Origin of the sequence: Mesorhizobium hunchu (assembly GCF_040081975.1) — a bacterium.
GTDB classification, from domain to species: domain Bacteria; phylum Pseudomonadota; class Alphaproteobacteria; order Rhizobiales; family Rhizobiaceae; genus Mesorhizobium; species Mesorhizobium hunchu.
Genome location: NZ_JBEBMG010000011.1, coordinates 1 through 55,803, shown reverse-complemented (window position 1 = coordinate 55,803; position 55,803 = coordinate 1). Strand labels below are relative to the sequence as shown.

General features: G+C 66.6%; 54 protein-coding genes and 1 pseudogene (1 of these 55 only partly in view). 36 read left to right on the top strand and 19 right to left on the bottom strand.

Features of this window, described 5'->3' with window-relative positions; genetic code table 11:
- From tsaD to ABMA46_RS17615, 6 genes are all read left to right on the top strand, one after another.
- Positions 1 to 981: the 3' portion of a tRNA (adenosine(37)-N6)-threonylcarbamoyltransferase complex transferase subunit TsaD gene (gene tsaD / locus ABMA46_RS17640; RefSeq protein ID WP_349001309.1), read on the top strand. 123 nt of this gene lie to the left of the window's left edge; only the last 981 of its 1,104 coding nucleotides appear in the window; its start codon lies off the left edge, out of view; the stop codon is at positions 979 to 981.
- Between the two features lie 319 nt (positions 982 to 1,300).
- Positions 1,301 to 2,287: an NAD(P)H-dependent glycerol-3-phosphate dehydrogenase gene (locus tag ABMA46_RS17635; RefSeq protein ID WP_349001308.1), complete on the top strand. Its 987-nt coding sequence runs from the start codon at positions 1,301 to 1,303 to the stop codon at positions 2,285 to 2,287.
- Positions 2,288 to 2,296: 9 nt separating this feature from the next.
- Positions 2,297 to 2,593 (top strand): YciI-like protein, encoded by a 297-nt coding sequence (locus ABMA46_RS17630; protein WP_349001307.1) that lies wholly within the window; start codon positions 2,297 to 2,299, stop codon positions 2,591 to 2,593.
- Between the two features lie 24 nt (positions 2,594 to 2,617).
- Complete coding sequence (locus ABMA46_RS17625; RefSeq protein WP_349001306.1) at positions 2,618 to 3,043, top strand: EVE domain-containing protein; 426 nt, start codon at positions 2,618 to 2,620, stop codon at positions 3,041 to 3,043.
- Between the two features lie 198 nt (positions 3,044 to 3,241).
- Positions 3,242 to 3,889 (top strand): class I SAM-dependent methyltransferase, encoded by a 648-nt coding sequence (locus tag ABMA46_RS17620; protein ID WP_349001305.1) that lies wholly within the window; start codon positions 3,242 to 3,244, stop codon positions 3,887 to 3,889.
- Positions 3,890 to 4,010: 121 nt separating this feature from the next.
- Positions 4,011 to 4,463: an RbsD/FucU family protein gene (locus ABMA46_RS17615; protein ID WP_349001304.1), complete on the top strand. Its 453-nt coding sequence runs from the start codon at positions 4,011 to 4,013 to the stop codon at positions 4,461 to 4,463.
- A gap of 161 nt (positions 4,464 to 4,624) precedes the next feature.
- On the opposite strand, the gene ABMA46_RS17610 is transcribed toward ABMA46_RS17615, so the two are convergent.
- Together ABMA46_RS17610 and gcvA are read right to left on the bottom strand one after the other, a co-directional pair.
- A complete protein-coding gene (locus ABMA46_RS17610; RefSeq protein ID WP_349001302.1) occupies positions 4,625 to 5,740 on the bottom strand; it encodes an anhydro-N-acetylmuramic acid kinase in 1,116 nt (371 codons plus the stop codon).
- A gap of 38 nt (positions 5,741 to 5,778) precedes the next feature.
- The gene (gene gcvA, locus ABMA46_RS17605) at positions 5,779 to 6,699 is read right to left on the bottom strand and encodes a transcriptional regulator GcvA (protein WP_349001301.1); all 921 of its coding nucleotides are present in this window, start codon (positions 6,697 to 6,699) and stop codon (positions 5,779 to 5,781) included.
- A gap of 123 nt (positions 6,700 to 6,822) precedes the next feature.
- Here gcvA and ABMA46_RS17600 point away from each other — a divergent pair, with 123 nt between their 5' ends.
- Positions 6,823 to 7,071 (top strand): hypothetical protein, encoded by a 249-nt coding sequence (locus tag ABMA46_RS17600; RefSeq protein ID WP_349001299.1) that lies wholly within the window; start codon positions 6,823 to 6,825, stop codon positions 7,069 to 7,071.
- Positions 7,072 to 7,104: 33 nt separating this feature from the next.
- Here the strand turns inward: ABMA46_RS17600 and ABMA46_RS17595 are convergent, their stop codons facing one another.
- Positions 7,105 to 7,641 carry a L,D-transpeptidase family protein gene (locus ABMA46_RS17595; protein ID WP_349001374.1) on the bottom strand — a complete coding sequence of 179 codons (537 nt, stop codon included), beginning with the start codon at positions 7,639 to 7,641 and terminating at the stop codon, positions 7,105 to 7,107.
- A 156-nt stretch (positions 7,642 to 7,797) separates the two neighbouring features.
- On the opposite strand from ABMA46_RS17595, the gene ABMA46_RS17590 reads away from it, so the two are divergent.
- The 4 genes from ABMA46_RS17590 (at position 7,798) to ABMA46_RS17575 (ending at position 11,945) form a co-directional block, all read left to right on the top strand.
- On the top strand, positions 7,798 to 8,481 hold the full coding sequence (locus ABMA46_RS17590; protein ID WP_349001298.1) for a response regulator transcription factor: 684 nt from the start codon (positions 7,798 to 7,800) through the stop codon (positions 8,479 to 8,481).
- Positions 8,482 to 8,596: 115 nt separating this feature from the next.
- Complete coding sequence (locus ABMA46_RS17585; protein WP_349001296.1) at positions 8,597 to 9,052, top strand: cyclic nucleotide-binding domain-containing protein; 456 nt, start codon at positions 8,597 to 8,599, stop codon at positions 9,050 to 9,052.
- A 109-nt stretch (positions 9,053 to 9,161) separates the two neighbouring features.
- Positions 9,162 to 9,803, top strand: coding sequence for a carbonic anhydrase (locus ABMA46_RS17580; protein ID WP_349001295.1), 642 nt, complete (start codon positions 9,162 to 9,164; stop codon positions 9,801 to 9,803).
- An 87-nt stretch (positions 9,804 to 9,890) separates the two neighbouring features.
- Positions 9,891 to 11,945 (top strand): M3 family metallopeptidase, encoded by a 2,055-nt coding sequence (locus tag ABMA46_RS17575; RefSeq protein ID WP_349001293.1) that lies wholly within the window; start codon positions 9,891 to 9,893, stop codon positions 11,943 to 11,945.
- A gap of 253 nt (positions 11,946 to 12,198) precedes the next feature.
- Here ABMA46_RS17575 and ABMA46_RS17570 read toward each other — a convergent pair whose 3' ends face one another.
- The gene (locus tag ABMA46_RS17570) at positions 12,199 to 12,813 is read right to left on the bottom strand and encodes a TetR/AcrR family transcriptional regulator (protein ID WP_349001291.1); all 615 of its coding nucleotides are present in this window, start codon (positions 12,811 to 12,813) and stop codon (positions 12,199 to 12,201) included.
- Positions 12,814 to 12,890: 77 nt separating this feature from the next.
- On the opposite strand from ABMA46_RS17570, the gene ABMA46_RS17565 reads away from it, so the two are divergent.
- Positions 12,891 to 14,195, top strand: coding sequence for an MFS transporter (locus ABMA46_RS17565; RefSeq protein ID WP_349001289.1), 1,305 nt, complete (start codon positions 12,891 to 12,893; stop codon positions 14,193 to 14,195).
- A 243-nt stretch (positions 14,196 to 14,438) separates the two neighbouring features.
- Here the strand turns inward: ABMA46_RS17565 and ABMA46_RS17560 are convergent, their stop codons facing one another.
- The 3 genes from ABMA46_RS17560 to trhA form a co-directional block, all read right to left on the bottom strand.
- Positions 14,439 to 15,470, bottom strand: coding sequence for a peptidoglycan -binding protein (locus tag ABMA46_RS17560; RefSeq protein WP_349001288.1), 1,032 nt, complete (start codon positions 15,468 to 15,470; stop codon positions 14,439 to 14,441).
- On the bottom strand, positions 15,471 to 16,499 hold the full coding sequence (locus ABMA46_RS17555) for a MotA/TolQ/ExbB proton channel family protein (RefSeq protein WP_349001286.1): 1,029 nt from the start codon (positions 16,497 to 16,499) through the stop codon (positions 15,471 to 15,473).
- A 115-nt stretch (positions 16,500 to 16,614) separates the two neighbouring features.
- Positions 16,615 to 17,307, bottom strand: a complete 693-nt coding sequence (gene trhA, locus ABMA46_RS17550; protein WP_349001284.1) for a PAQR family membrane homeostasis protein TrhA — start codon at positions 17,305 to 17,307, stop codon at positions 16,615 to 16,617.
- A 160-nt stretch (positions 17,308 to 17,467) separates the two neighbouring features.
- On the opposite strand from trhA, the gene ABMA46_RS17545 reads away from it, so the two are divergent.
- Positions 17,468 to 18,199 (top strand): 3-keto-5-aminohexanoate cleavage protein, encoded by a 732-nt coding sequence (locus ABMA46_RS17545; protein ID WP_349001282.1) that lies wholly within the window; start codon positions 17,468 to 17,470, stop codon positions 18,197 to 18,199.
- Between the two features lie 40 nt (positions 18,200 to 18,239).
- On the opposite strand, the gene ABMA46_RS17540 is transcribed toward ABMA46_RS17545, so the two are convergent.
- Complete coding sequence (locus ABMA46_RS17540) at positions 18,240 to 19,037, bottom strand: inositol monophosphatase family protein (RefSeq protein ID WP_349001280.1); 798 nt, start codon at positions 19,035 to 19,037, stop codon at positions 18,240 to 18,242.
- 147 nt (positions 19,038 to 19,184) lie between these two features.
- On the bottom strand, positions 19,185 to 19,751 hold the full coding sequence (gene efp / locus ABMA46_RS17535; protein WP_349001278.1) for an elongation factor P: 567 nt from the start codon (positions 19,749 to 19,751) through the stop codon (positions 19,185 to 19,187).
- A 756-nt stretch (positions 19,752 to 20,507) separates the two neighbouring features.
- Between efp (ABMA46_RS17535) and ABMA46_RS17530 the strand changes: the two genes are divergently transcribed.
- The 10 genes from ABMA46_RS17530 to ABMA46_RS17485 all read left to right on the top strand — a co-directional run bounded on the left by ABMA46_RS17530 (position 20,508) and on the right by ABMA46_RS17485 (position 31,048).
- Positions 20,508 to 24,023: a helicase-related protein gene (locus ABMA46_RS17530; RefSeq protein ID WP_349001277.1), complete on the top strand. Its 3,516-nt coding sequence runs from the start codon at positions 20,508 to 20,510 to the stop codon at positions 24,021 to 24,023.
- Positions 24,024 to 24,049: 26 nt separating this feature from the next.
- Positions 24,050 to 24,436 (top strand): RNA-binding S4 domain-containing protein, encoded by a 387-nt coding sequence (locus ABMA46_RS17525; protein ID WP_349001275.1) that lies wholly within the window; start codon positions 24,050 to 24,052, stop codon positions 24,434 to 24,436.
- Positions 24,437 to 24,584: 148 nt separating this feature from the next.
- On the top strand, positions 24,585 to 24,923 hold the full coding sequence (gene fdxA / locus ABMA46_RS17520; RefSeq protein ID WP_349001273.1) for a ferredoxin FdxA: 339 nt from the start codon (positions 24,585 to 24,587) through the stop codon (positions 24,921 to 24,923).
- A 342-nt stretch (positions 24,924 to 25,265) separates the two neighbouring features.
- Positions 25,266 to 25,859: a CarD family transcriptional regulator gene (locus ABMA46_RS17515; protein WP_349001272.1), complete on the top strand. Its 594-nt coding sequence runs from the start codon at positions 25,266 to 25,268 to the stop codon at positions 25,857 to 25,859.
- Positions 25,860 to 26,181: 322 nt separating this feature from the next.
- Complete coding sequence (locus tag ABMA46_RS17510) at positions 26,182 to 27,243, top strand: serine/threonine-protein kinase (RefSeq protein ID WP_349001270.1); 1,062 nt, start codon at positions 26,182 to 26,184, stop codon at positions 27,241 to 27,243.
- A 223-nt stretch (positions 27,244 to 27,466) separates the two neighbouring features.
- Positions 27,467 to 28,051: a 5-formyltetrahydrofolate cyclo-ligase gene (locus tag ABMA46_RS17505; protein WP_349001373.1), complete on the top strand. Its 585-nt coding sequence runs from the start codon at positions 27,467 to 27,469 to the stop codon at positions 28,049 to 28,051.
- Positions 28,052 to 28,120: 69 nt separating this feature from the next.
- Entirely contained in the window at positions 28,121 to 28,945 is an 825-nt protein-coding gene (locus ABMA46_RS17500; RefSeq protein WP_349001269.1) for a TIGR00282 family metallophosphoesterase, read from the top strand.
- A gap of 113 nt (positions 28,946 to 29,058) precedes the next feature.
- On the top strand, positions 29,059 to 29,820 hold the full coding sequence (locus ABMA46_RS17495) for a TerC family protein (protein ID WP_349001268.1): 762 nt from the start codon (positions 29,059 to 29,061) through the stop codon (positions 29,818 to 29,820).
- A 148-nt stretch (positions 29,821 to 29,968) separates the two neighbouring features.
- The gene (locus ABMA46_RS17490; protein ID WP_349001267.1) at positions 29,969 to 30,718 is read left to right on the top strand and encodes a YebC/PmpR family DNA-binding transcriptional regulator; all 750 of its coding nucleotides are present in this window, start codon (positions 29,969 to 29,971) and stop codon (positions 30,716 to 30,718) included.
- A gap of 39 nt (positions 30,719 to 30,757) precedes the next feature.
- Complete coding sequence (locus ABMA46_RS17485) at positions 30,758 to 31,048, top strand: Rdx family protein (RefSeq protein ID WP_349001266.1); 291 nt, start codon at positions 30,758 to 30,760, stop codon at positions 31,046 to 31,048.
- A gap of 232 nt (positions 31,049 to 31,280) precedes the next feature.
- Here ABMA46_RS17485 and epmA read toward each other — a convergent pair whose 3' ends face one another.
- A complete protein-coding gene (gene epmA, locus ABMA46_RS17480; protein WP_349001264.1) occupies positions 31,281 to 32,324 on the bottom strand; it encodes an EF-P lysine aminoacylase EpmA in 1,044 nt (347 codons plus the stop codon).
- A 109-nt stretch (positions 32,325 to 32,433) separates the two neighbouring features.
- Between epmA and efp (ABMA46_RS17475) the strand changes: the two genes are divergently transcribed.
- A complete protein-coding gene (gene efp, locus ABMA46_RS17475; RefSeq protein WP_349001262.1) occupies positions 32,434 to 33,003 on the top strand; it encodes an elongation factor P in 570 nt (189 codons plus the stop codon).
- 18 nt (positions 33,004 to 33,021) lie between these two features.
- On the opposite strand, the gene ABMA46_RS17470 is transcribed toward efp (ABMA46_RS17475), so the two are convergent.
- Entirely contained in the window at positions 33,022 to 33,483 is a 462-nt protein-coding gene (locus ABMA46_RS17470) for an anthrone oxygenase family protein (protein ID WP_349001260.1), read from the bottom strand.
- Between the two features lie 84 nt (positions 33,484 to 33,567).
- Between ABMA46_RS17470 and ABMA46_RS17465 the strand changes: the two genes are divergently transcribed.
- Positions 33,568 to 34,212, top strand: a complete 645-nt coding sequence (locus ABMA46_RS17465; protein ID WP_349001258.1) for a TetR/AcrR family transcriptional regulator — start codon at positions 33,568 to 33,570, stop codon at positions 34,210 to 34,212.
- Between the two features lie 59 nt (positions 34,213 to 34,271).
- Here the strand turns inward: ABMA46_RS17465 and rpmE are convergent, their stop codons facing one another.
- On the bottom strand, positions 34,272 to 34,493 hold the full coding sequence (rpmE, locus tag ABMA46_RS17460) for a 50S ribosomal protein L31 (RefSeq protein ID WP_349001257.1): 222 nt from the start codon (positions 34,491 to 34,493) through the stop codon (positions 34,272 to 34,274).
- 196 nt (positions 34,494 to 34,689) lie between these two features.
- Here rpmE and ABMA46_RS17455 point away from each other — a divergent pair, with 196 nt between their 5' ends.
- Positions 34,690 to 36,486, top strand: coding sequence for an ABC transporter transmembrane domain-containing protein (locus tag ABMA46_RS17455; protein WP_349001256.1), 1,797 nt, complete (start codon positions 34,690 to 34,692; stop codon positions 36,484 to 36,486).
- A gap of 16 nt (positions 36,487 to 36,502) precedes the next feature.
- On the opposite strand, the gene ABMA46_RS17450 is transcribed toward ABMA46_RS17455, so the two are convergent.
- The 4 genes from ABMA46_RS17450 to glmM form a co-directional block, all read right to left on the bottom strand.
- Positions 36,503 to 37,651: an amidohydrolase gene (locus tag ABMA46_RS17450; RefSeq protein ID WP_349001255.1), complete on the bottom strand. Its 1,149-nt coding sequence runs from the start codon at positions 37,649 to 37,651 to the stop codon at positions 36,503 to 36,505.
- Between the two features lie 32 nt (positions 37,652 to 37,683).
- On the bottom strand, positions 37,684 to 39,168 hold the full coding sequence (locus ABMA46_RS17445; protein ID WP_349001253.1) for a carboxypeptidase M32: 1,485 nt from the start codon (positions 39,166 to 39,168) through the stop codon (positions 37,684 to 37,686).
- Between the two features lie 212 nt (positions 39,169 to 39,380).
- A complete protein-coding gene (locus ABMA46_RS17440) occupies positions 39,381 to 40,196 on the bottom strand; it encodes an outer membrane protein (RefSeq protein ID WP_349001252.1) in 816 nt (271 codons plus the stop codon).
- A 199-nt stretch (positions 40,197 to 40,395) separates the two neighbouring features.
- Positions 40,396 to 41,748 (bottom strand): phosphoglucosamine mutase, encoded by a 1,353-nt coding sequence (gene glmM / locus ABMA46_RS17435; protein ID WP_349001251.1) that lies wholly within the window; start codon positions 41,746 to 41,748, stop codon positions 40,396 to 40,398.
- Positions 41,749 to 41,984: 236 nt separating this feature from the next.
- Here glmM and ABMA46_RS17430 point away from each other — a divergent pair, with 236 nt between their 5' ends.
- Positions 41,985 to 42,977, top strand: a complete 993-nt coding sequence (locus ABMA46_RS17430; protein ID WP_349001249.1) for a hypothetical protein — start codon at positions 41,985 to 41,987, stop codon at positions 42,975 to 42,977.
- Positions 42,978 to 43,737: 760 nt separating this feature from the next.
- Here the strand turns inward: ABMA46_RS17430 and ABMA46_RS17425 are convergent.
- Complete coding sequence (locus ABMA46_RS17425; RefSeq protein ID WP_349001247.1) at positions 43,738 to 44,076, bottom strand: twin-arginine translocation signal domain-containing protein; 339 nt, start codon at positions 44,074 to 44,076, stop codon at positions 43,738 to 43,740.
- A 303-nt stretch (positions 44,077 to 44,379) separates the two neighbouring features.
- Between ABMA46_RS17425 and ABMA46_RS17420 the strand changes: the two genes are divergently transcribed.
- The 9 genes from ABMA46_RS17420 (at position 44,380) to ABMA46_RS17380 (ending at position 55,051) form a co-directional block, all read left to right on the top strand.
- A complete protein-coding gene (locus ABMA46_RS17420; RefSeq protein WP_349001246.1) occupies positions 44,380 to 45,291 on the top strand; it encodes a carbohydrate ABC transporter permease in 912 nt (303 codons plus the stop codon).
- On the top strand, positions 45,291 to 46,190 hold the full coding sequence (locus tag ABMA46_RS17415) for a carbohydrate ABC transporter permease (protein WP_349001245.1): 900 nt from the start codon (positions 45,291 to 45,293) through the stop codon (positions 46,188 to 46,190). The genes ABMA46_RS17420 and ABMA46_RS17415 overlap by 1 nt, the downstream gene beginning before the upstream one ends.
- Before the next feature lie 43 nt (positions 46,191 to 46,233).
- The gene (locus ABMA46_RS17410; RefSeq protein WP_349001244.1) at positions 46,234 to 47,766 is read left to right on the top strand and encodes an ABC transporter substrate-binding protein; all 1,533 of its coding nucleotides are present in this window, start codon (positions 46,234 to 46,236) and stop codon (positions 47,764 to 47,766) included.
- 62 nt (positions 47,767 to 47,828) lie between these two features.
- Entirely contained in the window at positions 47,829 to 49,355 is a 1,527-nt protein-coding gene (locus tag ABMA46_RS17405) for an FGGY-family carbohydrate kinase (RefSeq protein WP_349001242.1), read from the top strand.
- The gene (locus tag ABMA46_RS17400) at positions 49,348 to 50,673 is read left to right on the top strand and encodes an iron-containing alcohol dehydrogenase (RefSeq protein WP_349001240.1); all 1,326 of its coding nucleotides are present in this window, start codon (positions 49,348 to 49,350) and stop codon (positions 50,671 to 50,673) included. Before ABMA46_RS17405 ends, ABMA46_RS17400 begins: the two co-directional genes overlap by 8 nt.
- A 5-nt stretch (positions 50,674 to 50,678) precedes the next feature.
- On the top strand, positions 50,679 to 51,758 hold the full coding sequence (locus ABMA46_RS17395; RefSeq protein WP_349001239.1) for an ABC transporter ATP-binding protein: 1,080 nt from the start codon (positions 50,679 to 50,681) through the stop codon (positions 51,756 to 51,758).
- A complete protein-coding gene (locus ABMA46_RS17390) occupies positions 51,755 to 52,819 on the top strand; it encodes a hypothetical protein (RefSeq protein ID WP_349001237.1) in 1,065 nt (354 codons plus the stop codon). The genes ABMA46_RS17395 and ABMA46_RS17390 overlap by 4 nt, the downstream gene beginning before the upstream one ends.
- A gap of 120 nt (positions 52,820 to 52,939) precedes the next feature.
- Positions 52,940 to 53,950, top strand: coding sequence for a sugar-binding transcriptional regulator (locus ABMA46_RS17385; RefSeq protein WP_349001236.1), 1,011 nt, complete (start codon positions 52,940 to 52,942; stop codon positions 53,948 to 53,950).
- Positions 53,951 to 53,998: 48 nt separating this feature from the next.
- The gene (locus ABMA46_RS17380; protein WP_349001235.1) at positions 53,999 to 55,051 is read left to right on the top strand and encodes an NAD(P)-dependent alcohol dehydrogenase; all 1,053 of its coding nucleotides are present in this window, start codon (positions 53,999 to 54,001) and stop codon (positions 55,049 to 55,051) included.
- Positions 55,052 to 55,134: 83 nt separating this feature from the next.
- Here ABMA46_RS17380 and ABMA46_RS17375 read toward each other — a convergent pair.
- Both ABMA46_RS17375 and ABMA46_RS17370 read right to left on the bottom strand, forming a co-directional pair.
- Positions 55,135 to 55,542, bottom strand: a pseudogene (locus tag ABMA46_RS17375) (mannonate dehydratase); the annotation flags it as partial.
- Between the two features lie 64 nt (positions 55,543 to 55,606).
- Positions 55,607 to 55,803: ATP-binding protein (locus ABMA46_RS17370; RefSeq protein WP_349001233.1), on the bottom strand; the 197-nt coding region annotated here is incomplete at its 5' end.

Below are 55,803 nucleotides of genomic sequence, written 5' to 3'. Positions count from 1 at the left end.
ATCGCCGAGCACGCGGCCTTCGGCGGCGTGGTGCCGGAGATCGCGGCGCGCGCCCATGTCGAGGCGCTGGACGGCATCGTCGAGGCCGCGCTCGCCGATGCAGGGACCGATCTTTCCGAGGTGGATGCGGTGGCCGCGACCGCCGGCCCCGGCCTCGTCGGCGGGCTGATCGTCGGGTTGATGACGGCCAAGGCGATCGCTGCGGCGGCGGGCAAGCAGCTCATCGCGATCAATCATCTGGAAGGCCATGCGCTGACGGCGCGGCTGACCGACGGGCTGGAGTTTCCCTATCTGCTGCTGCTGGTGTCGGGCGGGCATACGCAGATCGTGCGCGTCGGCGGAGTCGGCGACTACCAGCGCTGGGCGACGACCATCGACGATGCGCTCGGTGAGGCCTTCGACAAGACCGCCAAGATGCTCGGCCTTCCCTATCCCGGTGGGCCGAACGTGGAGAAGGCGGCAGCGGGCGGCGATGCCGCGCGCTTCGCCTTCCCGCGCCCCATGAAGGGGTCCCATCAACCGGATTTCTCCTTCTCCGGTTTGAAGACGGCCGTGCGCCAGGCCGCCAGCGCCATCGCGCCGCTGTCTGAGCGGGATGTCGCCGACATCTGCGCGTCTTTCCAGGCAGCGGTGGCGGATGCGCTGGCGGACCGGGTGCGGCGGGCGCTGGCGCGGTTCCGCGCCGAATATCCCGATATAAGCGAGCCGGCGCTGGTCGTGGCCGGCGGCGTTGCCGCCAACCGCATGGTCAAGGGCACGCTGGAGGATCTTTGCCGGGAAGCGGGCTTCCGCTTCGTCGCGCCGCCCTTGAAGCTGTGCACCGACAATGCGGCGATGATCGCCTGGGCGGGCATCGAGCGCATCCGCACCGGATTGGCCGACGAGGACGACGGTTTTTCCTTCGTGCCGCGCTCGCGCTGGCCGCTGGACGGCCTGTCGGCCCCGGTCGTCGGCTCCGGCCGCAGGGGCGCCAAGGCATGAGCCATTATTTATCGCAGCCCCGGATGAAGTCGCCCTCACCTCCCTGGGGCGAGGGGGAACTGCCGCGCACCCCCACCCCTAACCCCTCCCCACAAGGGGGAGGGGGACGCCGACACCGCCGTTTCGCCCAGGATCGCCGACGTTGGCGCAGGGGAGCACCGTCGCAAAGTTCCCCTCCCCCTTGTGGGGAGGGGTTAGGGGTGGGGGTGCATCGCCCTATGCGACTGTCCTTCTTGAGGGAAGGTGTCAGAAGCGAGGGGGCCGAAACCGAAAACAATAGATCGATCATCTTCTCCGTCGCAGCCGTAGGGTGCGAAACATGACGCCGTGGCGTGTCGCGGTGCTGGGCGGCGGGGCCTGGGGGACGGCGCTGGCGCTCGCCATGCTTCGGGCCGGCCATGCGGTCAGCCTGTGGGCGCGCGACGCGGCGCTCGTCGAGGCGATCACGCGCGGCGCGAACCCGCGCTACCTGCCCGGCATTAAGCTCGAAAACGGAATTTCAGCGACCACGGAGATCGCACAGGCGCTTGCCGGCGCGGACTGCGTGCTGGCCGCGACGCCGGCGCAGTCGCTGCGCGCGGTGCTTGGCATCGCCGCAGCGCATGTGCCTGCCGGCGTCCCGCTGGTCCTGTGCGCCAAGGGCATCGAGCGCGCGACCGGCGACCTGCTTTCGGCGATCGTGGAGGAGGCGCTGCCCGGCAATCCGGTCGCGGCGCTCTCCGGACCGAGTTTTGCGACCGACGTGGCGCGCGGCCTGCCGACCGCCGTCGTGGTCGCCGCCCGCGAGGGGGAACTGGCCGGCGACCTGGCACAGCGGTTCTCGGCCGCCAACCTGCGCTGCTATTCCAGCGACGACCTGACCGGCGTGGAGATCGGTGGTGCGCTGAAGAACGTCTTCGCCATCGCCGCCGGCGCCGTCACCGGGGCGGGGATCGGCGCCAGTGCGCAGGCGGCGATGGTGACGCGCGGCTTCGTCGAGCTGCGCCGCATCGGCGCCGCCTTCGGAGCGCGCCCGGAGACGCTGATGGGACTTTCCGGCCTCGGCGATCTTCTGCTCACCTGCTCGTCGGCCCAGTCGCGCAACTTCGCCTACGGGCTGGCGCTCGGGCGCGGCGAGGCGCTGGCCGGCCTGCCGCTCGCCGAGGGCGTTCCCACCGCCGCGATCGCGGCCCGCTTGGCCGCCGAAAACGGCATCGACGCACCGATCATCGCGGCGGTCGCGGCCATATTGGAAGGGCACCTTTCCATCGGCGAGGCCGTTTCTGCGCTGATGACGCGCCCGTTGAAAACCGAATCCGAAGCCTGAGAGGACACCATGCTTTTCGCCATCATCTGCAAGGACAAGCCCGGCGCGCTGCAACTGCGCATGGACACGCGGCCCGAACACGTCGCCCATCTCGAAAAGCTGAACGGCGAGAAGAAACTGGCCTTCGCCGGCCCGTTCCTCGACGCCGACGGCAAGCCGGACGGCAGCATGGTGGTGGTGGAGGCCGCCGACAGGGCGGGCGCCGAGGCGCTCGCCGCCGCCGATCCCTATGCCAGGGCCGGCCTTTTCGCCAGCGTCGAGGTCCGCCCGTGGACCTGGACGTTCAACAAGCCGGCCGGCGCCTGACCGGCCGAACTGCGGGACGACGCGATGAATTACTGGCTGTTCAAGTCCGAGCCGTTCAAATTCTCCTTCGAGCAGTTGAAGGCGCTCGGCAGGAAGGGCACGCAATGGGACGGCGTGCGCAACTATGCGGCGCGCAACAACATGAAGGCCATGAAGGTCGGCGACCTCGGCTTCTTCTATCATTCCAACGAGGGGCTCGACATCGTCGGCATAGCCGAGGTCTGCGCCGAGGCGCATCACGATACGACCACGGATGACCCGCGCTGGGAATGCGTCGACATCCGCGCCGTGCGCGACGTGCCGACGCCGCCGACGCTGGCCGACATCAAAGCCAATCCCAAGCTGGAGGAGATGGCGCTGGTTCGGCTCGGCCGCCTTTCGGTGCAGCCGGTGACCCGGCAGGAATGGGAGGAAGTCTGCCGCATGGGCGGGGTCGACCCGGCGCCGTGAGGTAGAAGCTTATACCTTCCTTTTGTGTCGCAGCAATCGGTTGTACCCCCACCCCTATCCCCTCCCCGCAAGGGGGAGGGGGACTTTGCGGTTGCGCTACAGTGCGCCGACGGCCGGGATTTTTTGGCCGAAAACGGCGATGTCGGCGTCTCCCTCCCCCTTGCGGGGAGGGGACAGGGGTGGGGGTGATGCGAGGGTATGACAGCGGAAGAATTTGAAACCTTCATCCTCGACAACACGGCGCCGATGGCGCCGCCGCATGTGCCCGAGATCACCCTCAGGCTGGCGGACGAGGCGCATGAGCTTTGGCACCGCACCGAGGAGGAGCTGGCCGAAATCGGCCTGCCGCCGCCCTTCTGGGCCTTTGCATGGGCCGGCGGACAGGGGCTGGCGCGCTACGTGCTGGACAATCCCGAAATCGTGCGTGGACGGCGTGTGCTCGATTTCGCCTCCGGGTCGGGGCTGGTGGCGATCGCGGCCGCATCGGCGGGCGCCGCCGACGTGCTTGGAACCGACATCGATCCCTTCTGCGCCGCCGCCGTGCGCCTCAACGCGCTGGCGAACGGCGTGAGGATCGGCTTCACCGCGGACGACCTGGTTGGGCGAGACGGGGATTGGGACGTGATCCTCGCCGGCGACGTCTTCTACGACAGGCCATTCGCCGAGAGGCTGTCGCCGTGGTTCGGCGCGCTGAGGGTGCGTGGCGCCGAGATCCTGATCGGCGACCCGGGCCGCGCCTACCTGCCGAAATCCGGACTGGAGAGGTTGGCTGTCTACGAAGTGCCGGTGACGCGGGCGCTGGAGGATTCGGAGGTCAAGCGCACGACGGTGTGGCGGCTCGGCTGAACGCCGCGCGGGATGGTTTTCTTGGCCCATCCGGGTCGGTCAAACCGGCTTGCACGGACGTGCCGTTCGGGTGCATCTGTCTGTATGCCGCGCATGGCGGGTCGCAAGGGAGAGAACGACGATGCTGAAGGGAATCGATCCGCTGCTCAACGCGGATGTGTTGCAGGCGCTTGCCGCGATGGGGCATGGCGACGACCTGATCATCGCCGACGCCAATTTCCCCGCCGATGCCATCGGGCGCGCGACGACGATCGGCAGGCCGCTGCGCATCGACGCGCCGTCGGGCGCCGTGGCGCGGGCGGTGCTGTCGCTCTACCCGCTCGACAGCTTCGTCGACGCCGCCGCCGCGCGCATGCAGATCGTCGGCAGGCCGGACGAGATCGCGCCGGTGCAGATCGAGGTGCAGGCCGAGATCGACGCGGCGGAAGGCAAGCCGTGGCCGATGATCGGCATCGAGCGCTACGCCTTCTACGAGCGTGCGAAGAAGGCCTATTGCGTGATCCAGACGGGCGAACTGCGGGTCTACGGCTGCTTCGCGCTGCGCAAGGGCGTCATCGCGCCGAAGGCCGGCTGAGCGGGACATGTCCTGGGCGCTGGGCTGTAGATTTCGGTTGCGGCCAGCGCTGGCGAGACTGATCTGACGCAGACAGTTTCTGCGGAAGAGACTGTACGGCAGCAGTTGATCACAATGCGGAGATGTTCCGGACTGGATCAGGGATGGCTACGACCGGCCCATCACCCCGCGATCCTTCCGCCCTGCAGCGGCCTTGGCGCGCCGGTGGTCGAGGGAAAGCTGATCGGCAGGCCGCGCAGCGTGCGAACCGCCAGGAAAGCGAAGCATTCGGCCTCCACGGCGTCGCCGCGCCAACCCAGCGTATCGGCCGAAACGGCTTCCACGCCGGCACGCTGCTCGATCATCGCCATCAGCGTCGGGTTGTGCCGTCCGCCGCCGCTGACGAACAGCCGGGTCGGGCGCACCGGCAGCAGGTCGAGCGCCTTGCCCACCGCGGCGGCGGTGAAGGCGGTCAGCGTGGCGGCGCCGTCCGCGTCGGATAAGCCGTCCGCCATGGCGGCGGTGAAAGAGAAGCGGTCGAGCGACTTCGGATAGGGCGCGACCAGATAGGGGTGGTCGAGCAGCCGGGCCAACCGCTCCTCGTCCACCGTGCCGGAGGCGGCGAGCGCGCCGTTGCGGTCCATTTCGCCCAGGCCGCGCGCCCTGACGAAATCGTTGATCGGTGCGTTGGCCGGGCCGGTGTCGAAGGCGACGATGTCGGTGGCGCCGTCCCACCAGCTTATGTTGCCGACGCCGCCGAGGTTCAGGATCGCGGTGTTGCCGTCGGCGCCGGACGCGCCCAGCAACGCCGCGTGATAGGCCGCCGCCAGCGGAGCGCCCTGTCCGCCGGCGCGGATGTCGGCAGTGCGGAAATCCCAGACGACCGTTGCGCCGAGCAGTTCGTGCATTAGCGCGCCGTCGCCGAGTTGGCGGGTGTCGCCGGTGCGGCCGGCGGTCGGAGGGCGATGCAGCACGGTCTGGCCGTGGAAGCCGACAACGCCGATATCGGCCATGGCCATGCCGCTGTCTTCCACCAACGCGCTGACCGCGGCCGATTGCGCGCGCGTCAGCGCTTCCTCGGCGGTTGCGAAGATAGCGGGCTCGGGGCCGTCGAAATTCCAGGCGAGCGCTTCCTGCTGCGCCTTGCGCAGCATCTCGGTGATTCCGGGCGGATAGGGCGCCAGCGCGTAGGGGCCGAATTCCTCTATTCTTTCGCCGTCGGTCCTCAGCATCGCCACGTCGATATTGCCGTCCAGCACGGTGCCGGTCATCAGGCCGACGGCCCATATCGGATTCATTGTATGGCTCCCTGGTCGTAGGTGTGTTTGCCGGCCGGTTACGTCTGTGTTCCCGCCGCCTCGGCCAGCAGCCAGTCGCGGAAGGCGACGATTCGCGGATCGTCGGCGTTGCGCGCGGGATAGACCAGATAATAGGCGAAGTCGCGTCCCACGGTGATGCCGAGCTCGAAGGGGCGGACGAGGCGGCCCTCGGCGATGTCGCCGGCCACCACGGTCAGTTCGGCGAGCGCCACGGCGTTGCCATCGAGCGCGGCCTGCACGGCGTCGGTGCCGGTTCCGAAGACCACGACGCGGCTGTCGTCGAAATCGTCGACGCCAGCGGCCGCCATCCACATGCGCCAGTTTGGCCACGTCACGCCGCGCCGCGACCATTCGATATGCGCGAGCGTGTGGCGAAACAGGTCGCGCGGTTCCCTGAGCGGCGGCCCGGAGGCCAGCAGCTTGGGGCTGCAGACCGGGACGATGACGTTCTCGAACAGACGATGGCTGGCGAGGCCGGGATATCTGCCGGCGCCGAAACGGATGGCCACGTCGATGTCGTCGGCGTCGAAGTCGCGCACTTCGTAGCTGATGTCGAAGCGCAGCTCGACGTCGGGGCTGGCCTTGCGGAACGATTCGACGCGCCGCATCAGCCAGCGTGTCGCGATCTGGGGATCGACGGAGACCTTTAACTGCTCGGCGTTGCGCGCCGTTTTCTGCGCCCGCGTCACCGCCCGGGCCAGTAGGTCGAGCGCTTCGGCGGCGGCCTCCGCCATTAGGGCGCCCGCCTCGGTCAGGCGCATGGCGCGGCTGGTGCGCGTGAACAGCGCCAGGGCGAGCTGGTCCTCGATTTCCTTGATCTGATGACTGACGGCCGCCGCCGTCAGGCCGAGTTCGTCGGCGGCGCGGGTGAAGTTGAGATGGCGGGCGGCCGCTTCCAGCGTGCGCAGGGCACGTGTGCCGGGCAGAAGGCGGAACATCTTCAAATTCCGTTTGACGATCGAGCAAAAACTACTCGTTTCCCCTTTTGATTTCAATGTCGGACAATCCAGGCATGAAATGAACATCAAGCCGGATTTGCCGTCCGGAGAAGGATGAACCCCATGTCCGACTTTGCCCTGAAACCCGCCGCCGCGCGCGCGCCGGCGCTTCACATCGTCCTCGATTGGCTGAAGCAGGCGAGGGTGGCCGCGCGGCTGCCGGTCCCGGCGCCGGCTTCCCCGCCGGATCCGCTGGCTTGCGATGTCGGCCTCGACCGGGAGGAGATCGTCCGCAAGGTCGATCGCGGCTCGGTGGAGATCGGCCTGCTCAGCCTTGGCTGGCAGCCGCCCAGGACATCGTCGCGCCGCTGAGGCGATGGCGGCCGGTCCGCCTTTACGTGGAGATCAGCGGATCACCTTGAGGACGGTGGCGCTGGAAAGATGCGGCAGCAGGCGGGCCATGGTGCGCGCGCTCACCGCCACGCAGCCCTGCGTCGGCGTGAACCCGTCGCGGGCCAGATGAAAGAAGATCGCGCTGCCGCAGCTGCGGCGGCGCGGCACGACGTTCCAGCCGAGCACCAGGCAGGCGTCGTAGAGCCGGTCGTCGCGCTTCATGCGCTCGTGGCTGGCGCCGTAGGGGATGCGCACCGGCCGGTTGTAGTTGCGGTCGTCGGGCACTTCGCACCAGCCGAGATCCGCGCCGATCGGCCGCATCGCCAGGCGGGTTTTCCTTGCGTCGGCGAAGTGGTCGTCGCGGAAATAGCCGGACAGGATGCGCATGGCGGCAAGGGGCGTGGCGCCGTCGCCCTCGCGCTTGTTGGCCGAGATGCCGCCGCGCCCGAGCGCACAGGGAAACACCAGCCGTCCCGCCCTCAGAAGCCCCTGTGTGGGGTGTCCGGGCCGGGCATGGACGACGAGCGTTCGCAGCGGCGCCGGCAAAATTCGCTCTTTCCCCTTGTTTCCGCCTTTTTTCTTGTATGATCGTGCCACGGAACAAATCACTGTGATCGGCTGTTGTTGCGGCCAGCTTCCGCATAAATGTTCGGCCGTCAACAGTGCCCTGTCTTGTTTTTTGATTTTGAAACAACGGATTGACCAATGACTTCACGCACCATTCTCATCGTCGACGATGACGAGGACCTGCGCACCACGCTGGTCGAGCAATTGTCGCTCTACGAGGAATTCACGGTCCTGCAGGAAACGACGGCCGCCAAGGGAATAGCAACGGCGCGGGCCGGCATGGTGGACCTGCTCATCATGGATGTCGGCCTGCCCGACATGGATGGCCGCGAGGCGGTCAAGCTGCTGCGCAAAGGCGGCTACAAGGCGCCGATCATCATGCTGACCGGCCACGACACCGATTCCGACACGATCCTGGGGTTGGAAGCGGGCGCCAACGACTATGTGACCAAGCCGTTCCGCTTCGCCGTGCTGCTTGCCCGCATCCGCGCGCAGCTGCGCCAGCACGAGCAGAGCGAGGACGCGACCTTCGTCATCGGCCCCTACACCTTCAAGCCGAGCCAGAAGCTGCTTCTCGACCAGCGCGGCGGCAAGGTGCGGCTGACGGAGAAGGAGGCGTCGATCATCAAGTATCTCTATCGCGCCGAACAGAAGGTGGTTACCCGCGACGTGCTGCTGGAAGAGGTGTGGGGATACAATTCCGGCGTCACCACGCATACGCTGGAAACGCATGTCTACCGGCTGCGGCAGAAGATCGAGCGCGACCCTTCCAATGCCGAGATCCTGGTGACCGAAAGCGGCGGCTACAGGCTCGTGCCCTGATTTTTCGGCCGGGCCTGTCATTGACGTTGTCTTGTTAAACTTTTTACTGGCCTAATTGCGTCCGGGCAGGGGTCGCGCGAGGAGGGAACGACCTGACGGTCCGGGGACTTGACTGATGGCGCTGGACGACGATGTCCGCATCCTGTCCGGCGTGGAGCTGTTCGAGGGCTTCACGCCCGAACAGTTGCGTTTGCTTGCCTTCGGCGCGGAGACGACCCATCTCCCCGCCGAGCGCAAGCTCTATCGCGAGGACGACGAAGCCGATTCGGCCTATGTCGTGATCAGCGGCCGGATCGTTCTCTATCGCGAGGCCGAAGGCCGGGGCGAACCCGTCGGACACGCGGGACCGGGCGCGATCCTGGGCGAACTGGCGCTGATCGCCGACACGCGCCGGATGACCAGCGCTTCCGCCGAGACCGATTCGCAGGTGCTGCGGCTGAACCGCAGGATGTTCCGCCGCATCCTCGAGGAATATCCCGATATCGCCGTCATCCTGCATCGCCGCGTCGCCGAGCAATTGCAGGCGCTGGTGAGGCGCATTGAGGAAGCGGCCTCGCGCTTCGGCGGCTGAACGAAAGGATCGGGAGCCGACATTCTTTCGTTGATCGCGGTGGAGGTTTGCCGCTACAGCCTTCCCATGCCTCGTTCCTGAGGCGCCAGCGGAAAGGTTCCGTCAGCCCATGTCCCTGCTTCCCGACCATCTCCTCGCCGGCTATCGCAACTTCATCACCGGACGCTATGTGAGCGAAAGCGACCGCTACCGCTCGCTGGCGCGCGAAGGCCAGGCGCCGGAAACGATGATCATCGCCTGCTGCGATTCGCGCGCCGCGCCCGAGACCATTTTCGACGCCGGCCCCGGCGAACTCTTCGTGCTGCGCAACATCGCCAACCTGGTGCCGCCCTACGAGCCGGACAACGAATTCCATTCCACGTCCGCCGCGCTCGAATTCGCCGCCCTGGCCCTGAAGGTGAAAAACATCGTCGTCATGGGTCACGGCCGCTGCGGCGGCATCAAGGCCGCGCTCGACCATGCGGAGCCCTTGTCGCCGGGCGATTTCATCGGCAAGTGGATGAGCCTGATCGGACCGGCCGCCGAGACGGTCGCCGCGTCGAAGATGATGACGGACAGCGAACGACGCACGGCCCTGGAACGCATCTCGATCCGCTATTCGATCGCCAATCTCAGGACCTTTCCGCGAATCAAGGCGCTCGAGGAGACGGGCGAGCTTGTTCTGCACGGGGCCTGGTTCGACGTCTCGACCGGCGAATTGTGGGCGATGAACAAGGAAACCGGTGATTTCGAGAAGCCGGACGTGGCCTGAGGCTTCTTCGCGCGAACGGCAGGTTGCGGGAGACGGTGGACGGTCCTACATCGGGATCGTCCCGCCATTCCGCTTAATCGAGAGCCTTTGCCCGTGCCCCTCTCCGTCGATCTCGCCACCCATCCGCTCACGCACTGGACCGGGCCGCTCGGCCTGCCGGACTTCACCCGCATCGGCGACGGCGATTTTTCTCCCGTCTTCGACGCCGCGCTGAAAGCGCATGAAGCGGAGATCGAAGCGATCGCCGGCGACGTCGCCCGGCCGACCATCGACAATACGCTCGCGGCGCTGGAGCTTTCGGGCCTAGCGCTCGACCGTGTCTCGTCGATCTTCTGGTGCAAGGCCGGCGCCGACACCAACGAGACGATCCAGGCGCTGGAGCGCCAGATCTCGCCGAAGATGTCGCGGCATTTCTCCGCCATCTCGATGAACGAGAAACTGTTCTCCCGCATCGACGACCTCTACCGGCGCCGCGCGGAACTCGGTCTCGACGCCGAGACGTTGCGCGTGCTGGAGAAGACATGGAAAGGGTTCGTCCGCTCCGGCGCGAAGCTTTCGGACGACGGCAAGAAGCGGCTCGCCGCCATCAACGAGGACCTGTCCTCGCTCGGCACGACATTCGGCCAGAACGTGCTCGCCGACGAGCGCGACTGGGCGCTGTTCCTCGAGGAGGCGGACTTGGCGGGCCTCCCCGCTTTCCTGAAAAGCGCCATGGCGGAAGCGGCCGAGACGCGCGGCCACAAGGGTCGCTACGCGGTGACGCTGTCGCGTTCGATCTACGAGCCGTTCACGACGTTTTCCGAGCGACGCGACCTGCGCGAAACGGCCTGGTGCGCCTTCACCATGCGCGGCCAGAACGGCGGCGCCTCCGACAACACCGCGGTGGTCCGCGACATGCTCAAGCTGCGCGCGGAGAAGGCGAAGCTGCTCGGCTACGACAGCTTCGCGGCGCTGAAGCTCGACGACACAATGGCCAAGACGCCACAGGCCGTGCACGACCTGCTCGACCCGGTGTGGCGGAAGGCGCTCGAAAAGGCAGCCGCCGACCAGGCGCAGATGGAGACGCTGGCGGCGGATGCCGGCAGCAACGAAAAATTCGCGGCCTGGGACTGGCGCTTCTGGCAGGAGAAGCTGAGGGCGAAGACCTTCGCCTTCGACGAGGCCGAACTGAAGCCGTATCTGCAGCTCGACCACGTCATCGAGGCGTGTTTCGACGTGGCGACGCGCCTGTTCGGTGTCAGCTTCGAGGAGAAGAAGGGCATCGCCGCCTGGCATCCCGACGCGCGCACGTTCCTGGTCAGGAATGCCGACGGCTCCGAGCGCGGCGTCTTCCTGGCCGATTATTACGCGCGGCCGTCGAAACGGTCGGGCGCCTGGATGAGCAGCCTGCAGTCCGGCTACCGGCTGGGCGACGGCTCCAGCCCGATCATCTACAACATCATGAATTTCGCCAAGCCGCCGGCCGGCGAGGCCGCACTTCTTTCGGTCGACGAGGCGCGGACGCTGTTCCACGAATTCGGCCACGCGCTGCACGGCCTGCTGACGGAGGTGACGTGGCCGACTGTCTCCGGCACCTCGGTCAGCCGCGATTTCGTCGAACTGCCGTCGCAGCTCTACGAGCACTGGCTGACGGTGCCTGAGGTGCTGGAGAAACATGCGCTGCATGTGGAGACCGGCGCGCCGATGCCGAAGGCGCTGCTCGACAAGATGCTGGCGGCACGCACCTTCGGCGCCGGCTTCGCCACCACCGAGTTCACCGCCTCGGCGCTGATGGACATGGCCTATCATGCGCGCGCCGAGGCGCCGGCCGAGCCGCTCGCCTTCGAGGCGGAAACGCTCGCCCGCCTCAATATGCCCGACACCATCGCCATGCGCCATCGCACTCCGCATTTCGGGCACGTCTTCGCCGGCGACGGCTATTCCGCCGGCTACTATTCCTACATGTGGTCGGAAGTGCTGGACGCCGACGCCTTCTCCGCCTTCGAGGAGGCTGGCAATCCGTTCGATCCGGCGCTGGCGCAGAAGCTCAAGGATAATATCTACGCCGCCGGCGGCTCGAAGGACCCGGAAGACCTCTACAAGGCGTTCCGCGGCAAGATGCCGACGGCGGATGCCATGATGGAGAAGCGCGGGCTGGTGTAGGGGGGCGGGTTGATCCATGTGCACTCGACCAACTGTCGCCCAGGCGATTTCCTGAAGTCGGCTGTCGAGCACCCCCACCCTTAATCCCTCCCCACAAGGGGGAGGGAGACGCTGACGCCGTTACCTTGTCTAAATCGCCAACGTTTGCGGGCTGTGGCGCCGCCGCGAAGTCCCCCTCCCCCTTGTGGGGAGGGGTTAGGGGTGGGGGTACGCAGCCTTCTGCAATTAACTGCTCAGGGCAAGAATCAGGGCCTCAGCCCTTTAAGCTCGCCCCGATCAGAAGCTCTGCGTTCTTCGCCACCGATTGCGACGGGCCGCCGGGGCCGAAAAGCTGGGCGGAGATGTAGGCGCCTTCGATCAGCAGCAGCAGGCCGTCGCCGAGTTCGTCGGCGTCGCGGGCGCCCATCGCGGCGGCCATGGCGCGCAGGCGGCGGCGGAGTTCCTTCTTGTTGTCCTCGCTGACCAGCCGGGCGGGATGCTCGGGTTCCGGATATTCCACCGCCGCGTTGGTCATGCCGCAGCCGCGGTAGCCGGGTTTTTGCGAGCGCTTGGCGACGCGCGACAGGAAGGCGAGGATCTGGGCGCGCGGGTCGCCGGGATGCGCCGCCACCGCCTCGTCGAAGCGTTCCCAGAATTCCTCGTCGTAGCGGCGCAGGTAGGAGGCCGCCAACTCGTCCTTGGAGGGGAAGGAGCGGTAGAGGCTCGGTTTGGTGACGCCGGCCTTCCTGACGACCTCGTCGACGCCGATCGCCCTTATGCCCTGCCGATAGAACAGGTCCCGCGCCACGTTGAGGATCTTGTCGGCGGCGCGCAGCGGCGTTTCATTCTGGCCGCTGATCGACGGATCAATATTTTTGTCTTCAGTCATGGCGTGGTTCGGTTGACAATGTTACCGATCGGTACGTATTGGTTGCGGATCGAATCTGGAACGTACCGGTAAGTAACATGAACAGCAGCCTCGCTCAATCCCGACCGCGCTCTCGGCCTTTCGGCCAGAACTACGCGTTCGTCGTCATCGGCGTCATTTTCGTGTGCCTGCTGATCGCGGCCGGCTTGCGTTCGGCACCGGCGGTGATGATGCTTCCGCTGGAAGACGCCTTCGGCTGGCGGCGCGACGTGATCTCCTTCGCCGCCGCCACGGGCATCCTGCTCTACGGCCTGACCGGGCCCTTCGCGGCGGCGCTGATGGAGCGCATCGGCCTGCGCCGCACGCTGGTCGGCGCGCTGGCGCTGATGTCGGCCTCGATCGCCTCCAGCCTGCTGATGACCCAGCCGTGGCAGTTGGTGGCGACGTGGGGCGTCTTTTCCGGTATCGGCTCGGGTGCCGTGGCGATGGTGCTTGGCGCCACGGTGGTCACACGCTGGTTCAAGACCAATCGCGGCCTGATGATGGGGCTGATGTCGGCCTCCAGCGCCACCGGCCTTTTGGTGTTCCTGCCGCTGCTCGCCTCCCTGGCGGAATCCGGCGGTTGGAAGCCGGTAGCGGTGGCCGTCTCGATCGCCACGGCCTGCCTGATCCCGCTGGCTTTCCTGCTGGTGCCGGAACGGCCTGCCGCCATCGGCACGGTCCGCTATGGCGCCGACGCCGACGACGTGCCTCCGGTCTCGCCCGCGGCACAAGGCAATTTCATTGCTCATACGTTCGGCATGCTGCGTCGCGCCGCCGCCACGCGCAACTTCTGGTATCTCTTCGCCACCTTCTTCATCTGCGGCTTCACCACCAACGGGCTGGTGGGCACGCACCTGATCGCCTTCTGCGGCGACAACGGCATCAGCGAGGTGAAGGCCGCGGGCCTGCTCTCGATGATGGGCATCTTCGACCTGATCGGCACGACGTTCTCCGGCTGGCTCACCGACCGGTTCGACGCGCGCAAGCTGCTCGGCGTCTACTACGCGGTGCGCGGGCTGGCGCTGATCTACCTGCCGTTCTCCGGCTTCTCCGGGCCGGCGCTGGTCGTCTTCGCCGTCTTCTACGGGCTCGACTGGATCGCCACCGTGCCGCCGACGCTGAAGCTGACCAACGAGGCGTTCGGTGAGCGCAGCGGGCCGATCGTGTTCGGCTGGATCCTCGCCGGTCATCAGGTGGGGGCCGCCGTGGCCGCCTATTTCGGCGGCTACATGCACGAATTGCAGGGAAGCTACGATCTCGCCTTCCAGATCGCCGGCATGACCGGCATCATCGCCGCCTGCCTGGCGCTGCTGATCAACGCCACGCCGGTCAAGATGGACCCGGAGCCGCAGGCGGCGTGAGGCGGTAGTCTTGACCGTCGGTTCTTCGGAGAGGTTCCGGAATGGGTCCCGGATACGGGCCGCTCGCTGCGCCCACAGCCCGTTCCGGGATGACGCGGCATTGATGCAAGCGTCAATCGCAGCCGTTGGCGATTGACATTCTTGCTTGCAGCATCGTCATCCCGGCCGACCGAAGCGTAGCGAAGGGAGAACCGGGATCCATTCCGGACCGTTTCCCGTAAAATCTCGTTCGGCGGAAACCCCTCAGCGCTCCGTCAGTTTCAGCTCGATGCGGCGGTTCTTCGAGCGCGCCTCGTCCGTGTCGGCGGCATCCAGCGGCTGGAACTCGCCGAAACCGGCGGCGACGAGGCGGTTGGCCGGCACGCCGTTGGCGATCAGGAACTTCACCACCGATATGGCGCGGGCCGACGACAGCTCCCAATTGTCCTTGAAGCGGCCGGTGCCGGACAGCGGCCTGTCGTCGGTGTGGCCGTCGACGCGCAGCACCCAGTTGATCTCCGGCGGGATTTCCTTCTGCAACTCGATGATCGCATCGGCCAGCTTCTTCATCTCCCCCTTGCCGGCGTCGTTGATCTCGTCCGAGCCGGTCGGAAACAGCACTTCGGACTGGAACACGAAGCGGTCGCCGACGATGCGGATGTTCTCGCGGTCGGACAGGATCTCGCGCAGCCGGCCGAAGAAATCCGAGCGGTAGCGGTTCAACTCCTGCACGCGCTGCGCCAGCGCCACGTTGAGGCGGCGGCCGAGGTCGGCGATCTTGGTGTTGGACTCCTTGTCTTTCTCCTCCGACACCTGGAGCGCGTCTTCCAGCGCGGCGATCTGCTTGCGCAACGCGGCGATCTGCTGGTTGAGGATCTCGACCTGGGACAGCGCGCGCTGGCTGATCTGCTTCTGGCTGTCGAGTTCGCCCGAAAGCTGGTCGGCCCGCGCAGTGGCGGCTTCGCCCGCCCCGGAGCCCTGGGCCAGCAACTGCTCCAACCGGCTCTTTTCGGATTCGGCGGCGCTGAGCGAGGCCTGCAGATTAGCGAGCTGGTCCTGCGCGTCCTGGTTGTTGCCCTTTTCCAGCGCCAGCAGTTGCGTCAACTCGTTGATCTGCGAGTTCAGCCGGTTCAGCACCTCGTCCTTGCCGGAAATCTCGCGCCCGAGCAGGAACTGCGCCAGCACGAACACCGACAGCAGGAACATGAAGGTCAGCAGCAGCGTCGACAGCGCGTCGACGAAGCCCGGCCAGTAGTCGATGCGGCGGTCGGCGCGGCGCGAGCGGGCGAGCGCCACCTAGTGCACTCCCTGCTGTTTCTTCAGCGCGTCGGCGATCTTCTCCAGCGTGGCACGCATGGCCTTCTGCTCGTCCGATTGCGCCTCCACCCAGTCGCGCATGATCTGCTGCTCGGAGCGCATGTTCTTGACCAGGCCGGAAATGCCGTCGGCGAGGCTCGCCATGGCGCTGGCGACGCGCGGGTTGGCGCCGCCGTTTTCCTGCATGTGCTTGAGCCGCTCGGACAGAAGCCTGATCTCCTCGACGGAATCGATCTTCGTCGGCTCGGCCGCCACGGTGATGTCGGAGGAGAGGTCGGTGACGGAGGACAGCCAGTTCTCCAGCTCGGTGTAGAAGCGCGTCTGCGCGCGGCCGGCCTGCAGGTCGAGGAAGCCGAGGATGAGCGAGCCGGACAGGCCGAACAGCGATGACGAGAAGGCCGTGCCCATGCCGGCGAGCGGCGCGGCAAGCCCGGTCTTCAGCGCATCGAGCATGGAGGAGGCGTCGCCGGCGCCGGGATCGAGCGCCTGGATGGTATCGCTGATCGAGCCGATCGTCTTGAGCAGGCCCCAGAAGGTGCCGAGCAGGCCAAGGAAGACCAGCAGGCCGACGAGATAGCGCGATGTATCGCGGCTTTCGTCGAGCCGGGTGGCGATCGAATCCAGCATGGTACGCATCGACGAGGTCGAAAAGGCCATCGAGGAGGAGCGGCTGACCATTGCCTTCATCGGCGCCAGCAGCACCGGCTCGGTCGTTTCCGAGCCGGCGCGGAAGGAATTCACCCAGCGCACTTCGCGAAACAGCCGGCCGACCTGCACGAAGGCGAGCAGGATGCCGACCACGAGCACGCCGACGATCAGCCCGTTGAGGCCGGGATTGGAGACGAAGGCAGTGGATATCTGCCGGGTCAGGATGATGGCGATGAAGGCGACGATGGCCAGGAAGACGACCATGGTCAGCACGAAGACCTGCGGGCTGGAGAGCTTGTGCGGGTCGTAGCTCAGCACGTCCGAGCGCCTGCCGGGTCCTAACGATTTGAGAAAGGTCATGCCGCTGTCGCCATTCGCCTGTACCGCCCGTTTGGCTGCCGATCACGTTTTGCAGCGACTCTAAACGGAAATGCGGCCAAATTGAAAGGCGATTGCCGCGCTCCGCCCGCTCCGCTCACAGGCGCGCGAAGACCAGCGTGTCGAACAGCGCGGCCAGATGCAGTCCGGCACCCAGCACCACGAAGCCGTGCCAGAGCGCCGCATGGTAGCGCAGCGCGTGCCAGGCGAAGAAGACCACGCCGAGCGAATAGACGACGCCGCCGGCGACGATCAGCGCCAGCGTGGCGGACGGCAGGGTTGCGACCAGCGGCCCGGCCAGCGCCAGCCCGCTCCAGCCGATCGCCAGGTAGAAGACGACGGCCAGCCGGTCGAAGCGGCCCGGCAAAAGCACCTTGACGGCGATGCCGAGCAGGGCGGCGGTCCAGACCGTCACGATCATCCAGCCGGCCAGCGGGGTCCGATGGAGCTGCGCCAGGAAGGGCGTGTAGGTGGCGGCGATGAGAAGATAGATCGCCGAATGGTCGAAGCGCCGCAGCACCCATTTGGCCGGCGAGGTCAGCGGCCACAGATTGTAGGCGAGCGAGACCGACAGTACGGTCAGCAGGGAGACGACGTAGAAGACGGCGGCGACATATTCGCCGGGCGCGGCATGGAAGGCCGCCAGCGCCAGCATCGCCGAGCCGGCGGCGATGGCCAGCACGATGCCGACCGCATGCACGATCCCGTCGGCGATCAGCTCGGCGCGCGAATAGCGCCAGCGCCCCCGAAAGGGAATTTTCAGTTCGGTCGATGTGTCGTTTGGGTCCATGCGTATGCCTGCCTACCCTCATCTGGGTAGCAAGCATCAATCGTGCCAGCTCACCGTTACGGAAATGCGACCATTCACTCCGGAATGAAGCGTCTCCTGGCACCTTTCGGCCTGCTCACCCGTTAGACTGTCAGGCATTTCGGTGAAGGAGGCCGGTGTCATGGGCGAAAGGAAAATCTTTCTTCAGGCGGCGCTGAACGGCGACCGCGACCATCCGGCGGCGCCGCGCACGCCGCAGGCGATCGCGGAACAGGCCCGCGTCGCCGTGGCGGCGGGCGCGCACTCGGTTCATATCCACGCCTACGACGACGGGCGCGAAACCCTCGATGCCGGACCGTGCGCGCAGGCGATCCGGACGGTCCGGGCCGCCTGTCCCGGCATTGCGATCTCGATGACCACGTCGGCGGCGATCGATCCGGACCCGGAGAGCCGGCTCCGCCGCATCGCGGCCTGGACCGATATGCCCGACCTCGTTTCCGCCAATCAGGGCGAGAAAGGTATTCTGGAACTCTGCGGCCTGATGCTGGACCGTGGCGTGCAGATCGAAGCCGGGCTGCTTGCGGAGAGAGATGCGCATCTGTTCGTCGCGTCCGGTCTGGCGCCGCGCTGCCGGCGCGTGCTGGTCGAACCGCTCGCCGCCGATGCGGAGGAGGCCGTTGGTCTCGCGGCGATCATGGAGCGCGTCGTCACGGAGGCCGGCATTGGGCTGGAGCAGGTCCATCATGGCGACGGCATCGCCTCCTGGGCGGTGAACCGGCGCGCCGTGGGGCGCGGCCACGGCATCAGGACGGGGCTCGAGGACACGCCCGTGTTGCCGGACGGCCGGGTGGCCACGGATAATGGCGATCTGGTCGCCGCCGCCGTCGGCCTCATCAAGGCGGCGGCCAACTGACGGCCGTCGCGGCGGCACTAGTTGGAGGTGGGTGGCCGTCTCAGGCCTTCAGCGGCTTCGTCACGGTCTTGAGCAGCGCCCGGTGGATCGCCTCGTTGCCGGCGACGACGCTGCCGTCGTCGAGCATGGCCTGGCCGCCATTGACGTCGGAGACGAAGCCGCCCGCCTCGCGGATGAGCAGGATGCCGGCGGCGATGTCCCAGGCCGACAGGCCGCGCTCCCAGAAACCGTCGAAGCGGCCGGCCGCGACATAGGCGAGGTCGAGCGAGGCGGAGCCGAGGCGGCGCACGCCCGAAACCTCGCCCATGACGTTGCGCAACTCGACCAGGAAATTGCCGTGATGGCCGCGCCCGAGATGCGGCAGGCCGCAGCCGATCACGGCGTCGGTCAGCTTGGCGCGCGCGGCGACGCGCAGACGGCGGTCGTTGAGGAAGGCGCCGCCGCCGCGCTCGGCGGTGTAGAGCTCGTCCATCGCCGGATTGTAGACGACGGCGGCGACCAGCTGGCTCTGCCGCTCCAGTGCGATGGAGATGGAAAACACCGGAATGCCGTGCAGGAAATTGGTGGTGCCGTCGAGCGGATCGACGATCCAGCGGTGCTGGTCGTCGTCGCCGGAAACCGCGCCGCGCTCCTCCATCAGGAAGGCATAGCCGGGGCGGGCGCGCGACAGCTCGGTATGGATGATCTCCTCGGCCTTGCGGTCGGCCTGGCTGACATAGTCGCCCGGTCCCTTCATCGACACCTGCAGGTTCTGCACCTCGCCGAAGTCGCGCGACAGCGAGCGCCCGGCCTTCATCGCGGCCTGGACCATGACGTTGAGAAGAGCGGAACGGGCCATGGGGTGGGATCTTTCGTTGGTTAGCGGCAGTCGTCAGTCGCAATAGGCAGTCGGGAAGGGCCTGTGAAGGGCTAATAGCACCCTTGCGACGCCACAGGAATTTTCTGTCGTTCCGACTGCCTATTGGCGACTGCCGACTGCCGGACTTCAATCCGCCCGACGCAGATAAGTGATTTCGTTGGTGTCCACCAGAATCCGCTCGCCCGCCTCGATGAAGGGCGGCACCAGCACGCGGATGCCGTTCTCCAGGATCGCCGGCTTGTAGGAAGACGCTGCCGTCTGCCCCTTCACGACCGGATCGGCCTCGGCGATCGAAAGCACCACCTGGTCGGGCAGGGAGATGCCGATGGGCTTTTCGCCATAGAGGCGCACCGTCACCATCATGCCGTCCTGCAGGAAGGCGGCGCGGTCGCCGACGAATTCCTTCTGCAGTTCGAGCTGCTCGTAGCTCTCGGTGTCCATGAAGACCAGCGCGTCGCCTTCCTCATAGAGATAGGAGAAATCCTTGTATTCAAGGTCGACCTGCTCGACGGTCTCGGCGGAGCGGAAGCGCTCGTTGAGCTTGGTGCCGTTGAGAAGGTTCTTCAGCTCGACCTGGTTGTAGGCGCCGCCCTTGCCGGGCTTGACCGAATTGGCCTTCACCGCCACCCACAGGCCGCCGTCATGCTCTATGACGCTGCCGGGACGGATTTCGTTGCCGCTGATCTTGGCCATGTGTCGTGGTCCGGAAAAGGAGTCGAGAAACGGAATTTGCGCCCGCGACAGGCGCGCTTTCCGCGCCCCAAGACCACAATTCCGAGGCCGAGGCAAGGTGCGGGGCCATGACCGTCAGGGCAATCGCATAGGGTTGGGGGTGTGCGACAGTCCCGCCTGTGCCGATGCGGGACGGAAAGGTTAACAAAGGATCGTGCCAACCTGTCTTCCGGAGTGCCAGATCTGTGGATCGTCGGTGGACAGGCTGTGGATAATACCAGATGTAGCGGTGAACATACCAGAAACATCCGCTCATCGCTGATTCGTCGCCGATTCGTTCCGGCTTTGATCGAAGCGTTAACGGGATACGCCGCGCCGGGGCGAGCGCCGCTAAGACGGCGTTAGGGAATATGAACGAAATCATAATGTTGCGGCACCCGGCTAAGGCCGCGGCACTGTCATTGCTCCCCGCAGCCGGCAAAAGTTAACGGCAAGCCGGCGAATGGCCCGGCCTGTCAATCCCGCGATTCAGCATCTGGTAGCCCGCCGCCACCCGGAAGCCATATTTAGCCGTGAACGAAGCATGAATCTCCGCGAGTCAGTGATTCGTCGCCGATTCGTTCCAGACTCGTTCCATCCGTTAACGCGACCGGCTGCCGACTGACGCGCCATGCGCGGCGCCGGGCAAACATTGTTCTTTCGCCCGGCGGTGCAAATCCCTATGTGTCGGCTGTCCGCACGGCCTGAAGCAGCGAGCAAAAGGCTCTCATCCGACCGATGAACATCCAGACAAGACAGACCGAGCCGCTGGTCCTTTCAGGGCGGGACGTGACGGCGGTGCTCGGCCCCACCAATACCGGCAAGACGCATCTCGCCATCGAGCGCATGGCCGCCCACGAGAGCGGCGTCATCGGCCTGCCGCTCAGGCTGCTGGCGCGCGAGGTCTATGCGCGCATGTGCGAGAAGGTCGGCGCGGCCAAGGTCGCGCTGGTCACCGGCGAGGAGAAGATCCAGCCTATGAGCGCGCGCTACACGGTCTGCACGGTGGAGGCGATGCCGCGCCAGACCGATGCCGCCTTCGTGGCGATCGATGAGGTGCAACTCGCCGGGGACTTGGAGCGCGGCCACATCTTCACCGACCGCATCCTAAACCTGCGTGGCCGGCAGGAGACGCTGCTGCTGGGTGCGGCCACCATGCAGGGCATATTGCAGAAGCTGCTCAAGGGCGTGTCCGTGGTGACGCGGCCGCGGCTGTCGCACCTCGCCTATGCCGGCTCCAAGAAGCTGACACGGCTGCCGCGCCGCAGCGCGATCGTCGCCTTCTCGGCCGACGAGGTCTACGCCATCGCGGAACTGATCCGCCGCCAGCAGGGCGGGGCGGCCGTGGTGCTCGGCGCGCTGTCGCCCCGCACCCGCAACGCGCAGGTCGCGCTCTACCAGAACGGCGACGTCGACTATCTGGTGGCGACCGACGCCATCGGCATGGGGCTGAACCTCGACGTCGATCACGTCGCCTTCGCGCAGAACCGCAAGTTCGACGGCTACCAGTTCCGCCAGCTCACCGCCGCCGAGCTCGGCCAGATCGCCGGGCGAGCGGGGCGGCACCTGCGCGACGGCACGTTCGGCGTCACAAGCCGGGTCGATCCGCTCGACGAGGAACTGGTGCACCGGATCGAGAGCCACGATTTCGACCCCGTGAAGGTGCTGCAATGGCGCACCGCCGATTTCGATTTCTCGTCGCTCGACGCGCTTCGGCGCTCCATCGAGACCAACGCGCCGGTCGAGGGGCTGACGCGGGCACTGCCGGCCGTCGATGCGCAGGCGCTGGAGCGGCTGGCCGGCGAGGGCGAGATCCGCGCGCTGGCAAGCGGGAGGGAGCGGGTGGCGCTGCTGTGGGAGGCCTGCGCGCTGCCCGACTACCGCAGGATCGCGCCGGCCCAGCACGCCGACCTCATCTCGTCCATCTATATCGATCTCGCCCGGCGCGGCCATGTCGACGAAAACTACATGGCCGAGCAGGTGCGGCGCGCCGACACCACCGAGGGCGACATCGACACGCTGTCGCACCGCATCGCCGAGATCCGGACCTGGACCTTCGTTTCCAACCGCCCTGGCTGGTTGGCCGATCCGTCACACTGGCGCGAAAAGACGCGCGAAATCGAGGACAGGCTGTCGGACGCGCTGCATGAGCGGTTGACGAAACGCTTCGTAGACCGCAGGACTTCCGTCCTCATGCGGCGGCTCAGAGAAAACACGATGCAAGATGCCGAAATAAGCGCCAGCGGAACGGTCCTCGTCGAGGGCCACCATGTCGGCGAATTGCAGGGGTTCCGCTTCACCGCCGACCCGGGCGCCGGCGGCGAGGACGCCAAGGCGGTGAAGGCGGCCGCGCAGAAGGCGCTGGCCCCCGAGTTCGAGGCGCGCGCCGAGCGCTTCGCGGCTTCCGGCAACAGCGACATCGCGCTTGCCTCGGATGGCACGCTGCGCTGGATCGGCGCGCCGGTCGGCACGCTGGCGGCGGGCGAAGACATATTGAAGCCGCGCGTCATCCTGCTGGCCGACGAACAGCTCACCGGCCCTGCCCGCGACAAGGTCGCGGCGCGCGCCGAGCGCTTCGTCAACTTCCAGATCGAGAGCCTGCTCAAGCCGCTGGTCGATCTCAGGAACGCCGAGCAGCTGACAGGCATCGCGCGCGGCATCGCGTTCCGGCTGGTCGAGCAACTCGGCCTCGTCAATCGCCGCGACATTGCCGAAGACATGCGCTCGCTCGACCAGGAAGGCCGCGCGGCGCTTCGGCGCCTCGGCGTGCGCTTCGGTGCCTACCACGTCTTCATCCCATCGCTGGTCAAGCCGGCGCCCGCCGGGCTGGTCACGCTGTTGTGGGCGCTGAAGAACGACGGCAAGGACAGACTGGGCTTCGGCGACATCGTGCACGCGCTGGCGTCGGGCCGCACCTCCGTGGTCGTCAACCAGTCGTTCGACAAGGAATTCTACAGGCTCGCCGGCTACCGCAACCTAGGGCGCCGCGCGGTGCGCGTCGATATCCTCGAACGCCTCGCCGACCTGATCCGCCCGGCGGTCAACTGGAAGCCGGGGTTAGGACCCCGCCCGGACGGCGCCTATGACGGCCAGGTCTTCATGGTGACGCCGCCGATGTTGTCGATCCTCGGCGCCACGCCCGACGACATGGAGGAAATCCTCAAGGGTCTCGGCTACCGCGCCGAGCCGAAACCGGCCGAAGAGGTCAAGGCGAAGCTGGACGAGATCGATGCGGCCCATCACGCCGCGGTCGAGGCGAAGGCGGCTGAAGCGGAAGCTGCGGCCAAGGCGGCGGAGGCTGCTGCGGAAACATCGGAGACATCCGTAGCGATAGAGGGTGCTGCAGAGACCGATCAGCAGGCAGGTGAGGCTACCGCCGGAGACGGCGTATCCTCCCCCCTTGAGGGGGGTGAGGAGCGCTCGGCCGAGGGCCGATCGATCGACAACGATTTGTCGATCGAAGCGAGGAACGCCCGGAGCGATAGCGAAGGGCCCGAGCCGCAGGGGGCGGAGGGGGTTGCCGAAGCTGGCTCCGACGTTCCTTCTGTTGAGCAGGCAGAAGTTTCCGATCAGGCGTCAGACAACGAAACTGTCGGCGCGGTTGAGATGACCCCTCCCGACCAGCCTTTGGCTGGCCACTCTCCCCTCGAGGGGGAGGGGGACGCCGGCGTGGCCGCCACCGGCAAACCGACGGATGTCGCCACTGCCGTCGAAGCAACCGACGTCGCCACGGCCAGCGACGCTGCTCCTGCCGAAGCCGCCGCCACAACATCCACCGGGACCCAGCCGCAGTTCGAAGCCATAACTGCATCTCCCGAGACCGAAGCCGAAGCCCCCAAGCCCGTCCTGCTGTGGCGGCAGCAGCGGTTCGACCGGCCGCGCGGGGGTCAGCGCCATGACCATCGCGGGCGCGGCGGTCCGCGGCACGGCAGGCCGGGCGACGCGCAGGCCGGCGACCAGCAACCGGGCGACAGGCAGCCGGGCGAAAGGCAGGGCAACTGGAAGAAGGGCCGTGGCCGCCAGCAGGACGGCCAGGGAAGCGGTCCGGGGCAGGGCGAACGCCGCGACGGCCGTCCGGCGTGGAAGGACAAGCCCGACAACAGGCGCTCCTCCGGCGGACACGCGGGGGGCGGACCCGGCGGCAAGAACGGCGGTCAGGGCAAGCCGCGGCCGCGCGAGGAAAGGCCGGCGCGTTTCGATCCCGACTCGCCCTTCGCCAAGCTGGCGGCGCTGCGTGACCAGCTCAAGAAATAGTCCGGCAAAGGCTTTCTGAGCCCGCGATGGTGACCGAAGGCCGCCAGCGCATCGACAAGTGGCTGTTCTTTTCGCGCGCGGTGAAGTCGCGCTCGCTGGCCGCCAAGCTGGTGACGGCGGGGCGCGTGCGCATCAATCGCGACAAAGCGGCGCAGGCCTCGGATTTCGTCAAGGCGGGCGACGTGCTCACCATCACGCTGGAGCGCCGCGTTCTCATCTGGAAAGTGCTCGATGCGGGTGCCCGCCGCGGTCCGGCGCCGGAGGCACGCATGCTCTACGAGGACATGTCGCCGCCCGCCCGCGCGCCCGATCCCGCGCTGCCCGACGCGCTGCCGCCGCTCCGGGACGTCGGCAGCGGCCGGCCGACGAAAAAGGAACGGCGCCAGATCGACCGCTTCAGGGACGGCGACTGAGCGCGGCGCTCTCCGGCTGGCCACAGGCCCTGAAAAATCATTTCCCGGCCGGGCGGACGTGCAGGAAAGCTACCCTTGCAAGAGGCCTGCAAAGGGGATACCTCACCGCCGAACACGCCGAAATGACGGGACTTTCCCGGAGCCGCCTATGACCTACATCGTCACCGACAATTGCATCAAGTGCAAGTATATGGACTGTGTCGAGGTCTGTCCGGTCGACTGTTTCTACGAAGGCGAGAACATGCTCGTCATCCACCCGGACGAGTGCATCGACTGCGGCGTGTGCGAGCCCGAATGCCCGGCCGACGCGATCAAGCCGGATACCGAGCCGGGGCTCGACAAATGGCTCCAGATCAACACCGAATACGCGGACAAGTGGCCGAACATCGCCACCAAGAAGGAACCGCCCGAGGACGCCAAGCAGTTCGACGGCGAGACCGGCAAGTTCGAGAAGTATTTTTCGCCGGAGCCGGGCGCGGGCGACTGAAAACCTGACGCAGGGGAAGGCAAGGCGATATTTCGAGGCGGCGCCCGCTTGGCGGGCGCTACCGTTCGCTTGTGCGGCAAAATCTTGATTCTTCCGACTTTTTGTGTTACATAATCCGGACATGCCGGTGACACGACGTCGATTTATGGCGCGAAGCCTTACTCACTGAAAGGTGCCTTTCATCACCCGGACCAGAGCAATCTGGGTCGGCAATCGCGGTTTTGCGGTGCCTGCCTTTGAGCTTTCCGGGCAAGGACGTCGCGCGGCAAACGGATCGGCAAGGGTCCGACAGCGGAGTTCAGCCGGCATGATGCCGGCTACAACCAAGGAGTGCAGGGCGTAATGGCAACAGCAACCCCCCAGAAGAAGTCCGCAGCCGCGGCTGGCCGCCACGGCTTCAAGACCGGTGAGTTCATCGTCTATCCGGCGCATGGCGTCGGCCAGATCGTGTCGATCGACGAGCAGGAAGTCGCCGGCATTAAGCTCGAGCTGTTCGTCATCGACTTTCAGAAGGACAAGATGCGCCTCAAGGTGCCGGTCGCCAAGGCCACTTCGATCGGCATGCGCAAGCTTTCCGAGACCGACTATGTCGAGCGCGCTCTGAAGGTCGTGCAGGGCCGTGCCCGCGTCAAGCGCACCATGTGGTCGCGCCGCGCGCAGGAATACGACGCCAAGATCAATTCCGGCGACCTGATCTCGATCTCCGAAGTCGTGCGCGATCTCTACCGTGCCGAGAACCAGCCCGAGCAGTCCTACTCCGAGCGCCAGCTCTACGAGGCGGCGCTCGACCGCATGGCGCGCGAGATCGCTGCCGTGAACCGCATGTCGGAGACCGAGGCGGTGCGCCTCATCGAGGTCAACCTGAACAAGGGGCCGAAGCGCGGCGCCAAGGCCGAGGCCGACAACGAAGAGTCCGAGCAGGAAGAAGCTGCCTGAGCCGCTTTCGCCTGAACACGATCACGAAGACCCGGCCATTACGCCGGGTCTTTTTTGTTTTGAGAGGGCGAAGCGGCGCGGTAGTTCGTCATCCTGTCGCGAAGCAGGCCGAAGGCCGCCGCCGGGACGTTCAGATTCGAGCCTGAGCAACGTTGCCACACGAGACGGCGGACGAAGACCGCTGTTTCGGCATCGCAGGCATCTCGCCATCGTTCGGGCATGGATCCTCGGGTCGCGTTCCGCTTCGCTCCCCTTGCCCGAGGATGACGAGGGCGAGTTGTTTCGACCTTCATTTGTCCACCACTTCCGCATCGATGCGACAATGCCTGCCGTCTCGCTATGGGCGGATGCACAGGGAAAGGCGGCGATGGACTGGGCGGCGGCGATCGAATGGAACCGGGTGGCGCTGACGCGCGTGCTGGCCATGCTCGTCGCCATGACCGGGGTAGGGAGCGGGCAGTCGGCAATCGCCGGCCGGCAGTCGGAACAGGGATCGGCGCAGGTTGTTGATGGCTTGGCCGACCGCCCGTCGCCGGCTGGTGGCCATCCTCCATTACTGCCGCGTCATCTGCACCGGGCCGTGCTTCGCCTGCTGCGCCCGGCAGAGGCCGCTGCGCGACGGCTGGTCATCGCCGCGGCGCGCGGGCTGATGGTGGCGCCGGTAACGATGCGCCAGGCGAGGCCGGATCAAGTGACTGTGCGCCGCGGCGCCGGTATCTCGAAACCGGCCATCGTCCTAGCACCCCCTCCCCACAAGGGGGAGGGGGCCGTCCACGTCGCGCCCCGCTCTCCAGCGTGTGCGCCAAGCGCAAAGGCTGCAGAATTCCCCTCCCCCTTGTGGGGAGGGGTTAGGGGTGGGGGTACGAAAACGTCGGCCGGAAAGCTCGGCTTTCCCCTTTTTGATTCCTTGCCCCGAGACCGTCCGTACCGTCCACGCCAGAGCAGCGTGCCGCGCATATCGGTGCCTGGCTTCAGCCGGCTTGCCCCCGTCACTGTCCGCCCGCCGCCGGCACCCGACGATCTTCTCGACGCCACGCGGCTCAACCTGCGCCTTTCCGCGCTCCAGCGCGTGCTGGACGACCTGCCGCGCCAGGCGCAACGCTTCGCGCGCTGGCAGGCGCGTTCCAGGGAGCGGCGCGACGGGCCGGGTGAGCCGCGCTCCCTTCTTGCGGGAGCGACAAGAGTCGGAAGGACAGGGGCGGGAGCGACGGGCGTCGTAAGGGCAGGGGCTGCGGCAAAGCGCCGGTGGACGCGGATATGGCCGCTGCGCCCCGGCCGGCCGCCGGGCTGGAGGCGCAGGTTCAAACAGGATGTCCACCATATTCTCGACAACGCCCACGGCCTCGCTCTGTTCGCGCTGGCCGAACGCCCCGACACGTCCTGAGCGCTCCGCAGGTGCCCGTCCGCCTGTCAATCCGCTGTCTTCATCGCCCCGGCTCATGCCCCGGTGCTCATCCGGTCGTGCCTGCCGCGCCGAGGGCAGGCGCCTGCACGGGCGGCGGCAAGGCGAGGCAGGCGGCGCAAACGGCGCGGCGATGGGCGCGCTTGGCGAACCAGCCGGTCTGTGGGCATGGTATCGGGAACAGGACGGCTTGCGCGAGGGCAGGATGGCATCGTTGAAGGAATTGAAAACCCATCTGCGCCTGGAAGCGCTCGGCCGCCGCGACGCGCTCGATCCGGACTGGCGCATCGAGGCTTCGCTGCGCATGGCAGGTTATATCGGGACAATGGACCTGACGCATGGCCCGGTGGTATCCGGCTTCATGCCGATCCGCTCGGAGGCCGATCTGAGGCCGTCGATGGCGGCGTTGGCGGACCGGGGCGCGCGGCTCTGCCTGCCGGTCGTGCTCGACCGCGAAACCATCGTCTTTCGCGAACTGGTGCGCGGCGCGCCGATGGTTTCCACCGGCTTCGGCACCTCAGGTCCCGGACCGGAAGCGGCGGTGCTCGATCCCGACATCATGCTGGTGCCGCTGGCGGCCTTCGACCGGCGCGGCCATCGGCTCGGTTACGGCGCCGGCCATTACGACCGCGCCATCGCGCGGCTGCACGCGGCCGGCCGGCGCCCGCACCTGATCGGCGTCGCCTTCGACTGCCAGGAGGTCGAGCGCGTGCCCGACGAGGTCCATGACGTGATGCTCGCCGAAATCCTCACCGAGAGCGGGTTGCGGACATTCGCCGCGCCCGGCTAAAGTCCCGCCGACATATACGTGCGTGACCTCCTGAAAGTCATGCGGTCTTGGGCAGCTTTTGGACATCGCATGCGACTTCTCTTTCTCGGGGACATGGTGGGCAAGACCGGCCGCACGGCGGTGTGGGAGCAGCTTCCCGGCCTGATCTCCGATTTCCGACTCGACTTCGTCATCGTCAATGGCGAGAACGCGGCCGGCGGCTTCGGCATCACCCGCGAGATATTCCAGTCCACCCTCGACGCCGGCGCCGACGTGGTCACGACCGGCAATCATGTCTGGGACCAGCGCGAGGCGCTGACCTTCGCTTCGCAGGAGGACCGCTTCCTTCGGCCGGCCAATTTCCCGAAAGGAACGCCGGGACGCGGCTCGGGCGTCTACATCGCCCGCAACGGCGCGCGCGTGTTCGTCTCCAACATCATGGGCCGGGTGTTCATGCACCCCGAACTGGACGACCCGTTCCAGTCCGGCGAGCAGGAGCTTTCCACCTGTCCGCTGGGCGAGCAGGCCGACGCGGTCATCGTCGACTTCCATGCTGAGGCGACGAGCGAGAAGATGTGCTTCGGCCATTTCGTCGACGGGCGGGCCAGCGCGGTGATCGGCACGCATACCCACCAGCCGACCGCCGACCACCAGATCCTCGACGGCGGCACGGCCTATATTTCAGACGCCGGCATGTGCGGCGACTACGATTCCTCGCTCGGCATGGACAAGGAGGAGCCGCTCAACCGCTTTCTGTCGAAAGTGCCGAAGGGGCGCTTCGAAGCGGCCAGCGGCCCGGCGACGCTGTGCGGCGTCGGCATCGAGATTTCCGATCGCACGGGCCTGGCAGATCGAATCGCGCCCTTCCGCCGGGGACCGCGGCTGGAAGAAACCGTTCCCGCGTTCTGGTCATGAGCTTGAACTTTGCCGGCGACGCACCTAACTGCCGGGCAATCCACGGGCCGATCCGCAGGTTTGGCCCTGGGCATATCTGACGCCGCCACCGCCACCTGACTGGGACGACGCCATTGCCGCTGATCGATTTCCTCAGCCCCCATTTCGCCTTCGTCTCCGACCCGACTGCGTGGGCCGCCCTGCTGACGCTGATCGTGCTGGAGGTCGTGCTCGGCATCGACAACCTGATCTTCATCTCGATCCTGACCAACAAGCTGCCGGAAGCGCAGCGGGTGCCGGCAAGGCGACTGGGCATCTCGGCCGCGCTCGTCATGCGGCTGATCCTACTGGCGACGATCTCGATCATCGTGCAACTGACCACACCGGTCTTCACAGCCTTCGGCCACGGCTTTTCCTGGCGCGACCTGATCCTGGTCGCCGGCGGCCTGTTCCTGGTCTGGAAGGCGACGAAGGAGATTCACCACACGGTCGATCCGGCCGAGCATGAGGATCCGTCCGTTGCCAAAACCCTGCAGCTGAGCCTCGCCGGCGCGATCTTCCAGATCCTGTTGCTCGACCTCGTCTTCTCGATCGATTCCATCATCACCGCCGTCGGCATGACCGACGAGATCGCGATCATGTATATCGCCGTGATCGTCGCGGTGTCGGTGATGATGCTGGCGGCCACGCCGCTCGCCAACTTCATCGAGAAGAACCCGACCATCGTCATGCTGGCGCTGGGCTTCCTTTTGATGATCGGCATGACGCTGATCGCCGACGGGTTCGGCTACCATGTGCCGAAGGGCTATATCTACGCGGCGATGGGCTTTTCGGCACTGGTCGAAGGGCTCAATATGCTGGCGCGGCGCAGGAAGGCCAGGCGCGGCGGCCATTGACGCCGGTTCCGGCACCGATGCCGTGATGCGTTCGGTTCCGGGGAAAAGGCAGCCGGCCTTTCCCTGCCGCCCGACTGGACGAAATGGGCCGGTTTATCTATAAGCGCCGGCAAATCCGACAGTCCGAGAGAAAATCCGCGGGAGCCCAATGGCCGGCCATTCACAGTTCAAGAACATCATGCACCGCAAGGGTCGCCAGGACGCGATCCGCTCGAAGCTGTTCTCCAAGCTGGCGCGCGAGATCACCGTCGCCGCCAAGCTCGGCACGCCCGACCCGGCCATGAACCCGCGCCTTCGCCTGGCCATCCAGGCGGCCAAGGCCGAGTCGATGCCGAAGGACAATATCCAGCGCGCCATCAACAAGGCGAGCGGCGGCGACAGCGAGAACTACGAGGAAGTGCGCTACGAGGGCTACGGCCCCGGTGGCGTGGCGCTGATCGTGGAAGTGCTGACCGACAACCGCAACCGCTCCGCTTCCAACGTGCGCGCGGCCTTCACCAAGGCCGGCGGCGCGCTCGGCGAGACCGGCTCGGTGTCCTTCATGTGGGATCGCGCCGGCGAGATCACCTACCCGGCTTCCGCGGGCGACGCCGACAAGGTGATGGACGCCGCGATCGAGGCCGGCGCAGAGGATGTCGAGAGCGACGAGGACGGCCACACCATCTATTGCGGCTTCGAGGATCTCGGTGATGTCTCGAAGGCGCTGGAGGCCGCGCTCGGCGAGGCGCAATCGGTCAAGGCGATCTGGAAGCCGCAGAACAACGTGCCTGTCGACGAGGAGCGCGCGCAGTCGCTGATGAAGCTGGTCGCCACGCTCGAGGACGATGACGACGTGCAGAACGTCTACGCCAATTTCGAGGTGGACGACGCCACGCTGGCCAAGCTCAGCGCGGCCTGACTTTTTCGACGGGCGAGGTCATCTCTGGATGAAGCTCCCATGAATGAAGCGAAGCCCCGCATCGTCATCACCTACTGCACCCAGTGCCAGTGGTTGCTGCGCGCCGGCTGGATGGCGCAGGAGCTGCTCTCCAGCTTCGGCGCCGATCTCGGCGAAGTGACGCTGGTGCCGGGCACGGGCGGCGTCTTCACCATCACCTGTGACGGTGAACTGATCTGGGATCGCAAGCGCGACGGCGGATTTCCCGACGCGGCCGAACTGAAGCGCCGCGTGCGCGACCTTGTCTGGCCCGAGCGGGAACTGAGGCACTCGGAGAAGAAGAAGGGCTGAGGCTCGGAGCGTCTGCGCCATTCCTCACCCTTCTCCGCCGGTGGCAGCGCAATTGTCAACGGGGCGCTGTACCCCCACCCCTAACCCCTCCCCACAAGGGGGAGGGGGATTTTGCGGCAGCGTCACGACGAGCCAACCTCGGCAATTTTGGACAAGACGGTATGTCGGCGTCTCCCTCCCCCTTGTGGGGAGGGGACAGGGGTGGGGGTATGCGACGGTCGGATTTAAGCGCCTACTCCGCCACCGGCGTCCAGATGACGTCGTCGATGCGCGCGGCGCCGGTCGCGAGCATGACCAGCCGGTCGAAGCCGAGGGCGATGCCGCTGGCCTCGGGCATCAGGGCGAGAGCAGCCAGGAAATCCTCGTCGATCGGATAGCGCTCGCCGTAGATGCGCTCCTTCTCGTCCATGTCGGCCTCGAAGCGGCGGCGCTGCTCGGCCGGGTCGGTCAACTCGCCGAAACCGTTGGCGAGTTCCACGCCGCAGGCATAGAGCTCGAAGCGCTCGGCGACGCGCGGGTCGCGGGTGCTGGGGCGCGCAAGGGCTGCCTCGGGAACCGGATATTCGTAGAGGACGGTCGCTCGGCCATGCCCGAGATTGGGCTCGATCCTCTCGACCATGACGCGGCTGAACAGGTCGCCCCAATTGTCGTCGGGCGCGGTGCGGATGCCGGCCTGCGTCAGTGCGGCCCGCAGCGCATCGCCGTCCGTCGCGCCGTCGGGGGCGACGGTCGCCAACAAATCGATGCCGGCGTGACGATCGAAGGCCTCGGCGACGCTCAGGCGTTCAGGCACGGCGAAGGGATCGGCCTCGCGGCCGCGGTAGGTCAGGCGCTTCGTTCCGGCGCGCTCGGCGGCGAGCGCCAGGAAGGCGGCGCAATCGTCCATCAGCGCCTCGTAGGGCTCGCCGGCGCGATACCATTCCAGCATGGTGAATTCGGGATGATGCAGCGGCCCGCGCTCACGGTTGCGCCAGACCTGCCCGAAGGAGAACAGCCGCGTCTCGCCGGCGGCGAGCAGCTTCTTGCAGGCGAACTCCGGCGAGGTGTGCAGATAATAAGGTCTACGCGAGCCGTCCGGCCGGATCGCCTCGGTGGCGAAGGCGGAAAGATGCGTCTCGTTGCCGGGCGAGACCTGCAGCGCCGCCGTCCCGACCTCGATGAAATCGCGTTCGGCAAGCCAGACGCGCAGGGCGGCGGCGATGGCGTTGCGCGCCAGCAGGCGCGGCCGCCGGTCGGCATGGACATGCGGCGTCCACCAGGGAGAAGCGCTGGTCATGGGCGTTCCAATGGGGCGTTGCAATCGGCGATCCGAACGGGGGAGACTGGCGATCATCCTTAAGATGCGCTAAGGGCCTGCGCAACACGCAAGCAGATTCAGGAACATCATGGTCAAGGTCATCGCCAGCTCGCTCCGCAAGGGCAATGTCGTCGACAAGGACGGCAGGCTCTACGTCGTCCTGTTCGCCGAGAACATCCATCCCGGCAAGGGCACGCCGGTCACGCAGCTCGACATGCGCCGCATCTCCGACGGGGTGAAGGTGTCGGAGCGCTACCGCACCACCGAGCAGGTCGAGCGCGCCCATGTCGAGGACCGCGAGCATACGTTTCTGTATAATGACGACGAGGGGTATCATTTCATGAACCCCGAGACCTACGACCAGCTCGCGGTGTCCGCCGACGTGGTGGGCGACGCAGCGCCCTATCTGCAGGAAGGCATGACGGTGTCGCTTTCGGTGCATGAAGGCGTCGGCATCGCCATCGTGCTGCCGCAGCGCGTGGTCTTCGAGGTGGTCGAGACCGAGCCGGTGACCAAGGGCCAGACGGCCTCGTCGTCCTACAAGCCGGCGATCCTGTCCAACGGCGTCAAGACCACGGTGCCGCCGCATATCAGCACCGGCACGCGCATCGTCGTCATGACGGCCGACGGCTCCTATGTCGAGCGCGCGAAAGACTGAAGCGGAGTCTTTCTAGCGTCAGCGCGCCAGCGCATAGCACAGCAGCGCGCCGGCGCCGGCGATCGTGCGCAGGTGATTCCATGGCACCCAGTCGGCCAGGAAACGCGACCACGTCGCGGCATCGCCCGACGCGGCCAGCGTGTCGTTCAGCGGCACGTTGACGACCGCCGTCACGCCGAAGACCCCGACGAGATAAAGCAGGCTGCCTGACAGCAGCCAGGCCGATCCCGGCTGGCTCCAGCCAAGCGCCGCCCTGACGCCCAGACACAGGGCGAGCGCGGCCGTGCCCATGAAAACGGCCAGGAACAGCGGGTTCACGATGACGACGTTGATCGCATTCATCGCATCCGCGCCCTGTGCGGCGGGCAGCCGGGCAAGGGCGGCCATGACCGCAGTCGAAAATGCGAAGAACAACCCGGCCATCAGGCCGCTTCCCATGATGGCGAGAACAAGAGCGACGGAGAAAAACGGAGCAAGCATCGGTCGGCCTCCATAATATGAGCAATGTTCATGTTGAATAACGTGATAAACGCTCATATTATCGATGTCAACGGGAGTTGCGATGTGAACAGCGACGGCGATCTTCAGCCCCTGGAAACGGTCGAACCGCGGCGGCTGCCGAGCCAGCAGCGCAGCCGCGAGCGGGTGGAGCGGATGCTCCAGGCGGCGTCCGACCTGATCGCCGCGCATGGCAGCGACGCGCTCAAGATGCGCGAAGTGGCCGAACGCGCGGGCGTTCCCATCGGTTCGCTCTACCAGTTTTTCCCCGACAAGAGCGCCATCATCCGCACGTTGGCCGAACGGTATACGCGGGAGAGCAGGACCTGCATCGCCGAGGCTCTGTCTGAGGTGCGCACCGGGCAGGACCTGTCGCGCGCTTTCGGCGAGCTGGTCGATACCTATTATCGGCTGTTCCTGTCCGAGCCGGTGATGCGCGACATCTGGTCAGGCACACAGGCCGACAAGGCGCTAAGGGCGCTCGAGCTGGAAGACAGCCGCGCCAGCGCGCGACTGCTCACGCAGGCATTGCTGCGCGTCGAGCCGCAACGGGATGCCGGCGCAACGGAAAAGCTGGCGTTTCTGGTCTGGCAGTTGGGAGAGGCAGCGGTCCGGCTCGCCGTTTCGGTCGAACAGGGCGAAGGGGAAGCGATGCTCGAGACTTACAAGCGCATGGCGCTGCGCGAACTTGCGGGCGAAGAAATTCCCTGAATGACAAAACCCGCCGCGAGAGGCGGGTTTTCGAAATGCGCCGGTTGGGCCGTTTCGGCTCAGATGCCGAGATTGGCGAACTTGTTCTTGAACTTCGACAGGCGGCCGCCGCGGTCGAGCAGCGTCTGCTGGCCGCCGGTCCAGGCCGGATGGGTCGACGGGTCGATGTCGAGGTTCATCGTGTCGCCTTCCTTGCCCCAGGTCGAGCGGGTCTCGTACTCGGTGCCGTTGGTCATGACGACCTTGATGGTGTGGTAGTCGGGATGGATTTCGGCCTTCATCTGATCTGTCCTGCTGGCATGGCGCCAACGCCCTGCGGCGATGCGCCCCTTGTCAAAAATCCGAAGCCGCAGCTAAGGAAAGCCACGGCTTCAAAAACGGTCGGCGTGCCTATACATCAGTCGCGACAGTTAGACAAGAAGAGATAGACGGGCCACGCCAGGCTCGCCTGGGAAGAGACCCGAAGGACACGCAATCATGGCGCAAACGACGAGCGCGGCGGAACGACGCCGCTCTCTCCAGCCGCTCCGCCGCCTCTTTCCCTACATCGGACGGTATCGGGGGCTCGTCGTCGGAGCGGTGGTTTCTCTGACGCTGGCGGCGGTCACCACGCTGGCGCTGCCGCTCGCGGTGCGGCGGATGATCGACCATGGCTTCTCGTCGTCCGATTCCACCTTTATCGCCTCCTATTTCGCCATGCTGGTGGTGATGGCGGCGGTTCTCGCGGCGGCCTCGGCGGGGCGCTACTTCTTCGTCATCACGCTCGGCGAGCGGGTCGTCGCCGATCTCAGGCGCGACGTGTTCGCCCATGTCACGACGCTGTCGCCGGCCTTCTTCGACACCACCCAGTCAGGCGAGATCGTGTCGCGGCTCGCCGCCGACGCCACGCAGGTGAAGTCGGCTGTCGGCGCGACCGCCTCGGTGGCGTTGCGCAACCTCATCCTCGGCGTCGGGGCGGTCGCCATGATGGTCGTCACCAGCCCGAAGCTGTCGTCGCTGGTGCTGGTCGCCATTCCCGTCATCGTTCTGCCGCTGATCGCCTTCGGCCGCTCCGTGCGCCGGCGCTCGCGCCAGGCGCAGGACATGCTGGCCGGCGCCACCGCCTATGCGTCCGAGCAGATCGGAGCGATCCGCACGCTGCAGTCCTTCACCAACGAGAAGCTCGTCACCGGCCGCTTCGCGGCGGCCGTGGAGAACGCCTTCACGGCGGCGCGGGCGTCCATCCTGGCGCGCTCCCTGCTTACATTCATTGCGATCTTCCTGATCTTCTCCTCGGTCGTGGCGGTGCTCTGGTTCGGCTCCCACGACGTGCTGGTTGGGGCCATGTCGCCCGGCACGCTCGGCCAGTTCCTGCTCTACGCGGTGTTCGCAGCCGGCGCGCTCGGCGCGCTCTCGGAGGTCTGGGGCGAGCTGGCGCTGGCGGCGGGCGCCGCAGAGCGGATGACCGAAATCCTTGCCGAGCCTCCGGCGATCGTGGCGCCGCGCGAGCCGGTCGCCCTGCCGGCGGCCACGGGCGCTATCGCCTTCGAGAAGGTCTCCTTCGCCTATCCGGCGCGCCCCGACCGCGCGGCCGTCCACGATCTGGCCTTTACGGTGAAGCCCGGCGAGACGGTGGCGATCGTCGGCCCCTCCGGAGCGGGCAAAAGCACCGTGTTCTCGCTGATCCAGCGCTTCTACGATCCCGATGCCGGGATCGTCCGCGTCGACGGCGTCGATCTGAGGCGGACGGACCCGGCGGCCGTGCGCGCCCGCATCGCCATCGTGCCTCAGGACGTCGCCATCTTCGCCGCCAGCGCGCGCGACAATATCGGCTTCGGCCGGCCGGGCGCGTCCGACGGCGAGATCGAGGCGGCGGCGAAGGCGGCGCTCGCCGACGAGTTCATCGGCCGGCTGGCCGAAGGCTATAATACGCAGCTCGGCGAGCGCGGCGTGATGCTGTCCGGCGGCCAGCGCCAGCGCATCGCGATCGCCCGCGCCATCTTGCGCGACGCGCCGATCCTGCTTCTCGACGAGGCAACCTCGGCGCTCGACGCGGCCAGCGAAAAGCTGGTGCAGGAAGCACTTGACCATCTCATGCAGGGCCGCACCACGCTGGTCATCGCGCATCGCCTCGCCACCGTGCTGAAGGCCGACCGCATCCTGGTGATGGAGGACGGGCGGATCGTCGAAGAGGGCACCCACAAGAGCCTGGTGGCGCGCGGCGGCGTTTACGCCAAGCTCGCGCGCCTGCAGTTCGAGACCGGCGCGGACGCCTTCAAGGGCGCGGCGGAGTAAGCGCGGTCGCTGCGGCTTACCCCAGCAGGTTGCGCGCTGTGCGCATGAAAATCCTTGCGCCGATCGGGATGAGGTCGTCGGGGAAATCGTAATCGGGGTTGTGCAGAGAGGGGTGGTTCTCGCCGGCGCCGAGGAAGAACATCGCCGACGGGCTGCTTCCGCCGAAGATGCCGAAATCTTCCGAGGCGCGCATCGGCAGGCCGTCTTCCGTGTGGCGGACACCCTCCTGGTCGAGCGCGGTACGCAGGTGATCGACGGCTTGCGGCGCGTTCATGCTGGCGACGAAGATCTCGTGATAGTCGATGGCCGATGTCAGGCCGTATTCGCGGGCGACGGTCCGGACAAGGTCTTCGGCGGCGGCGCACAGGCCGGCCATGCGCTCGTCGAGCCGCGTCCGCAAGGTCGCCCAGACCTCGGCGCGGCCCGGCGCCACGCCGAAGACGGCCTCGCCCATCGAGGCATGGGTGACGGTCACCATGCCGAAGTCGTCGTCGCTGAAGGCACCGCTGCCGAGTTTCGCCAGCACGGGCATCAGCTCGCTGACGGCCGGCATCGGCGAGACGCCGGTTTCAGGCATCGAAGAGTGCGCGGTCTTGCCTTCCAGCACGATGCGCATGCCCCGCGAGGCGCAGTTCACGACGCCCGGCTTCAGCCTGACCTCTCCGAACGGAACGCCCGGCAGATTGTGCAGGGAGAACGAGAAGTCCGGCGCGATCGCGCCGAAGCGCGGATCGGCGACCACGCCGGCCGCGCCGTCGCCAGTCTCCTCCGCCGGCTGGAACATCAGCACGACGCGGCCGCGCGCCGGGCGCTGTCGCCCGAACTGGCGACCCAGCGCGGCGAGGATGGCGGTGTGCCCGTCATGGCCGCACATATGCGACTTGCCCGGCACGCGCGAGGCATGCGGCACACCCGACAGCTCCTCGATCGGCAGGGCGTCGAGCTCGGAACGGAACAGCAGTGTGGGACCGGGCCTGCCGCTGTCATAGACCATTGCCACGCCGTGCCCGCCCAGCCCGGTCAGCACGTCGTCCGGCCTCGTGTCGGCGAGAAAGGCGACGACCTCGCGGGCGGTGGCCTCCTCCTCGTTGGAAATCTCCGGCTGCCGGTGCAGCTTGCGCCGCCATGCGGCGAGTTCGACAAGGTCCTGGTTCGTCAGGGTCAATTGCGCCTCCGCTCTCGGTTTCTGCCCGCCGCTCAGGCGGCATAGCGCGCGCGCAGATGCGCGATGAAATAGCCGGCGTCGAGCTTTTGGCCGGTCGCCCGTTCCATCAGCTCCGGCGTCGACCAGCGCGAGCCTTGCGACCAGATGGTGTCGCGCCGCCAGCCGTTGATGACCGTGAAGTCGCCGCGGGCAAGATCGTCGTCGGCCCGCGGATGGGCCTTCGTCAGCGCGGCCCATTGCTGCGCCGCCATCATGGCGCCGAGCGTATAGGAGGGGAAATAGCCGAAGGCGCCGGCGGGCCAGTGCACGTCCTGCATCGGCCCGTCGGCGGGGTTGTCGATGGTGGACAGACCGAGCGCGTCGCGCATGCCGGCGTCCCAGGCTTCCGGGATCTGCGCCACCTCCAGCCGGCCGGCCACCAGCTCCTGTTCCAGTTCGTAGCGCAGGATGACGTGTAGCGGGTAGGTCACTTCGTCGGCGTCGACGCGGATCAGGCCGCGCTCGACATGGTGGACATGCGGCAGGATGTCGTCGAGCGTCCAGCTCTCGCCGAGATGGGCCTCGACCACCGGCAGCGCCCAGCGCCAGAAGGCCGGGTTGCGGCCGATCTGCTTTTCCACGAACAGGCTCTGGCTCTCGTGGACGCTCATGCCGCGCGCCTTGCCGAGCGGCCAGTGCGACCATTGTTTCGGCAGGTTCTGTTCATAGAGCGCGTGGCCCGTCTCGTGCAGCGTGCCCATCAGCGCCGACAGGAACTCGGCCGTGCGGTAGCGCGTGGTGATGCGCACGTCGCTCGGCACGCCGCCGCAGAAGGGGTGGTGCGAGACCGACAGGCTGCCATGCGTCAGGTCGAAGCCGACCGCCGCCATCATGGCCAGACCGAGTTCCCGCTGCTTTTCGGCCGGGTAGCTGCCCGAAAGCGGCTTCAGCGGCCGCTTCGCCAACCGCTCATCCTGGATGGCGAGCGCCTGCGGGACGAAGTCCTTCAAGAAGGCTTTCAGCTCGGCGAAGACCGGCGTGATCTCGGCCACGCGATTGCCGGGATCGTACTGTTCCATCAGCGCGTCGTAGGACGCGAGGCCGAGCGCCTCGGCGCGCATGGCCGCTTCCTCGCGCACCAGCGAGACGACGTTTTCCAGCGCCGGCTGAAATGCCGCCCAGTCGTTCCTGGCGCGCATGTCGCGCCAGAGCTGCTCGCAGCGCATGCGCGCGGCCGTCTGGCGTTCGACGAACTCGGACGGCAGGCAAGTCATGTTGGTATATTGGCGGCGGAATTCGCGGAGCGCCGCCGCCTGGTCCTCGTTCAGCGGTTCCTGTTCGGCGGCGTCGATCCAGTCGGCGATCTCGGGCGCGGTGGCCTGGCGATGAAACATGCCGGCCAGCATGGCCATTGCCTCGGCGCGCTTTTCGCCGCCGCCCACGGCCATGTGGGTGGCCTCGTCGGCGCCGAGGATGGCCAGCGCGTGTTCCAGGGCTTCCAGCCTGTGACCGAGCGCGTCGAGTTTCTCGAACGACATTTTTTCCCCTTGGCTTTGCTTGCGGCGGCGCAAGAGACACCGGCAGGCAGGCAATGGCAAGGCCCGCACCGACAGGATCGGCTGGACCATGACGGCACCGGCCCTCCGTACCAGCCTTCTGGCATAGGCCGGCAGGGCAGGACGGGCGCGCGAAAAAGAAAACGCCCGGCCGGGCCGGGCGTCTCGCTGTCCTGGATTTCGGATCGATTGGTCTACTTGGTGTAGACCGGCTCGGGCGTCGGCTCGTAGGCCACCGGCACGGGCTGCGAGCAGCGGGGATCGCCGCCGAACTGGTAGCGCAGGCCGCCGCGCACTTCATGCACGTTGAAGCCCTTGTCGAAGCCGGGGCCGGAGCTGCTGGCGTCGTATTCGAACATGCGCCCGCCCTGGATGTGGGTGAAGCGATAGCCGGCGTCCACCTTCCAGTGATCGGTCAGGCAGTAGGAGGCGCCGGCCATGAGCGAATAGGCGAAGCGCCAGTTCTTGGAGCCCGGATTGGTCTCGGTGGTGTTGGGATCGTAAACCCTGTCCCACTTGATATGGGCGCCGCCGATGCCCGCGCCGACATAGGGCGTGAAGCCGTTCCAGGTGCCGATGTCGGCATAGGCGTTCGCCATCAGCAGGTAGGTGCTCATGTTCGAATGCTCGTCGGAGGTGCACCCGCCGGCGCAGGCGGTGGAGCCGCGGAACTTGCTTTTGAACCAGTAGTCGCCCGTCAGGTCGACGCGGAAGTGGTCGTTCACCTGATAGCCGACGCCGAGGCCGAGGGAGGGGGCGCCGCGCAGCTTGTAGCTGGTGAATTCATTGTAGCCGCCCGGCGCGGTGATGTAGCGGGGCGCGCCCTTCATGTCGGTCCAGTGATAGTCGAGATCGCCGCGGATGTACCAGCCGTTGGTGTCGGCGGGCTGGTAGACCGGCTCGGCCGGCGCTTCCTCGACCACCGGTTCGATCAGGTCGGCGGCCCATGCGGGCGCCGCGATGCCGGCGACCATGCCGACCAGGATCGCTGTCCTTGCAAAGTTGAACATCCTCGTCACCCCTGGAGACGCCGGAACCCGTTCGGCCCGGCTCGATTGCCTTCGGTGGTGGATAATGAATTGCAAAGGTTAAAAGCCGTTTAACCCTGCCGATTAACCAAGAATCGCTAAAATCCGAATGATCGACCCGGTAACCCGAAACAAAAAGCCCGCGCGAGGCGGGCTTCCGATCGGCGGCTTTCGGTACCGCTCAGGCAGCGTTGCGCACCTCGGAAATGGCGTCAACGATCTCGTCTACCACCTTCTCGACCAGTTGTGAGTCGTCGCCCTCGGCCATGACGCGGATAAGCGGTTCGGTGCCGGACGGCCGGATGACCAGGCGGCCGGTCGCGCCGAGACGTTGGCGCGCGTCCTCGATTGCCGCCTTGACGCGCTTCTCCTCCAGCGGCGCGCCGCCGGAAAAGCGCACGTTCTTCAGCACCTGCGGCACCGGCTCGAATTTGCGGGACAGTTCGCTGACGGGCTTGTTCTGGCGCTTCACGCAGGCAAGCACCTGCAGGGCGGACACAAGGCCGTCGCCGGTGGTGGAGAAATCGGAAAGCACGATATGGCCCGACTGCTCGCCGCCGACATTGAGGCCGTGGGCACGCATGTGCTCGACCACGTAGCGGTCGCCGACCTTGGTGCGATGAAGCTGCAGGTTCAGGCTGCCGAGGAAACGCTCGAGTCCGAGATTGGACATGATGGTCGAGACCACGCCGCCGCCGGCGAGGCGGCCGGTCTGGTGCCATGACTCGGCGATCATCGCCATGATCTGGTCGCCGTCGACGATCTCGCCCTGTTCGTCGATGATGACGACGCGGTCGGCGTCGCCGTCCAGCGCGATGCCGATGTCGGCGCGCACTTCATGCACCTTCTTCTGCAATTCGACGGGATGGGTCGAGCCGCATTCCTTGTTGATGTTGAAGCCGTTCGGCTCGACGCCGATGGTCACCACCTCGGCGCCGAGTTCCCAAAGCGCGGCCGGCGCGACCTTATAGGCGGCGCCGTTGGCGCAGTCGACGACGATGCGCAGGCCCGACAGCGACATGGCGCGCGGCAGGGTGCGCTTGGCGAATTCGATGTAGCGGTCGTGCACGCCGTCGACGCGCTTGGCGCGGCCGAGCCCGTCGGAATCGGCGAGCGCCATCTCGACGTCGGAATCCAGCATCCGCTCGATGCGGTCCTCGATCTCGTCGGAAAGCTTGAAGCCGTCCGGCCCGAACAGCTTGATGCCGTTGTCGTAGTAGGCATTGTGCGAGGCCGAGATCATCACGCCCATGTCGGCGCGCAGGGAATGCACCAGCATCGCCACGGCCGGCGTCGGGATCGGGCCGAGCAGGAACACGTCCATGCCGGCGGCGCACAGGCCCGCGACCAGCGCGTTTTCGATCATGTAGCCCGACAGGCGGGTGTCCTTGCCGAGGACGACGCGATGGCGATGGCTTCCGCGCTGGAAGGAAAGGCCGGCGGCCATGCCGACGCGCATGGCGACCTCGGCGGTCATGGGGAACTTGTTGGCTCGCCCGCGAATGCCATCGGTGCCGAAATAACGTCCTGCCATCACCTATCGTCCCTGGCGGCTTTTCATGTCGCCCGTCAATGCCATAACTGCCGCGCGGCCGGCCATCACATTGTATGATCCTACGTTACCAATTCTTAGAAAACCGTTGTTCTGGCCGAATGGGCCGGATTCCGGCCTGTGCAAGCGATAGCACATCAATGGCGCTGGCGCAGCCGTTCACGTAGCGCTATGGATTAACCCGAAGGGTTGATGAGAGCAGCACAATGGAGGCGAAGATGCTCATCGATAAACTCGCGACATTGACGGGAGCGGCCGTCGTGGCGTTGTTCCTGGCGGCGCCGGCCAGCGCGCTGACGATGGCCGAATGCAGCGCGAAGTACCAGGCGGCGAAGGACGCCGGCACGCTGGACGGACAGACCTGGAACCAGTTCCGCAAGGGCGAGTGCGGATCGGACGCCAGCGCCGCCGAGACAAGCAAGCCCGCAAAGAAGACGAAGAAGGCGGCCGCGGCGGACGATTCATCCGACGCCAAGGGCCTGTCGATGGCGGACTGCTCGGCCAAGTATCAGGCCGCCAAGGAAGCCGACACGCTGAACGGCATGAAGTGGAACGACTTCCGCAAGGCAGAATGCGGGGCGGGGGCCAGCGCCACGGCGGCTTCCGCCAAGAAGGCGACCAAGTCGAGCGCCTCGGATGACTCGCCCGATGCCAAGGGCCTGTCGATGGCGGACTGCTCGGCCAAGTATCAGGCCGCCAAGGAAGCCGACACGCTGAACGGCATGAAGTGGAACGACTTCCGCAAGGCAGAATGCGGCCCGGGTGCCAGCGCCACGGCGGTTTCCGTGAAGAAGGCGAAGAAATCGGCGTCCTCGGACGATTCCTCCGACGGCAAGGGTCTGACGATGGCACAATGCTCGGCCAAATATCAGGCGGCCAAGAGCGGCGGCACGCTGAACGGCATGAAGTGGAACGATTTCCGCAAGGCCGAATGCGGGGCCAATGCCGCTGACGACGACAGCGTCCCCTCGACGGACGAGGCGACCTATACGGGCGATCCGGTAAAGCCGTCGATCAAGGCGCCGCGCGGCGTCAAGTTTCCCAGCGGGGTCGCCAAGAAATATACGAACGAGACTCCCGGCAAGGCGCGCATGCACACCTGCCTCGACCAGTACTACGCCAACAAGGATGCCGATTCGCTGAACGGCTTGCGCTGGATCCAGAAGGGCGGCGGCTATTACAGCCTGTGCAACGCCAGGCTGAAGAGCTGACCCACGTTTTCCCCGAATGAAGCAAAGGCCCGCGGCGACATCCGCGGGCCTTCTCGATTTCAAAAGCCATGGACGACCGAACGGTCGCTATTGCGCCGGGGCGGTGTCGGCCGGCGGCGTTGACTGAGTATCGGCCGGCGCCATCGTGTTGTTGTCGGCGGGTGCCGTCGTGCTGGTGTCGGCCGGAGCGGACGATGTTGAGTCGGATGCGGACCCGCCGGAGTTGTCGCTGCAGGCCGCCACGGCGCACAGGGCTGCGCCCAAAGCTGCGAAAAGATAGAATCTATGGGTCATGTCGTCCCTCACGATTGACGCCCCCACGCGTTCAAGAAGGGCAACCGAAGGGCCGGCAAGTCAATATTGGACCGATTGGGACAGCTTCAATCTTTCTTACCCGCTGTAATCGCGGCGCTTGAAGCGGAGAGCGATGCTGCCACGGCAGCTACATCGTCGGTGCGGCCGCTTACAGGCAAGGGCGAGGCTCGACTTAGCCGGGAGTGAGACAATCGTCGAGCCTCGAGCCCGCTGACCCCCTCGTCAGCACGGTGCAGTCTGTTGAAATTCGGCGAATCAGGCAACCCTCGGCTGTGGACAAGTCAGAGCAACGGGCGTTCCGACGAATGCAGTTCCGCTGCTCCATCCTGGTTTTCGTAGCCGCATTTGTGCGGACCAGACGATTCCGTCCGGCTGCAATATGCTTTGGCGCGGCCTGAAGACATGAAACGAAAGGCCCCGCCGAAGCGGGGCCTTCCCGGTTTCGTCAGGCCCAGAACCAGACCCAGACGCGCTCGCGGTGGCAGCGCTTGCGCCAGCGGCCATGCCGCCAGTAGCGGCTGCAAACGGTGCGCCACTCGCGCCGCCGGCGCCGGCGCCGATGGCGGTTGTGGTGGCGACGATCATGCCGGCTGTGATGCCTGCGGTGGTCGACGAGCTCGACCTCGGGCGTATCGCCGGCAACGGCATCGGCGGTTTCCAGATCGTCGAGAATGCCCGGCCTGTTCGGCATTCCGGCAAGCGCCGCCGATGGCTTCACAGCCGTGACGACGGCAGCCGTGCCGGCCAGTCCAAGTACACCGGTAAGAAAGGATCTCCGATCCATCGCTTCCTCCTGTATCGATGCCCCTCACCATAATCTCGATGGACGAAGCTGAACAGGCGCTGAACGAAAACCGGGGCGTTCGGAACCGCGCCGCACTTTCTCACGGGGGACGCCGTCTTCACGACCTGCGTGCCCCGGCCGCTCACCGCAGGCGTTTCCGTCATTGACAAAGTGCCTTGGCTCGTGCTTTTTTTACAAAAGAAAAATAAAAATACAAAAGTTTCAGATGACGCTGAATCTTGCGGTATGAGACGGATCGGGAGGAATGTTCATGGCTGTGCATCCGCAGCTGCAGGGTCTGCAATGAGCGACGCGGTGAGTGTCGAGCGCGCGCGCGGCCTTGCCCTGCCGCGCTTCCTGACCGCCGATTCCCCGGTTCCGTGGCTGTTGCCGATCACCGCGATGCTGACGGTGTTCGGCCTTTATCCGCTCGGCTATTCGATCTGGCTGTCCCTGCACAAACGCAACGTGCTCACGCGTCAGCTCGATTTCGCCGGCGGCTATCAGTGGGTGAAGGCGTTCTCCGACGCGCGCATGTGGGGGGCGCTGGAGACGACGCTCCTCTACACCTTCGTCGCGCTGGCGCTGCAACTGGTGCTCGGCATCCTGATCGCGCTGCTCTTGGACACCGACCGGCGCGGCTACGGCGTGCTGCGGGCCATGATGACGCTGCCGCTGGTCGTGCCGCCGGCGGTCACCGGCATGATGTTCCTGTTGATGCAGGACGGTTCGTTCGGCGTCCTGTCGTTCTACCTCTACGCGCTCGATCTCGTCTCGCCGGCCCGGCCGCTGCTGACGCAGCCGCACACGGCGCTGATCGCCGTCATGCTGGCCGACATCTGGCAGTGGACGCCGTTCATGGTGCTGATCATGCTGGCGGGCCTGCGCTCGCTGCCGAAGGACCCGTTCGAGGCGGCCGCGATCGACGGCGCCAGCGCCGTCCAGACATTCTTTAGGCTGACGCTGCCGATGCTGCGCAAGGTCATCGCCGTGGCGGTGCTGATCCGCGGCGTCGATCTCTTCCGCATCTACGACTACGTCTACATCATCACCGCAGGCGGTCCCGGCACCGCGACCGAGACGCTGTCCTTCTATGCCGGCCGCATCTATTTCACCGGCGATTTCCCCTACGCCGCAACGCTCTCGCTGATCGTTCTGATCGTGCTGATCGTCGTCTCGAACATCTTCGTGCGCGTCTTCAAGGTGAGGTTCTGATGGAGCCGACCTTCTTCCAGAAAAGGCTGCGCGACGTCGTCGCGGTCATCGTCGTTGCGATCTTCATGTTCCCCATCGCCTGGTGGGCGCTGTCGTCGATCAAGCCCTATTCGGCGATCTTCGACCGTTCCGGTCCCGTCTATGTCGACTTCACGCCGACGCCGGACAACTACCGCGTCACGCTGCTCGGCGTCTCGCGCGTGCAGATCGGCATGGAGCAGGGCGGCGACGCGGCGGGCGTCATCAAGGGCGGCGCGAATTCCTACGATTCGCGCCAGTCGCTGGCGGACAGCGCCATCATTGCGGTCGGATCGACGATCGTGACCCTGTTTCTCGCGACGCTCGCGGCCTATTGCCTGTCGCGCATGCAGTTCGTCGGGCAGCAGAGTTTCCTGTTCTGGATCCTGTCGCAGCGCTTCATGCCGCCGATCGCGATGGTCATCCCCATCGTCTTCATGTTCCGCGACCTCGGCCTGCGCGACACCTATCTCGGCCTGATCCTCGTGCACACGCTGATCAACCTGCCGCTCGCGGTGCTGCTGCTGAAATCGTTCTTCGACGACGTGCCGCGCGAGATCGACGAGGCGGCGATGATCGACGGCGCAACCAGGGCGCAGACCTTCTACAAGATCGTGCTGCCGATGGTGAAGGGCGGCATCGCCGCCGCCGCCGTGCTCTGCTTCATCTTTTCGTGGACGGAGTTCCTGCTGTCGCTGTTCCTGACGACGGAAATCCGCACGGTGCCGGTGAAGATCTCCACCTTCGTCACCTCGACGGCGACCGAGTGGGGCTACATCACCGCGCTGGGCACCTCGGCCATCGTCCCCAGCTTCATCTTCATCCTGCTCGTCCAGCGGCATCTGGTCCGGGGGCTCACCCTCGGCTCGCTCAAGGACTGAGCCAACAAGAAAAACGAATTCAAGGTCAACCGGAGGAAGTGCAATGAGCTTGAAAGATCACGACAAGAAGACATTCATCGTCGACGCCTGCAACGATTTCACGGCAAAGCGCCTGACGAAGCGCGATTTCATGCGCAGGATGGCGATGGCCGGCGTCGGCTTCTCCGCCTTCAACGCCGGCCTGCTCGGCGGTGGGCGCAAACGTGGCGGCCTGCTCGGCCTGGGACCGGATGAGGCCCAGGCGCAGGACGCCGACATGCTGAAGTGGCTGGCTGATGTCGGCAAGCCTTATGCCGGCACCAAGATCCGCTACACCTCCGAGGCGACGCCGCCCTCGATCGTCGCCAACCAGCTCGTCGCCGGCGAGTTCACCAAGGCGACCGGCATCGAGGTCGAGGTCGAGATCGTGCCGCTGGAGCAGGTGCTGGCCAAGGCGACGCAGGACGTGCAGGGCCAGCTCGGCACCTACGACCTTTACTATCTCGACCAGTCCTGGATGGCGACCTTCTCGCAGGACGTCATCGACCCGCGCGAGTACTACGACCAGAACAAGGAGCTGGCCATGCCGGGCTTCGACTGGGACGATTTCTCCAAGCCGCTGGTCGACGGCATCGCCATGTATAACGGCAAGCAGTGCGGCATCCCCTTCGACATCCCGATCTTCATCCTGATGTATCGCAAGGACCTGTTCGACAAGCACAACATCGCCGTGCCGAAGGACCTCGACGAGTACCTCAAGGTCGTGCAGCAGATGACTGAGGCCGAGAAGGGCAACGGCATCTTCGGCACCGCCTGCCAGGCGAAATCGGGCCACTATTCGCTGGAATGCGACTGGACCTTTGCGCTGTGGGGTCACGGCGGCTCGATCTTCAACAAGGACAAGATGTTCGTCGGCAATGATGAGCAGGGCGTCACCGGCCTGAAGTTCTATCAGGAACTGGTCAAGAACTCGCCACCCTCGGCCACAACCTGGACCTGGGACGGCCAGGGCCAGGCGCTCACCCAGGGCGCGGCGGCCATGGCGATCACCTGGGGTGAGGATTTCCCCGGCTTCGACGCCAACGATTCCAAGGTCAAGGGCCTGTTCGAGGCGCTGCCGGCGCCGAAGGAAGTGCCCGGCCGCCGTGCGGCTGCCGATTGCGGCTTCAACGAGATTCCGGCCGTCGGCCATCAGGGCGGCTCGGCCATCGCGCTGTCGCAATATTCCAAGAACAAGGAAGCGGCCTGGCTGTTCATGCAATGGGTGTGCTCGAAAGACGTGATGGCGCGCGTCTCGACCCTCGGCGGCGGCGCCTCACCGATGCGCAACTCGTCCTTCACCGATCCGCGCGTCAAGGAGAAAGCCGTCGTCGGCCCCGGCACGACGCGCCATTTCGACGCCATCAAGTGGACGATCGACAACCAGATGGGCTCCGAGCCGGACATGCCGATCTGGGCCGACCTGTCGAACAACGACATCCCGGTGGAGCTCGGCAAGCTGCTCACCGGGCAAGACTACAATGGCGACGCCAAGGCCTGCCTGGACGCGATCGGCAAGATCGTCGACGGCAAGGTGGCCGATGCCGGCCTGCGCTGACAGCGCCTCCCAAGCACGCGGCGGCGGTCCCACGGGCCGCCGCCGTGTCGGCCACCGGCATCATGAAACCTGACCTCGTCATCGGCGTCGATTCCTCCACCTCGGCCACCAAGGCGATCGCCTGGGACCGGGAGGGCCGGGCCGTGGCTTCCGGCCGGTCGGAAATCTCCATTTCCAACCCCGCGCCCGGCCATTTCGAGCAGGATCCCGCCGAATGGTGGGGCTCGACCGTGAAGGCGCTGCGCACCGTGACGGCGAAGGTCGATCCGGCCCGCATCGCCGGACTGGCGATTTCGAACCAGCGCGAGACCTTCGGCCTGTTTGGCGAGGACGGCACCGCGCTCTGTCCGGGCACGGTGTGGCTGGACGAGCGGGCGCGGCCGCAGGAACGGCGCTTCGGGGAATCCTTCGGTGCAGGCCGGGTGCACGAGATCTCCGGTAAACCGCTCGACGTCATTCCCTGCCTCTACCGGATGATCTGGTTCCGCGAGGAGGAGCCGGCAACTTTCGCGAAGGCGGAGCGGCTCGCGGATGTCCACGGCTTCCTTGCCTTCAACCTCACCGGCCGCTGGGCGACCTCGACCGCTTCCGCCGATCCTATGGGCGTCTTCGACATGCGTGCCCGACGCTGGTCGGCCGAGATACTGGAAGCGGCCCGCGTGCCGCAAAGGACGATGCTCGAACTGGAGCCGCCCGGCACGGTGATCGGCACGATCAGTGCGGCGGCCGCCGGGGCGACTGGCCTGCGGGAAGGCACGCCCGTCATCGCCGGCGGGGGCGACGGCCAGTGCGCGGGCACCGGAGCCGGCGTGCTGCGGGAAGGCCATGCCTACATCAACCTCGGCACCGCCGTGGTCTCGGGCACCTATGGCCGCGACTATCGCTTCGATCCGGCCTTCCGCACCGAGACGGCCATCGCCGAGGACGGCTATATCTTCGAGACCTGCCTGCGTTCCGGCACCTTCCTGGTCGACTGGATGACGCGCGAGTTGATGGCGCCGCCGGGCGCGTCGGCCGACCATCTGAAGAGCCTGGAGGCGGAAGCCGCAGCCGTGCCGGTCGGCGCCGGCGGGCTGGTGATGCTGCCCTACTGGCAGGGCGTCATGGACCCGCATTGGGACAGTTCCGCGCGCGGTGTCATCGCCGGCCTGTCGGGCTCGACGCGGCGCGGCCATGTCTACCGCGCCACGCTGGAGGCGATCGCCCTGCATCAGGCCGAGACGAGCCGGCGCATGGGGGAAGTTATCGGACGCGAGGTCGCGGACTACGTCGCCATCGGCGGCGGCGCGGCTTCGGATCTCTGGATGCAGATCCTGGCCGATGCGCTGGGCAAGCCGGTCGGCCGCACCTCGACGGTTGAGGCATCGTCGCTCGGCGCCGCCATGGCGGCAGCCAAGGGCGTCGGCTGGTTCCCGACGATCGCCGAGGCGTCCGGCGCCATGGCCGGAACCGTGGTCGAGCGCTTCGAGCCGGACCCGCGCCGCGCCGCCCGCTACGGCGAATTGCGCGCGCTCCACGCCGAACTTTGGCCGGCCCTGCAGGCCTGGAACCGCAAGCTGGCGGCTTTCACGGAGCGTGCCGGTGACTGAACGGACCAACTGGAACGCGCTGATCGAAGACGTGGTGGCGGGCCATTGGGCGGACCCGGCGACGGGAAGGCCCATCGTGCTGCCGTTCGAGACGATCGAGATCGCCGAGACGCTGGACGGGCGCGAAGCGGAGCTGATCCGGCCGCTCGGCCTCGGCTCACGGCTCGCCGTGGTCTCCGATACAAATACGGTGGAGGCGATGGGCCGGCGCGTGGCACGGGCCTTGCGGCCGATCGCGGCGGTGGACGAGATCGTGCTGGCGGACGGTCTCGCCTGCGACGAACCTTCCATCGATCTCGTCCGCGACAAGACGCGCGGGGCCGATGCTATCGTCGCGGTGGGGTCTGGCGTCGTCAACGATCTGTGCAAGCACGCCTCCTTCCTCGACGGCCGGCCCTACGCCGTGTTCGGTACGGCCGCGTCGATGAACGGCTACGGCGCATCGACCGCGTCGGTGACGCTGCGTTCCGGTCTCAAGACGTCGGTGTCGTCGCGCGCGCCGCGCGGCATCTTCATCGATCTCGACGTGTCGGCGAAGGCGCCGTCATGGCTGAGTGCGGCGGGGTTGGGCGACAGCCTGTGCCGGCCGACCGCCCAGATCGACTGGTGGGCGTCGCACGTCCTGTTCGGCACGCCCTACGACGCCGCACCCTTCGAGTTGCTCGCCGACGACGAGCCGAAGATGATCGCCCACGCGGCCGGCCTCGCGCGCCACGACATCGCCGCGATCGGCCATCTGCATCGGGTGATGACGCTGTGTGCTTTCGGCGTCTGTCTGGCCGGCATGTCCAATCCGGGCTCGATGGGCGAGCACCAGATCTCGCACTGGATCGACATGTTCGCCGGCGACGATCATCCGGGCACCACGCACGGCCAGCAGGTGGGCGTCGCCTCGCTTGTCATGGCACGGCTGCAGCAACGCTTGCTGAGCCGGGAGAAGCCGCCTGTCGTCAGCCCGACCGTCGTCGACGAGACCGCGATGCGCGCACGCTACGGCGCGACGCTCGCGCCCTTGTGCATCGCCGAGATGAAGAAGACCGCGCTGGACAGCGAGGGTGCCGCCGCCCTGAATGGTCGGCTTGAAGCGGCGTGGCCGGCTCTGCGCCGCGACCTGGCGGCGATGGCGCTTCCCGTCGAGGCGATGGAAGGCGCGTTGCGCGCCGCCGGCGGGCCGACCAGCGCGCGCGAGCTCGGCCTGCCGCGCGCGGTCTGGCGCGACGCCATCCGCTACGCCCGCGAGATACGGGGCCGCTGGTCCTTCCTCAACCTCGCGGCGGACTCGGGGCTTCTGGACGATTTCATCGAAGAACAGGAATGACCGGCATGGCATCCGTTACCATTACCGACATCGCCAAGAGCTACGGCAGCGTCGAGATCATCAAGGGACTGGACCTCGCCATCGAGGACGGCCAGTTCGTGGTGCTGCTGGGGCCGTCGGGCTGCGGCAAGTCCACGCTGCTCCGGATGATCGCGGGGCTGGAGCCGATCACGGCGGGCGAGATCCGCATCGGCGACAAGGTTATCAACCGGCTGCACCCGAAGGACCGGGACATCGCCATGGTGTTCCAGAACTATGCCCTCTACGCCCACATGACCGTTTTCGACAACATGGCCTTCTCCATGCAGTTGAAGCATGTGCCGAAGGCGGAGATCGCCGAGAAGGTGGAGTGGGCGGCCGGCATCCTCAATCTCGAACCCTATCTGAAGCGCTATCCGCGCGAACTGTCGGGCGGCCAGCGCCAGCGCGTCGCGATGGGCCGTGCCATCGTGCGCAATCCCGCGGTCTTCCTGTTCGACGAGCCGTTGTCCAACCTCGACGCCAAGCTGCGCGTACAGATGCGCACCGAGATCAGGGAGTTGCACCAGCGCCTCGCCACCACCACGGTCTACGTCACGCACGACCAGATCGAGGCGATGACCATGGCCGATGTCATCGTCATCATGCGCGACGGGGTCATCGAGCAGACCGGCCGCCCGCTCGACGTCTACGACCATCCCAACAATCTCTTCGTCGCCCAATTCATCGGCTCGCCGGCCATGAACCTGATCTCCGGCGAGGTTGTGGCCGAGAACGGCGGTGCGGTGCTGAAGGCCGATGGCCTGACGCTGCCGCTGCCGGCGGGCGCGGCCGTGCAGGCGGGTCAGAAGATCGTCTTCGGCATCAGGCCCGAGCATCTCAAGCCGGGCGAGGCCGGCAAGGGCATCGCGGCCACGGTCTCGACCGTCGAGCCCACCGGGCCGGAAATCCATCTCTACGCGGACGCCGCCGGCAAGGACCTTTGCGCGATCACGCAGGAGCGCATCAGCCCGAAGCCCGGCGCGCCGATCACGCTGGTCCCGACGGTAGACCGCATCCACCTGTTCGACCAGCAGAGCGGCAAGCGGCTGGAGGTCGGGGCGTGACGCACCGCATCGTCATTCTTGGCGCCGGCGTGATGGGGTCGGCCATGACGCTGCCGGGCGCGCATGGTGGCTCCCGCGTCGATCTCGTCGGCACGCATCTCGACGAGGAGATCGTCCGCTCGGTCGCCGGCAACGGGCTTCATCCGCGGCTGGGCGTGACCCTGCCTGCGCGCGTCGAGGCCCATTCCTGGACCAACTTCGGCACGGTGATGCGCGAGCCGCCTGACCTTCTGATCCTCGGCGTCGCGTCGGCCGGCGTCGGCTGGGCAATAGACCGCATCGTCGAATCCGTTTCCGCGCCGGTTCCCATCCTGATGGTTACCAAGGGGCTGACGGCGGGTGAGGACGGCATCGGCCTGTTGCCCGATCTCGTGGCGCGCGAGGTCGAGCGGCGCACCGGCATGGCCATGCCGGTGATGGCCATCGGCGGCCCCTGCATCGCCGGCGAACTTGCGGCCGGGCGCGACACCTCGGTCGTGGTGACCGGCGCCGACGCCGATCTTCTCGCGCGCGTCATCGATATGCTCGAGGCGCCTTACTACCATGCCCGCCCGTCCGCCGACGTCGCCGGCGTCGAGATCTGTGCGGCGTTCAAGAATTTCTTCACCCTTGCCGTCGGTGCGCCGGCAGGCCAGTTGGAGAGGCAGGGCCGGGCCGGCAACGGCGCGCTGATGCACAACCACGCAGCCTCTCTGTTCACCCAGGCGCTGCGCGAGATGACGGTGCTGGCCGAGCATGCCGGCGGCACGGCCGAGACCGTGACGGGCCTCGCCGGGGCCGGAGATCTCTACGTGACCTGCCAGGCCGGCCGCAACGGCCGCATGGGCAAGCTGCTGGGGCTGGGCATTCCCTATTCGCAAGCCAAGCGTGAGCATATGAGCGCCGATACCGTCGAAGGTGCGCAGCTTGCGCTCGACCTTGGTCCCACCCTGCGGCGCATGGCCGAGACCGGCGCTCTCGATCCCGCCCGCCTGCCGCTCGCTTTCGCCATCCTCGACACGGTCTGCAACGATGCGCCGCTTGAATTGCGCTATGACTTGTTCCATCGGAGTGCCATATGATCCATGTCCCGCGCCGTGACGGCGGCTGATCTCTCACGCAGGCTCCCGCCGTTCGTTCCGGCAATGCCGGAGCGGCGTGACGACCGACGCCCCGGCCGCGCCCAGAACCGGAACCGCAGCTTGTCCAAACCGCGCCAGAAAAACCCCAGTTCCAGCCAGCGGACCCCGTCCGTTCTCTCACCGGAACGCGAAGAGGAACTGATGGCGCGCGCGGCCTGGCTCGCCTATGTCGGCGACATGACGCAGGCGCAGGTGGCCAAGCACCTTCGCCTCACCCGGCTTCGGGTCAACAAGATGCTGGCGCAGGCGCGTGCCAAGGGCATCGTCCAGATCCGCATCAATTCGCGCATCGCCGCTCTGACCGAGCTCGAGGACAGGCTCTGCGCCACCTACGGCCTCGCACGGGCGAGCGTCGTGCCGACACCGCCGCAGGACGACATGGTCTCGCACGCCGTCGCCGCCGCCGCCGGCGCGCTGCTGTCGGAACATATCACCGACGGCGTTTCCATCGGCGTCGGCTGGGGGCGCACGCTGCAGCTCAGCCTGAACTCGGTGACCGTTCGCCCGGTGAAACGCATGTCCGTGGTCTCGCTGATGGGCGGGCTGACGCGCGGCTCGGCGGTCAACATCTATGACCTGTCGTCGAGGCTGGCGGCGATGTTCGATGCCGAGTGCTTCTATATCGCCGCGCCCATCTTCGCCGACACGGAGGCGACGCGCGACCTGCTGCTGCAGCAATCGATGCTGCAGGACGCGTTCAAGCGCGCGCGCGAGGTCGACATAGCCTTCGTCTCGGTCGGCCCGCTGCACACGAAGTCCACCATGGCACGGATCGGCGTGCTCACGCCCGAGACCAGGGCGTCGCTGACAGAAGCCGGCGCGGTCGGCGATTTGTGCGGCTATTACATGAATGCGGACGGCCAACTCATCGACCACCCGCTCAACCGCCGCGTCATCGGCCTGTCGCCGGACGCGCTTCGCAAGATAAAGACCGTCATCCTGGCGGGCGGCGGCCCTGATAAGGTGACGGTCATGCGCGCGGCGCTGCGCATGGGCACCCTTTCGGCGATGGTCACCGACGAGCGAACGGCCGAGGCGATCCTGGCCGGACAGGAAAACGTTTTGGAATAGGTCGCGGTTCTTGGACTGCGCAAACGAGGAACTGAGAGGAAGTCGATCATGAGCAAGGTGCGCGCGCTTGTCTTGGAGCGTCAGAACGAACTGTCGCTGCGCGATATCGACCTGCCGCAGGAGCCGGGACCGGGCGAGGTCAGGATCAGGCTCCACACGGTGGGCGTCTGCGGCTCCGACGTCCACTACTACACCCACGGCCGCATCGGCCCCTTCGTCGTCGATCAGCCGATGGTGCTTGGCCATGAGGCCGCCGGCACCGTCGATGCGCTCGGCGAGGGCGTCACCAACCTCAAGGTGGGCGACCGCGTCTGCATGGAGCCGGGCATCCCGGATCCGAATTCGAAGGCCAGCCGGCTCGGTCTCTACAATGTCGATCCGGCGGTGCGCTTCTGGGCGACGCCGCCGGTGCACGGCGTGCTGACGCCTTATGTCGTGCACGCCGCCGCCTATACTTTCAAGCTGCCGGACAACGTTTCCTTCGCCGAAGGCGCGATGGTTGAGCCTTTCGCCGTCGGCATGCAGGCGGCCGCCAAGGCGAAGATCGCGCCGGGCGACACGGCGGTCGTGCTGGGGGCCGGGCCGATCGGCACGATGGTGGCGATCGCCGCGCTCGCCGGCGGTTGTGCGCGTGTGGTCGTCGCCGACCTGGCGCAGCCGAAGCTCGACATCGCCGCGCGCTACCAGGGCGTCATCCCGGTCAATATCCGCGAGAAGGATCTTGTCGCCGAGGTCATGCGCCTGACCGACGGCTGGGGGGCGGACGTCGTGTTCGAATGTTCCGGATCGCCCAAAGCGTGGGAGAACCTGTTCAGCCTGCCGCGGCCGGCTGGCACGGTCGTTGCGGTCGGCCTGCCGGTGGCGCCGGTGCCGTTCGACGTGTCGCTCGCTTCGACGCGGGAAATCCGCATCGAGACCGTCTTCCGTTATGCGCACCAGTACGAGCGGGCGATCGCGCTGATGGGGTCCGGCAAGGTCGACCTGAAACCGCTGATCTCGGCGACCTTCCCGTTCGAGGAGGCCATCGCCGCTTTCGACCGTGCGGTCGAAGCGCGACCCGACGACGTCAAGCTGCAGATCGCGATGCCCGACCAGGCCTGAGGCCGGCGCGGAATGCGCCGCCCGGCATCCGGGAGCGGAGCGCGCGCGAAGCCTCGCTCGACGGCGTCATCGACCGAAGCCGCCTATCCGGCGCGCCTTGCCGTCAGCGCCTTTTCTATTCCGCGCAGTTCGGCCAGCCCCTTCAGTCGGCCGATCGCCGGATATCCCGGCTGCGCGCCGCGCGCGCAATCGTCGAGAATGTCCTGGCCATGATCGGGCCGCATGGGGATCGCCGCGTCGGCTCGCCCTTCTTCCCTCCTGCGCGCCTCCTCATCGAGCAGCGCCGAAATGACCGCCACCATATCGGTGTCGCCGCTCAGGTGTTCGTCCTCGTAGAATGACGACGGCGAGGTTTTACCCTCCTTGCGGACGTTGCGCAGGTGGGCGAAATGGATTTTCGGCCCGAACCGTTTCACCATGCCCGGCAGATCATTGTCGTGGCGTGCGCCGAGCGAGCCCGTGCACAGCGTCATGCCGCTGGCCTGTTGATTTCCGTTGAGAGCTGACCCGAGATTTTCGCCGAGAAGTGACCCGCCTTCATGTATGGTTTGGGTCTCAGGTTTTGGTCAAGGTGGGTGCTTTCTCCTTCTTTGTTGGTGTGGTCTGGGCGGAGCTGTTCTTGAAGCGGAAGCTGTCGTTTCCGGTCTCCAGGATGTGGCAGTGATGGGTGAGGCGATCGAGCAGCGCCGTCGTCATCTTGGCATCACCGAAGACGGTCGCCCATTCGCTGAAGCTGAGGTTGGTGGTGATGA

Excerpts from the sequence above, each read along its gene's own strand:
- ABMA46_RS17635 (WP_349001308.1), top strand. The coding sequence starts at position 1,301 with ATGACGCCGTGGCGTGTCGCGGTGCTGGGCGGCGGGGCCTGGGGGACG.
- ABMA46_RS17630 (WP_349001307.1), top strand. The coding sequence starts at position 2,297 with ATGCTTTTCGCCATCATCTGCAAGGACAAGCCCGGCGCGCTGCAACTG.
- ABMA46_RS17625 (WP_349001306.1), top strand. The coding sequence starts at position 2,618 with ATGAATTACTGGCTGTTCAAGTCCGAGCCGTTCAAATTCTCCTTCGAG.
- ABMA46_RS17620 (WP_349001305.1), top strand. The coding sequence starts at position 3,242 with ATGACAGCGGAAGAATTTGAAACCTTCATCCTCGACAACACGGCGCCG.
- ABMA46_RS17615 (WP_349001304.1), top strand. The coding sequence starts at position 4,011 with ATGCTGAAGGGAATCGATCCGCTGCTCAACGCGGATGTGTTGCAGGCG.
- ABMA46_RS17610 (WP_349001302.1), bottom strand. The coding sequence starts at position 5,740 with ATGAATCCGATATGGGCCGTCGGCCTGATGACCGGCACCGTGCTGGAC.
- gcvA (WP_349001301.1), bottom strand. The coding sequence starts at position 6,699 with ATGTTCCGCCTTCTGCCCGGCACACGTGCCCTGCGCACGCTGGAAGCG.
- ABMA46_RS17600 (WP_349001299.1), top strand. The coding sequence starts at position 6,823 with ATGTCCGACTTTGCCCTGAAACCCGCCGCCGCGCGCGCGCCGGCGCTT.
- ABMA46_RS17590 (WP_349001298.1), top strand. The coding sequence starts at position 7,798 with ATGACTTCACGCACCATTCTCATCGTCGACGATGACGAGGACCTGCGC.
- ABMA46_RS17585 (WP_349001296.1), top strand. The coding sequence starts at position 8,597 with ATGGCGCTGGACGACGATGTCCGCATCCTGTCCGGCGTGGAGCTGTTC.
- ABMA46_RS17580 (WP_349001295.1), top strand. The coding sequence starts at position 9,162 with ATGTCCCTGCTTCCCGACCATCTCCTCGCCGGCTATCGCAACTTCATC.
- ABMA46_RS17570 (WP_349001291.1), bottom strand. The coding sequence starts at position 12,813 with ATGACTGAAGACAAAAATATTGATCCGTCGATCAGCGGCCAGAATGAA.
- ABMA46_RS17565 (WP_349001289.1), top strand. The coding sequence starts at position 12,891 with ATGAACAGCAGCCTCGCTCAATCCCGACCGCGCTCTCGGCCTTTCGGC.
- ABMA46_RS17555 (WP_349001286.1), bottom strand. The coding sequence starts at position 16,499 with ATGACCTTTCTCAAATCGTTAGGACCCGGCAGGCGCTCGGACGTGCTG.
- trhA (WP_349001284.1), bottom strand. The coding sequence starts at position 17,307 with ATGGACCCAAACGACACATCGACCGAACTGAAAATTCCCTTTCGGGGG.
- ABMA46_RS17545 (WP_349001282.1), top strand. The coding sequence starts at position 17,468 with ATGGGCGAAAGGAAAATCTTTCTTCAGGCGGCGCTGAACGGCGACCGC.
- ABMA46_RS17540 (WP_349001280.1), bottom strand. The coding sequence starts at position 19,037 with ATGGCCCGTTCCGCTCTTCTCAACGTCATGGTCCAGGCCGCGATGAAG.
- efp (WP_349001278.1), bottom strand. The coding sequence starts at position 19,751 with ATGGCCAAGATCAGCGGCAACGAAATCCGTCCCGGCAGCGTCATAGAG.
- ABMA46_RS17530 (WP_349001277.1), top strand. The coding sequence starts at position 20,508 with ATGAACATCCAGACAAGACAGACCGAGCCGCTGGTCCTTTCAGGGCGG.
- ABMA46_RS17525 (WP_349001275.1), top strand. The coding sequence starts at position 24,050 with ATGGTGACCGAAGGCCGCCAGCGCATCGACAAGTGGCTGTTCTTTTCG.
- fdxA (WP_349001273.1), top strand. The coding sequence starts at position 24,585 with ATGACCTACATCGTCACCGACAATTGCATCAAGTGCAAGTATATGGAC.
- ABMA46_RS17515 (WP_349001272.1), top strand. The coding sequence starts at position 25,266 with ATGGCAACAGCAACCCCCCAGAAGAAGTCCGCAGCCGCGGCTGGCCGC.
- ABMA46_RS17510 (WP_349001270.1), top strand. The coding sequence starts at position 26,182 with ATGCCTGCCGTCTCGCTATGGGCGGATGCACAGGGAAAGGCGGCGATG.
- ABMA46_RS17505 (WP_349001373.1), top strand. The coding sequence starts at position 27,467 with ATGGCATCGTTGAAGGAATTGAAAACCCATCTGCGCCTGGAAGCGCTC.
- ABMA46_RS17500 (WP_349001269.1), top strand. The coding sequence starts at position 28,121 with ATGCGACTTCTCTTTCTCGGGGACATGGTGGGCAAGACCGGCCGCACG.
- ABMA46_RS17490 (WP_349001267.1), top strand. The coding sequence starts at position 29,969 with ATGGCCGGCCATTCACAGTTCAAGAACATCATGCACCGCAAGGGTCGC.
- ABMA46_RS17485 (WP_349001266.1), top strand. The coding sequence starts at position 30,758 with ATGAATGAAGCGAAGCCCCGCATCGTCATCACCTACTGCACCCAGTGC.
- epmA (WP_349001264.1), bottom strand. The coding sequence starts at position 32,324 with ATGACCAGCGCTTCTCCCTGGTGGACGCCGCATGTCCATGCCGACCGG.
- efp (WP_349001262.1), top strand. The coding sequence starts at position 32,434 with ATGGTCAAGGTCATCGCCAGCTCGCTCCGCAAGGGCAATGTCGTCGAC.
- ABMA46_RS17470 (WP_349001260.1), bottom strand. The coding sequence starts at position 33,483 with ATGCTTGCTCCGTTTTTCTCCGTCGCTCTTGTTCTCGCCATCATGGGA.
- rpmE (WP_349001257.1), bottom strand. The coding sequence starts at position 34,493 with ATGAAGGCCGAAATCCATCCCGACTACCACACCATCAAGGTCGTCATG.
- ABMA46_RS17455 (WP_349001256.1), top strand. The coding sequence starts at position 34,690 with ATGGCGCAAACGACGAGCGCGGCGGAACGACGCCGCTCTCTCCAGCCG.
- ABMA46_RS17445 (WP_349001253.1), bottom strand. The coding sequence starts at position 39,168 with ATGTCGTTCGAGAAACTCGACGCGCTCGGTCACAGGCTGGAAGCCCTG.
- ABMA46_RS17440 (WP_349001252.1), bottom strand. The coding sequence starts at position 40,196 with ATGTTCAACTTTGCAAGGACAGCGATCCTGGTCGGCATGGTCGCCGGC.
- glmM (WP_349001251.1), bottom strand. The coding sequence starts at position 41,748 with ATGGCAGGACGTTATTTCGGCACCGATGGCATTCGCGGGCGAGCCAAC.
- ABMA46_RS17430 (WP_349001249.1), top strand. The coding sequence starts at position 41,985 with ATGCTCATCGATAAACTCGCGACATTGACGGGAGCGGCCGTCGTGGCG.
- ABMA46_RS17425 (WP_349001247.1), bottom strand. The coding sequence starts at position 44,076 with ATGGATCGGAGATCCTTTCTTACCGGTGTACTTGGACTGGCCGGCACG.
- ABMA46_RS17420 (WP_349001246.1), top strand. The coding sequence starts at position 44,380 with ATGAGCGACGCGGTGAGTGTCGAGCGCGCGCGCGGCCTTGCCCTGCCG.
- ABMA46_RS17415 (WP_349001245.1), top strand. The coding sequence starts at position 45,291 with ATGGAGCCGACCTTCTTCCAGAAAAGGCTGCGCGACGTCGTCGCGGTC.
- ABMA46_RS17410 (WP_349001244.1), top strand. The coding sequence starts at position 46,234 with ATGAGCTTGAAAGATCACGACAAGAAGACATTCATCGTCGACGCCTGC.
- ABMA46_RS17405 (WP_349001242.1), top strand. The coding sequence starts at position 47,829 with ATGAAACCTGACCTCGTCATCGGCGTCGATTCCTCCACCTCGGCCACC.
- ABMA46_RS17395 (WP_349001239.1), top strand. The coding sequence starts at position 50,679 with ATGGCATCCGTTACCATTACCGACATCGCCAAGAGCTACGGCAGCGTC.
- ABMA46_RS17380 (WP_349001235.1), top strand. The coding sequence starts at position 53,999 with ATGAGCAAGGTGCGCGCGCTTGTCTTGGAGCGTCAGAACGAACTGTCG.